This window comes from Guyparkeria halophila (assembly GCF_034479635.1).
In the GTDB taxonomy this organism is placed as follows: Bacteria; Pseudomonadota; Gammaproteobacteria; order Halothiobacillales; family Halothiobacillaceae; genus Guyparkeria; species Guyparkeria halophila.
Genome location: NZ_CP140153.1, coordinates 1,084,679 through 1,140,915 on the forward strand (window position 1 = coordinate 1,084,679; position 56,237 = coordinate 1,140,915).

50 protein-coding genes and 1 pseudogene (1 of these 51 cut by a window edge) are annotated in these 56,237 nt (G+C 66.5%); 13 read left to right on the plus strand and 38 right to left on the minus strand.

What is annotated here, in order from left to right; genetic code table 11:
• A protein-coding gene (locus SR882_RS05005) for an LLM class flavin-dependent oxidoreductase (protein ID WP_322522236.1) crosses the window boundary here: on the plus strand, nt 1–129 show its 3' end. Its footprint begins 879 nt before the window's first position; 129 of the gene's 1,008 nt are visible here — the last part of the coding sequence; the start codon falls outside the window, past its left edge; the stop codon is at nt 127–129.
• Nucleotides 126–668, plus strand: a complete 543-nt coding sequence (gene thpR, locus SR882_RS05010) for an RNA 2',3'-cyclic phosphodiesterase (RefSeq protein WP_322522237.1) — start codon at nt 126–128, stop codon at nt 666–668. The genes SR882_RS05005 and thpR overlap by 4 nt, the downstream gene beginning before the upstream one ends.
• A 21-nt stretch (nt 669–689) precedes the next feature.
• On the opposite strand, the gene ligD is transcribed toward thpR, so the two are convergent.
• The 19 genes and pseudogenes from ligD to SR882_RS05105 form a co-directional block, all read right to left on the minus strand.
• Entirely contained in the window at nt 690–1,694 is a 1,005-nt protein-coding gene (gene ligD / locus SR882_RS05015; RefSeq protein ID WP_322522238.1) for a non-homologous end-joining DNA ligase, read from the minus strand.
• Nucleotides 1,695–1,821: 127 nt separating this feature from the next.
• On the minus strand, nt 1,822–2,508 hold the full coding sequence (locus SR882_RS05020; protein WP_322522239.1) for a hypothetical protein: 687 nt from the start codon (nt 2,506–2,508) through the stop codon (nt 1,822–1,824).
• Between the two features lie 20 nt (nt 2,509–2,528).
• Nucleotides 2,529–3,362: an FTR1 family iron permease gene (locus SR882_RS05025; protein ID WP_322522240.1), complete on the minus strand. Its 834-nt coding sequence runs from the start codon at nt 3,360–3,362 to the stop codon at nt 2,529–2,531.
• A gap of 44 nt (nt 3,363–3,406) precedes the next feature.
• Nucleotides 3,407–3,736 (minus strand): cupredoxin domain-containing protein, encoded by a 330-nt coding sequence (locus tag SR882_RS05030; protein ID WP_322522241.1) that lies wholly within the window; start codon nt 3,734–3,736, stop codon nt 3,407–3,409.
• 151 nt (nt 3,737–3,887) lie between these two features.
• Nucleotides 3,888–5,096 carry a molybdopterin molybdotransferase MoeA gene (locus SR882_RS05035; RefSeq protein ID WP_322522242.1) on the minus strand — a complete coding sequence of 403 codons (1,209 nt, stop codon included), beginning with the start codon at nt 5,094–5,096 and terminating at the stop codon, nt 3,888–3,890.
• Nucleotides 5,093–5,713 carry an NTP transferase domain-containing protein gene (locus SR882_RS05040; RefSeq protein WP_322522243.1) on the minus strand — a complete coding sequence of 207 codons (621 nt, stop codon included), beginning with the start codon at nt 5,711–5,713 and terminating at the stop codon, nt 5,093–5,095. Before SR882_RS05040 ends, SR882_RS05035 begins: the two co-directional genes overlap by 4 nt.
• A complete protein-coding gene (locus SR882_RS05045) occupies nt 5,710–6,561 on the minus strand; it encodes a uroporphyrinogen-III synthase (protein WP_322522244.1) in 852 nt (283 codons plus the stop codon). Before SR882_RS05045 ends, SR882_RS05040 begins: the two co-directional genes overlap by 4 nt.
• Nucleotides 6,558–7,994 (minus strand): siroheme synthase CysG, encoded by a 1,437-nt coding sequence (gene cysG / locus SR882_RS05050; RefSeq protein ID WP_322522245.1) that lies wholly within the window; start codon nt 7,992–7,994, stop codon nt 6,558–6,560. Before cysG ends, SR882_RS05045 begins: the two co-directional genes overlap by 4 nt.
• A 12-nt stretch (nt 7,995–8,006) precedes the next feature.
• Nucleotides 8,007–10,667, minus strand: a complete 2,661-nt coding sequence (locus SR882_RS05055) for a nitrate reductase (protein ID WP_322522246.1) — start codon at nt 10,665–10,667, stop codon at nt 8,007–8,009.
• Between the two features lie 256 nt (nt 10,668–10,923).
• Nucleotides 10,924–11,280, minus strand: a complete 357-nt coding sequence (gene nirD, locus SR882_RS05060; RefSeq protein WP_322522247.1) for a nitrite reductase small subunit NirD — start codon at nt 11,278–11,280, stop codon at nt 10,924–10,926.
• Between the two features lie 2 nt (nt 11,281–11,282).
• A complete protein-coding gene (gene nirB / locus SR882_RS05065) occupies nt 11,283–13,868 on the minus strand; it encodes a nitrite reductase large subunit NirB (RefSeq protein WP_322522248.1) in 2,586 nt (861 codons plus the stop codon).
• Between the two features lie 21 nt (nt 13,869–13,889).
• Nucleotides 13,890–15,143 (minus strand): NAD(P)/FAD-dependent oxidoreductase, encoded by a 1,254-nt coding sequence (locus SR882_RS05070; protein WP_322522249.1) that lies wholly within the window; start codon nt 15,141–15,143, stop codon nt 13,890–13,892.
• Nucleotides 15,140–16,006 carry an ABC transporter ATP-binding protein gene (locus SR882_RS05075; RefSeq protein ID WP_322522250.1) on the minus strand — a complete coding sequence of 289 codons (867 nt, stop codon included), beginning with the start codon at nt 16,004–16,006 and terminating at the stop codon, nt 15,140–15,142. The genes SR882_RS05070 and SR882_RS05075 overlap by 4 nt, the downstream gene beginning before the upstream one ends.
• A 12-nt stretch (nt 16,007–16,018) precedes the next feature.
• On the minus strand, nt 16,019–17,029 hold the full coding sequence (locus SR882_RS05080) for an ABC transporter permease (RefSeq protein ID WP_322522251.1): 1,011 nt from the start codon (nt 17,027–17,029) through the stop codon (nt 16,019–16,021).
• Nucleotides 17,030–17,064: 35 nt separating this feature from the next.
• Nucleotides 17,065–18,465, minus strand: coding sequence for a CmpA/NrtA family ABC transporter substrate-binding protein (locus SR882_RS05085; protein WP_322522252.1), 1,401 nt, complete (start codon nt 18,463–18,465; stop codon nt 17,065–17,067).
• A gap of 267 nt (nt 18,466–18,732) precedes the next feature.
• A complete protein-coding gene (locus SR882_RS05090; protein ID WP_322522253.1) occupies nt 18,733–19,947 on the minus strand; it encodes a CmpA/NrtA family ABC transporter substrate-binding protein in 1,215 nt (404 codons plus the stop codon).
• A gap of 10 nt (nt 19,948–19,957) precedes the next feature.
• On the minus strand, nt 19,958–20,533 hold the full coding sequence (locus SR882_RS05095) for an ANTAR domain-containing response regulator (protein WP_322522254.1): 576 nt from the start codon (nt 20,531–20,533) through the stop codon (nt 19,958–19,960).
• 236 nt (nt 20,534–20,769) lie between these two features.
• Nucleotides 20,770–21,111, minus strand: a pseudogene (locus SR882_RS05100) (allophanate hydrolase-related protein); the annotation flags it as partial.
• Between the two features lie 287 nt (nt 21,112–21,398).
• Nucleotides 21,399–22,949 (minus strand): phospholipase D family protein, encoded by a 1,551-nt coding sequence (locus SR882_RS05105; protein WP_322522256.1) that lies wholly within the window; start codon nt 22,947–22,949, stop codon nt 21,399–21,401.
• Nucleotides 22,950–23,334: 385 nt separating this feature from the next.
• Between SR882_RS05105 and SR882_RS05110 the strand changes: the two genes are divergently transcribed.
• The 3 genes from SR882_RS05110 to SR882_RS05120 all read left to right on the plus strand — a co-directional run bounded on the left by SR882_RS05110 (nt 23,335) and on the right by SR882_RS05120 (nt 26,123).
• A complete protein-coding gene (locus SR882_RS05110) occupies nt 23,335–24,891 on the plus strand; it encodes a methyl-accepting chemotaxis protein (RefSeq protein ID WP_322522257.1) in 1,557 nt (518 codons plus the stop codon).
• A gap of 188 nt (nt 24,892–25,079) precedes the next feature.
• Nucleotides 25,080–25,610 carry a cell division FtsX domain-containing protein gene (locus SR882_RS05115; protein WP_322522258.1) on the plus strand — a complete coding sequence of 177 codons (531 nt, stop codon included), beginning with the start codon at nt 25,080–25,082 and terminating at the stop codon, nt 25,608–25,610.
• Nucleotides 25,611–25,634: 24 nt separating this feature from the next.
• A complete protein-coding gene (locus SR882_RS05120; protein ID WP_322522259.1) occupies nt 25,635–26,123 on the plus strand; it encodes an MgtC/SapB family protein in 489 nt (162 codons plus the stop codon).
• 137 nt (nt 26,124–26,260) lie between these two features.
• Here SR882_RS05120 and SR882_RS05125 read toward each other — a convergent pair whose 3' ends face one another.
• From SR882_RS05125 to SR882_RS05150, 6 genes are all read right to left on the minus strand, one after another.
• A complete protein-coding gene (locus SR882_RS05125) occupies nt 26,261–26,608 on the minus strand; it encodes a glycine zipper domain-containing protein (RefSeq protein ID WP_322522260.1) in 348 nt (115 codons plus the stop codon).
• A gap of 132 nt (nt 26,609–26,740) precedes the next feature.
• Nucleotides 26,741–28,102 carry a M16 family metallopeptidase gene (locus SR882_RS05130; RefSeq protein WP_322522261.1) on the minus strand — a complete coding sequence of 454 codons (1,362 nt, stop codon included), beginning with the start codon at nt 28,100–28,102 and terminating at the stop codon, nt 26,741–26,743.
• The gene (locus SR882_RS05135) at nt 28,092–29,471 is read right to left on the minus strand and encodes a M16 family metallopeptidase (RefSeq protein ID WP_322522262.1); all 1,380 of its coding nucleotides are present in this window, start codon (nt 29,469–29,471) and stop codon (nt 28,092–28,094) included. Before SR882_RS05135 ends, SR882_RS05130 begins: the two co-directional genes overlap by 11 nt.
• 283 nt (nt 29,472–29,754) lie before the next feature.
• Nucleotides 29,755–30,630, minus strand: a complete 876-nt coding sequence (locus tag SR882_RS05140; RefSeq protein ID WP_322522263.1) for an ABC transporter ATP-binding protein — start codon at nt 30,628–30,630, stop codon at nt 29,755–29,757.
• Between the two features lie 2 nt (nt 30,631–30,632).
• Nucleotides 30,633–31,475 carry a nitrate ABC transporter permease gene (ntrB, locus tag SR882_RS05145; protein WP_322522264.1) on the minus strand — a complete coding sequence of 281 codons (843 nt, stop codon included), beginning with the start codon at nt 31,473–31,475 and terminating at the stop codon, nt 30,633–30,635.
• A 3-nt stretch (nt 31,476–31,478) separates the two neighbouring features.
• A complete protein-coding gene (locus SR882_RS05150) occupies nt 31,479–32,855 on the minus strand; it encodes an ABC transporter substrate-binding protein (RefSeq protein ID WP_322522265.1) in 1,377 nt (458 codons plus the stop codon).
• Nucleotides 32,856–33,113: 258 nt separating this feature from the next.
• Between SR882_RS05150 and SR882_RS05155 the strand changes: the two genes are divergently transcribed.
• A complete protein-coding gene (locus SR882_RS05155) occupies nt 33,114–34,829 on the plus strand; it encodes a sigma-54-dependent Fis family transcriptional regulator (protein WP_322522266.1) in 1,716 nt (571 codons plus the stop codon).
• Nucleotides 34,830–34,857: 28 nt separating this feature from the next.
• Here SR882_RS05155 and SR882_RS05160 read toward each other — a convergent pair whose 3' ends face one another.
• The 6 genes from SR882_RS05160 to SR882_RS05185 form a co-directional block, all read right to left on the minus strand.
• Nucleotides 34,858–35,517: a glutathione S-transferase family protein gene (locus SR882_RS05160; protein WP_322522267.1), complete on the minus strand. Its 660-nt coding sequence runs from the start codon at nt 35,515–35,517 to the stop codon at nt 34,858–34,860.
• Between the two features lie 125 nt (nt 35,518–35,642).
• A complete protein-coding gene (locus SR882_RS05165; RefSeq protein ID WP_322522268.1) occupies nt 35,643–36,503 on the minus strand; it encodes a sulfurtransferase in 861 nt (286 codons plus the stop codon).
• A gap of 63 nt (nt 36,504–36,566) precedes the next feature.
• A complete protein-coding gene (locus SR882_RS05170; RefSeq protein ID WP_322522269.1) occupies nt 36,567–37,970 on the minus strand; it encodes an FAD-dependent oxidoreductase in 1,404 nt (467 codons plus the stop codon).
• Nucleotides 37,957–38,148: a hypothetical protein gene (locus SR882_RS05175; protein WP_322522270.1), complete on the minus strand. Its 192-nt coding sequence runs from the start codon at nt 38,146–38,148 to the stop codon at nt 37,957–37,959. The genes SR882_RS05170 and SR882_RS05175 overlap by 14 nt, the downstream gene beginning before the upstream one ends.
• A gap of 4 nt (nt 38,149–38,152) precedes the next feature.
• Complete coding sequence (locus tag SR882_RS05180; RefSeq protein WP_322522271.1) at nt 38,153–39,304, minus strand: acyl-CoA dehydrogenase family protein; 1,152 nt, start codon at nt 39,302–39,304, stop codon at nt 38,153–38,155.
• Between the two features lie 54 nt (nt 39,305–39,358).
• Nucleotides 39,359–39,922, minus strand: a complete 564-nt coding sequence (locus tag SR882_RS05185) for an OsmC family protein (protein ID WP_322522272.1) — start codon at nt 39,920–39,922, stop codon at nt 39,359–39,361.
• A 364-nt stretch (nt 39,923–40,286) separates the two neighbouring features.
• Here SR882_RS05185 and cynS point away from each other — a divergent pair, with 364 nt between their 5' ends.
• The gene (cynS, locus tag SR882_RS05190; RefSeq protein ID WP_322522273.1) at nt 40,287–40,730 is read left to right on the plus strand and encodes a cyanase; all 444 of its coding nucleotides are present in this window, start codon (nt 40,287–40,289) and stop codon (nt 40,728–40,730) included.
• Nucleotides 40,731–40,826: 96 nt separating this feature from the next.
• On the opposite strand, the gene SR882_RS05195 is transcribed toward cynS, so the two are convergent.
• Nucleotides 40,827–41,207 (minus strand): hypothetical protein, encoded by a 381-nt coding sequence (locus tag SR882_RS05195; protein ID WP_322522274.1) that lies wholly within the window; start codon nt 41,205–41,207, stop codon nt 40,827–40,829.
• 239 nt (nt 41,208–41,446) lie between these two features.
• On the opposite strand from SR882_RS05195, the gene SR882_RS05200 reads away from it, so the two are divergent.
• Nucleotides 41,447–41,848, plus strand: coding sequence for a hypothetical protein (locus SR882_RS05200; RefSeq protein WP_322522275.1), 402 nt, complete (start codon nt 41,447–41,449; stop codon nt 41,846–41,848).
• Between the two features lie 104 nt (nt 41,849–41,952).
• On the opposite strand, the gene SR882_RS05205 is transcribed toward SR882_RS05200, so the two are convergent.
• Together SR882_RS05205 and SR882_RS05210 are read right to left on the minus strand one after the other, a co-directional pair.
• Nucleotides 41,953–44,430, minus strand: a complete 2,478-nt coding sequence (locus SR882_RS05205; protein ID WP_322522276.1) for a YbcC family protein — start codon at nt 44,428–44,430, stop codon at nt 41,953–41,955.
• Between the two features lie 31 nt (nt 44,431–44,461).
• Complete coding sequence (locus tag SR882_RS05210) at nt 44,462–46,120, minus strand: NADH-quinone oxidoreductase subunit L (protein ID WP_322522277.1); 1,659 nt, start codon at nt 46,118–46,120, stop codon at nt 44,462–44,464.
• A 458-nt stretch (nt 46,121–46,578) separates the two neighbouring features.
• Here SR882_RS05210 and SR882_RS05215 point away from each other — a divergent pair, with 458 nt between their 5' ends.
• Both SR882_RS05215 and SR882_RS05220 read left to right on the plus strand, forming a co-directional pair.
• Nucleotides 46,579–47,532 (plus strand): LysR family transcriptional regulator, encoded by a 954-nt coding sequence (locus SR882_RS05215; protein WP_322522278.1) that lies wholly within the window; start codon nt 46,579–46,581, stop codon nt 47,530–47,532.
• Nucleotides 47,533–47,667: 135 nt separating this feature from the next.
• Nucleotides 47,668–49,119: an HDOD domain-containing protein gene (locus tag SR882_RS05220; RefSeq protein ID WP_322522279.1), complete on the plus strand. Its 1,452-nt coding sequence runs from the start codon at nt 47,668–47,670 to the stop codon at nt 49,117–49,119.
• Here SR882_RS05220 and SR882_RS05225 read toward each other — a convergent pair.
• A complete protein-coding gene (locus tag SR882_RS05225; protein ID WP_322522280.1) occupies nt 49,097–50,965 on the minus strand; it encodes a bifunctional diguanylate cyclase/phosphodiesterase in 1,869 nt (622 codons plus the stop codon). The two genes, SR882_RS05220 and SR882_RS05225, sit on opposite strands and share 23 nt — an antisense overlap.
• 186 nt (nt 50,966–51,151) lie before the next feature.
• Between SR882_RS05225 and SR882_RS05230 the strand changes: the two genes are divergently transcribed.
• Entirely contained in the window at nt 51,152–51,493 is a 342-nt protein-coding gene (locus SR882_RS05230; protein WP_322522281.1) for a zinc ribbon domain-containing protein YjdM, read from the plus strand.
• Between the two features lie 46 nt (nt 51,494–51,539).
• The gene (locus SR882_RS05235) at nt 51,540–52,166 is read left to right on the plus strand and encodes a phosphoribosyltransferase (protein ID WP_322522282.1); all 627 of its coding nucleotides are present in this window, start codon (nt 51,540–51,542) and stop codon (nt 52,164–52,166) included.
• A 10-nt stretch (nt 52,167–52,176) separates the two neighbouring features.
• Here SR882_RS05235 and SR882_RS05240 read toward each other — a convergent pair whose 3' ends face one another.
• Entirely contained in the window at nt 52,177–52,782 is a 606-nt protein-coding gene (locus tag SR882_RS05240) for a hypothetical protein (RefSeq protein WP_322522283.1), read from the minus strand.
• Nucleotides 52,766–54,094 (minus strand): APC family permease, encoded by a 1,329-nt coding sequence (locus tag SR882_RS05245; protein ID WP_322522284.1) that lies wholly within the window; start codon nt 54,092–54,094, stop codon nt 52,766–52,768. The genes SR882_RS05240 and SR882_RS05245 overlap by 17 nt, the downstream gene beginning before the upstream one ends.
• 111 nt (nt 54,095–54,205) lie before the next feature.
• On the opposite strand from SR882_RS05245, the gene mltF reads away from it, so the two are divergent.
• Entirely contained in the window at nt 54,206–55,558 is a 1,353-nt protein-coding gene (gene mltF, locus SR882_RS05250) for a membrane-bound lytic murein transglycosylase MltF (RefSeq protein ID WP_322522285.1), read from the plus strand.
• 28 nt (nt 55,559–55,586) lie between these two features.
• On the opposite strand, the gene SR882_RS05255 is transcribed toward mltF, so the two are convergent.
• A complete protein-coding gene (locus SR882_RS05255) occupies nt 55,587–56,204 on the minus strand; it encodes a hypothetical protein (protein WP_322522286.1) in 618 nt (205 codons plus the stop codon).
• Nucleotides 56,205–56,237 lie beyond the last annotated feature (33 nt).

Genomic DNA, 56,237 nt, shown 5'->3' on the forward strand with positions numbered 1-56,237 from the left:
CTCAAGGCGACCGAGGCCGACGAGCTGATCGTCACCAACTCGAGCTTCGATCACGCCGCGCGCTGCCGTTCCTACGAGTTGCTGGCCGGGGTGCGCAATCGCATTGCCGCGAAGGACGAAATGGCATGAGCCAGAAGGGCGATCAGGGCAAGACTCCGCAGAAGCGGGTGTTTCTCGCCCTGTGGCCGGACGAGTCCACCCGCGGGGCACTGCATCATCTGGCGCGCGGGCTGGATGTCGGCGGCCGGCCGGTGCCGCGGGCGCACCTGCATCTGACGCTCGCCTTCCCGGGCAGCATCGAGGCGGCCCGGGCCGACTGCCTGGCCGCGCGGTTGCCCAGCCTGCATTTCGAGCCGATCCCGATCCTGCTGGACCGCGCCGGTCAATTCCACGGTCCCCGGGTGGCATGGGCGGGGCCGAGCCGTTCTCCCGAGGCACTCGATCAGCTGGCTGCACGGGCCCGCGGTCTGTGCCTCGCCTGCGGGGTGGAGAGCGACGACCGACCGTTCGAGCCGCACGTCAGCCTGCGCCGCCATGCCCGGCCACCGGCCTGTCAGGAACTGGTGGAGCCGATCCACTGGTTCGCCGACACCCTGGCGCTGATCGAGTCGGGCAACAATGGCCATCCCGGTCCCTACCGACTGCTGGCGCGCTGGCCGGCGGAGTGAGCGCCCGACCCAGCGCCCGGCTCAGCCGGCAGGACGCTCGCGGTGCACCGCCGTGGCCGGCTTGTCGTCGCGCAGGCCGAGAAAGCGCGGATGGCGCAGGCGGCCGTCGCCGGTCCACTCGGTGAAGCCCACCTCGGCGACCAGCTCGGGTGTGACCCAGTGGGTCGATTTCTCGTGGGGACCGTCGGCAAGCGGCGAGGTATCGCGTTCCCGCTTGGTCAGTTTGGCGTGCAGGTTGGTCAGGGTCTGGTCGTCGAAGCCGGTGCCCACCTTGCCGGCGTAGCAGAGCTCGTCGTCCTCGTAGTAGCCCAGCAGCAGGGCGCCGAAGCCGTGGCGTTCGCCTTGCGGGTCGGTGAAGCCGACGATCACCAGTTCCTGTTGGTTGACGCACTTGAACTTGAGCCAGTCGCGCGAGCGGCCGTGGTGGTAGGGCGCATCGGCCCGCTTGGCGATCAGTCCCTCCCAGCCCTTGCGGCAGGCCTCCTTGAATAAGGACTCGCCGTCCTCGTTGCGGTGCGAGGTAAAGCGCAAGGGATCCTCGAAGGCGAGTTCCGAGCGCAGGATAGCCTTGCGGCGGCGCAGTGGCAGTGCGTCGAGCAGGCTGCCGTCGAGGTAGAGGAGATCGAACAGGTAAAGCACCACGGGCACGCCCGCCGCGCGTGCCTTGTCGGGGTCGGTAAAGCCGATGCGCTGCTGCAGGCGCGAGAAGCTGGTCAGGTTGCCCTCGAAGGCCACGATCTCGCCGTCGGCGATGAACGGCCGGTCGCAGGCCGCCTCGAGCGGTTCGATCAGTTCCGGGTAGGTGTCGTTCAGCTCTTTCTGGTTGCGCGACAGCAGTCGTGCGCCGTTGCCATCGCGGAACACCAGGCAACGCTCGCCGTCGAGCTTGCGTTCGTAGAGCCAGTCGGGCGAGGAGAAGCGCTCGTCGGTGAGTGTCGCGAGCATCGGCGCGGTCCAGTCGGGCATGCTCGCGCGTTCGAGCTTCGCCTGTTCGGCCTCGTCGAGTCGTGTCTGCCAGTTCGCCATGACGATCCTCGCGTTGCCCAGAGTCTGTCGCCTGTCGGGAGTGTAGCGGGCCGGCGACATATCGCCGGGCACGAAAAAGGCCGCCCGAAACGGACGGCCCATGGGGGTCCCGGATACGGGCGCTCGATCAGAACTCGTATTCGAGCTGCCAGCGGAAGATGCTGTCCTCGGTCTCGTCGTTCAGAGCGAACAGCAGGCCCGCCTCCCACTTCACATGCTCCATGCCGAAGGGGTTGGCGCCGAGCAGCACCGGACCCAGCGCCTGCGTGTCCTCGCTGCCGTAGTACTCGATGCCCGGCTCGATCATCTCGCTGAGGCGATATTTCAGTTGGGCCGAGCCGAGCGTCTCCCAGTCGCTTTCGGCGACGTCGTCGCCGAACTTCTTTTCGAACAGCAGGTTGCCGGTCGCCACCACGTCGCCGAATTGCTTTTGCACCAGCGGGCCGACCTTGGTCTCCCAGGCGTCCTCGTCGAAGGCCTTTTCCAGCTCGACCAGCAGGCCGAAGTCGGCCCAGTACTGGCCCTGTTCGGCGAGCTGGAACTTGTTCTCGATCTCGCCTTCCTCGACCTCGAAATCGCCGTCTTCCTTCTCGCCGATGAGGTAACCCTCGACGAACCAGCGCGAGGTCACGCCATAGCCGATGCCGACCTTGGTCTTGTACTCGCCGGAATCGAGGCCGTGCACGCCACGGGCTTCGAGCTCGACCTCGCCCTGCTCGACATAGGGGTCATAGACCTTGTCGACACCGGCAAGAGCAGTGCCGGAGGCGAGGGTGGTCACGGCGGCAAGGCCGCTCAGCGATTTTTTCCACATAACGAAGGGTTCCTGTTTTTTCAGTGGATTGATGCGTTCTGGCGGTTGATCGATGGCGCCCGCTGGCGCGACAGGGACATGCCGACAGCGATGACTACCAGCGTGGTCAGGTAGAAGCTCAGCTGGATGGCGGTGGGGCGATCCTGGTAGCCCACCAGCACGTGCAGGACCTCGCCGGGGACCGAGTGCTGCGAGAGCAGGTCGGAACTGTTCCAGAGTGGAGGCTGCACCGGCAGCCAGCCGGCCTGGGCGAGGTAGCCGGCCGCACTGGCGGCCATGCCGGCGGCCAGCAGCAGGATCAGCCAGCCGGTGACGGTGAACAGGTGACGGGTCGGAATGCGCACCAGCCCGAAATAGATCAGCGCCCCCAGCACCAGGCCGGCGCCCAGCCCGACAATGGCGCCCCAGAGCATCGGCAAGCTCTCGCTGCCGCCGGCGGCCAGGCCCTGGGTGAACAGCACCACCTCCGAGCCTTCACGCAATACCGCGAGACCCACGGCGGTGGCGAGGAAGTAGATCGGCAGCTGGCCGCTGCTGACATGGCTGCCCACCTGCCGGAGATGGGCAATCAGCTGGCTGGCATGCCGCGACATCCAGATGTTGTGCCAGGCGAGCATGGCCACGGCGGTCAACAGGATGGCGGCGTTGAACAGCTCCTGGCCGACGCCCGCAAAGGCCATCGAGATCTCCTGGGTGAGGCTGGCGACCAGCAGCGAGCCGAGCAGGCCAGCAGCAATGCCGCCGACGATCCAGCGGCTACGCCGGGCCAGCCCCTGCGTGGCGGCCAGGACCACGGCGACCACCAGGGCGGCCTCGAGGACTTCGCGGAAGACGATGATTGCCGTACTGAACATGCGTCACCTGTGCAGTTGCTGGTGGTGAGGTGTCTGCGAGGGGGTTACTCGGCGATCACGCGACCCTGGGCGGTCGCCTGGTTGAACTCGCCGAAGAACGGGTATTCGCCGGCATCGAGCGGACCGATGAAGATCACGGCCTGGCTGTGGCCGGGGATGATCTTTTCGCGGTTGAGCTCGTAGCTTTCGAACTCCTCCGGGGTGGCGTCCTGGTTGTGCACCATCAGCTTGACCTTCTCGCCGGCCGGGATGGTCACGGCCTCGGGCTGGAAGTGGTGATCCGTGATGGTCAGGTCGAATGTCTGGGTCTTGGCCTGCGCGGTCCCGACGGTGAGCAGGGCGGCGATGGCGACTAAATGGGCAATGCGTGCCATGAAACTAACCTCAACAGAAACGATAACGGTTCGCATTCTGATGGAGGTTTGTTTGCAATGCAAATCAAATCTGGATTGGGGATTCGGGTTGTTGTGAGGGGGGCGGAGTGATCGCTGCGCCGCCCGGCGGCTGCCGGACGACCGCAGTCGATCAGCGCAGCGCAATCAGGTTGACGGGCGTGGAGGCATCAAGAGTGCGGTGGGCGGGAATAACCGCGAGGGCGTCGGCGTACTCCGCCTCGACGTCCTGCTCGAGGGTCCACCAGGTGCCATCACGACACTCGAGTCGAACGGGGAGATAGCGGGCGGCGTTCATGGGGCCGATGGGACTGACCAGTCGGGCACAGGGGGCCGGGGTCGCGGCCGCCGAACTCTGCATCGCCTCCAGCAGGGGGCGGACCAGAACCTGCAGTGCGGTGAGCAGGGCGGCGGGGCGACCGGGCAAGGCGATCACGAGCTTGCCGTCGGGCGTCGCGGCGGCACTGGTGGGGCGTCCGGGTCGCATGGACACGCCTTCGAACAGTGTGGTGCCCACGCGGGTGAGAAGGGCGCGGCCGAAGTCGCGAGTGCCGACCGAACTGCCACCAATGAGGCACACCACGTCCGCATCGGCGAGTTGACGGCGAACCGCCGCCTCGAGCGTGGGCAGGTGATCGGCCAGCGGGGCGGCTGGTCCGACGACCTCGGCTCCCAGGCGGGTCAGCGTTGCCTGCAGGAGAATGCTGTTGCTGTCGTGAATGCTGCCTGGCGGGCAGGGTTCGCCGGGCGGGATCAGCTCGTCGCCGGTTACCAGCACGGCCACCCGAGGCGCGCGGCGCACCGGCAGGGTGGCCAGGCCGTGCCGGGCGGCGAGCGAGAGATGACCCGCCGTCAGTATGGTGCCGGACGACAGGATCGGGGCGCCCGGCATGGCGACCGCGCCGACGGTCTCGCAGTCGGCCCAGGGGGATGCCGGCTCGATGACGTGCAGCCAGCCGGCCGACACGTTCACGCGTTCGCGGCGCAGCACTACGTCGGCACCTGGCGGCAGTGGTGCGCCGGTCGCGATGGCGGCACAGTGCCCGGCCGGGAGGGGGTGTGGCGCGCTGTGGTCCGAGTCGCTCGCCGGCCGGACCCTCAGGGCGGCTGCGTTGCCGGGATTGCCGTCGCCGAGTTCGGCGTGCCGGGCGGCATAGCCGTCCATCATGGCGCGATTGAACGGCGGGTAGGCGCGCGGGGCGCGGATCGTTCGGGCAAGGGTCCGTCCGAGCGCCGCGTGTAGCGCCACCTCGGTCGTGTCGAGCGTCGGCGCGGTGTCGATCAGGGCCGCGAGCGCCTCATCCACGCTCGGGCTGGCGATGGCACAGGAGCAGCGGGTCATGGTCTCGTCCTCCCCATGTCGGGCATGGCCACTGATTGGAACAGCTCGGTCGGGGTGTTGACGTTGAGGAAGGCCTCGCGGTCGTCGGCGAGATCGCAACAGGCATGTGGGCCGCCGGTGAGCAGGTCGGTGAGTCGTGACGGCACCGGACCGACCAGATCCTGTCGCAGGGTGGGCCCGTGGAACAGGGCGATTCCGGGCTGCAGGCGTTCGCCGTCGTGTGCGATCACCACTGGCGCGCCGGTGGCGCGCTGGCGGGCCACCAGCCGGGCGGGCCACAGAGCGCGGTAGCGGGGCATGTCGCAGGGGGCGAGCAGCACCCAGTCGTGTCGCAGCCTCGCGTTCGCGGCGTGTACCGCTGCGGCGGGCCCGCGACGTATGCCGCCCGGATCGCGGATCGTGGTGTGGCCGAGGCGGCGATACGCCTCCAGGTTGCGGTTGGCGACGATGACCAGCTCGTCGACGGATGGTGCCAGGGACTCGATCACGTGGCTGACCATCGGCTGGCCGAGAAACGGCTCGAGCCCCTTGTCGCGTCCGTCCATGCGGCGGCTGGCGCCGCCGGCGAGCACCAGCGCGCTCAGTTTCGTTTCGGGCTGGAGCGATAAGTCATTCACGAGACGGCCTCGCGGCGCTGCAAATGCTCGGCCAGCGCGTCGACCATGGGGTGCATGAAAAACCGCCGGCCGGGCATCACGTCGACCCGGATGCCGAGGCCTTCCAGGTGTTCGGCCATCACCGGGCCGATGGCGGCGACCACCGCGCGTGCCAGCCCGGCCTGCAGGGCATCGTCACGCCCGGCGTTGCGCGCGATCCGCAGCAGGCGGTTGATCTGCGGCTGTGCGGTGAACAGGATCACGTCGGTCCGCCCGTCGGCCAGCTGCTCGACCAGTTCGAGCACCGCCTCGGTCTCGCTCTCGCTTGCATAGACGTAGGGGGCGACCGGCACCGGCTCGCTGCCAATCTCGTGGACGGCGCGGATCAAAGGGATATTGGGCTCGGTGCCGTAGAGGACCACGCCGGTGCGCGGTGCCGGCTGGTCGAGATTTTTCAGGGTGGCGATCACCCCGTCGCTGGTGGGGCGATCGGCCTGCACCTCGGCCTGTAGTCCCCAGCGCTTGAGCACGCGTCCCGGCTTCGGTCCGCGCACGATCAGGCGAGTGCGCTCCAGTTTTCGCAGGAACGCCGTCTCGCGGCCATGGCGCTCGGAGGCGGCATGCAGGCGCGCGATGCCCTCGCCGGTGAGCACGATCAGGTCGCGCATGCTGCCGTCGGCCAGGAAACGGTCGATCCACGCGACCACGCCGTCCTGGTCGGGCGAGTCGTGGATGCTGACCAGCGGGCAGCGCGTCACCGTGGCGCCACGGCGTTCCAGCAGTCCGGCCAGTATGTCGATCTGGCGGGATTCGGGCAGTGCGACGCGGCAGCCGCGGAAGGCCTGCGGGATCTCGGGGACGCGACTCATGCCGCCCCCTTGGCGAGACACGGCTCGCTGTCCGGGAACGCGCTCGTGGCCGCCCCGCGGCCGCGGAACCATCCCAGTGACTCGTGCAGCCCCGTGACCTCGCCGATCACGAGCAGCGAGGGGGATTCAGCCGCGGTGATCTTGTTGGGCAGGGAGGTGAGCGTGCCGGTATAGACGCGCTGGTTGTCGGTGGTGCCGCGCTCGATCAGGGCCGCCTTGCGGCTGCGCGGCATGCCGTGGGCGATCAGCTGGTCGCAGATCTGGCGGGCGCTGCCGAGGCTCATGTAGAAGACCAGCGTGTCGCGGCCCTCGGCGAGGTTCTGCCAGTCGAGATCCAGGCCGTCGCCACGTCGATGGCCGGTGACGAAGCGCACCGACTGGGCATGATCGCGGTGGGTGAGCGGGATGCCGGCATAGGCCGCACAACCGCTGGCGGCGGTGATGCCGGGTACCACCTGGAAGGGCAGGCCGGCACCGGCCAGCACCTCGATCTCCTCGCCGCCCCGGCCGAAGATGAACGGGTCGCCGCCCTTGAGTCGGGCGACGCGCTTGCCGTCGGCGGCGAGATCGCGCAGCAGACTACTGATGTCTTCCTGCGAACAACTGTGGTTGCCGGCCCGCTTGCCGACGTAGATCCGCTCGGCCTCGCGGCGGGCCAGGTCGACGATCGCCGGGGCGACCAGCCGGTCGTAGACGACCACGTCGGCCTTCTGCAGCAGGCGCAAGGCGCGGAAGGTGAGCAGATCCGGGTCGCCGGGGCCGGCGCCGATCAGGTAGACCTCGCCGGCCTCGCTCGGCGCCTCCCGGTCGGCGAGCAGCCCGGCGAGCTTGTCCTCCGCCTCGCGGTCCTTGCCCGAGAGCACCAGGTTGCCGATCGGGCCGTCGATCACGTCCTCCCAGAAGCGCTTGCGGGTATCGAGGCCGTGAATGCGGTCCTTGGCGGCCTGTCGGTAGCGACCCAGCAGGTCGGCCAGCCGGCCGAAACCTGACGGGATCAGGGTCTCGAGCCGGGCGCGCATCAGCCGGGCGAGCACCGGTGAGCGCCCGCCGGTCGACAGGGCGATGGTCACCGGGCTGCGGTCGACGATCCCCGGCAGGATGAAGCTGCACAGCTCGGGCTCGTCGGCGACGTTGACCGGGATGCCGCGCCGCTCGCAGGCGGCAAAGACCGCGCGATTGACCGCCGGCTCGTCGGTCGCGGCGATCACCAGGCGGTTGCCGACGACCATGGGGTCGTCGAATTCGGCCTCGCGCCAGGCGAGCCGGCCGTCGGCCACCATGCGGCGGGTCTCGCCGGTGATTGCCGGGGCGACCGCCGTCACCCGGGCGCCGGCGGCGCGCATCAGGTCCGCCTTGCGGGCGGCGACCGCACCGCCGCCGACGACCAGGCAGTCTTTGTCGTGCAGGTTCATGAAGATGGGTAGCTGGTCCATGGGTCGGTCCCCTCAGGTGCTTGTTTCGGTGAGGCGCTGGGCGATGAGTTGCTTGAGCTCCGGGATGCAGGAGCCGCAGTTGGTGCCGCAGCGCAGGGCCTTGCCCAGTGCCTCCGGCGTGTCGAGGCCGTCGGCGTCGATGGCCTCGAGGACGCTGGTTTCCCCGACCTGGAAGCAGGAACAGACGATCGGGCCGGTATCGGGCATCGCTTCGGCGGGGCGACCGGCCAGCAGGCCGAGTCGCTGGGTGAGCGAGAGCGCCTCCGAACGGATCAGGTCGGCGAGCCACTCGCGCGAGGGCAGTTCGGGGTCGGCGGCGACGAACAGCACCGCGGTCACCCGGCCGTCGACCAGCCGGGCGGCGCGGAACGGGCCCGCACTGTCCTCGTAGGTCTGCCACTCGCCGTCCGCGCCGATCACGTCACGGGCCCACTGCGTCCAGTCGCCGACCGCTTCGCGACCGGCGATCTCGTAGCGCGTGCCGCCATCGATCGGGATACGCGCCCAGTAGTCGGCCGTGAGCGGTGCGATGGGCTCGCGGCTGAGCAGCGTGGCGAACCAGTTGGCCGCGAACGGACGGATGGCGACGGTGGCGTGCTTGGATTCGGGCTGCCCCGAGTGCGGGTCGACGTGCGTCGGGATCAGTGCGCCGACCCGGGCGCTGTGGCTGTACTGGGCGTTCCAGTGCATCGGCACGAACAGCGCGCCCGGCGCCTGCGCTCTGGTGAGGCGAACCCGGCCGACATAGCGACCGTGCTCGCCGATGACCTCGGCCAGCCGTCCCTCCGCGAGCCCGTGGCGGTCGGCGTCGTCCGGGTGGATCTCGACGAACGGTTCGTCGATGTGCTGCATCAGCCGCGCCGCCTTGGCGGTGCGGGTCATGGTGTGCCACTGATCACGAATCCGGCCGGTGTTCATCACCAGCGGTCGTTCGGCCGAGATGGTGCTTGCCGGCGCGGTGGAGGTGATGGCGACGAAACGGGCCCGACCGGATGGCGTGAAGAAACGGCCGTCCTCGAACAGGCGCTGGCGGCCCCGGCCGGTGGCCGGGTCGATCGGCCAGCGCACCGGGGCGAGCCGGTCGTATTCGGCGTCGCTCAACCCGGCGAGCGCGGCGATATCGAAATCGCGGCTGCCGTCGTTCTCGTAGCCGGACAGTGCGGCGTGCTCGCGGAAGATCTCGGTCGGTCCCTGGTAGGCGAAGGCCTCGGCAAAGCCCAGCCGGCGGGCCACCTCGCAGATCGTCCACCAGTCGTGACGTGCCTCGCCGGGCGGCTCGATAAAGCCGCGCTGGCGGGAGATGCAGCGCTCGGAATTGGTGACCGTGCCGTCCTTCTCCGCCCAGCTGGTCGCCGGCAGGAGCACGTCGGCGCAGGCGGTGGTGTCGGTCTCCTGCATGCAGTCGGAGACCACCACCAACGGGCAGCGCTGCAGCGCCTCGCGCACCCGGTCGGATGCCGGTAGGCTGACCACGGGGTTGGTGGCCATGATCCAGATCGCCTTGATCTGCCCGGATTCGACCGCCTCGAACAGGTCGGTGGCCTTCAGTCCGGGTGAGGTGGCCATGCCGGGCGATTGCCAGAATCGCCCGACGCGCTCGATGGCGCCCGGCTGCTCGAAGTCCATGTGCGCGGCCAGTTGGTTGGCTAGTCCGCCGACCTCGCGCCCGCCCATGGCGTTGGGCTGGCCGGTGATCGAGAACGGTCCCATGCCCGGCGCGCCGATGCGTCCGGTGGCCAGATGGCAGTTGATGATGGCGTTCGACTTGTCCGAGCCGCTCGTGGACTGGTTCACGCCCTGCGAGTAGACCGTGACCGTGCGCTCGTGGTCGGCGAACCAGTCAAAAAAGGTCTGCAGCTCGTCGACGGTGACGCCGGTCGAGCGGGCGACCGCCTCGATGTCGGGCGCCTCGCGGTGGGCGCGGGCAATGGCCTGATCGAATCCCTCGGTATGTGCCTCGATATAGGCCGCGTCGATCGCGTCGCGTTCGGAGAGGTTGGCGAGCAGGCCGTTGAACAGGAACGCGTCGCTGCCCGGGGCGATGGCCAGATGCAGGTCGGCGATGTCGCAGGTGGCGGTGCGGCGCGGGTCGATCACCACCACCCGCATCTCGGGGCGGGCGCGCTTGGCCGCGACCAGGCGCTGGTAGGTGACCGGGTGGGTCCAGGCGGCGTTCGAGCCGACCAGCACCACCAGGTCGGCGCATTCGATGTCCTCGTAGCAGGTGGGCACGGTGTCGGTGCCGAAGGCCCGCTTGTAACCCACCACCGCCGAGGCCATGCACAGGCGCGAGTTGGTGTCGATATTGGCCGTGCCGATGAAGCCCTTCATCAGCTTGTTGGCGACGTAGTAGTCCTCGGTGAGCAGCTGGCCGGAGACGTACATGGCCACGGCATCGGGGCCGTGCTCGTCGATGACGCGGCGAAAGCCGTCGGCGACGGTATCGAGCGCGGTATCCCAGTCCACGGCCACACCGTCGACCTGCGGCACCCGCATGCGCCCGGCAGGATCAACGGTCTCGTGCAGGGCCGAGCCCTTGACGCACAGCCGGCCGAGGTTGGCCGGGTGGTCCTGGCTGCCCGCCACGCCCACCAGTCGCCCGTCGTCCAGATGGGCATCGACGCCGCAGCCGACGCCGCAGTAGGGACAGGTTGTCTTGACGGTCTCGTGCATGATTCGCTCGCAAACAAAAAAGGCGCCCGATCCGGCGTGGCCGTGAAGCCACGCGGAACGGACGCCTTTGTCCAGTTCGATGTGTTCGCCCCGCCGTTGGGACGCTTGTCTCTGTTAAAGCAGGGTTCGTGCCATTCGCTTCAGTGCCAACAATCAATCACTTGGCGTATGCGTGGGCCGATTCGCTGCCATTTTTGCACCAGCGCCGATCTCGATCGCCGGGCGCTTGATCCATCCTGGTGCGCGCTCGAACGGGTCACACGCCGGGCTGGGCGACCTGCACCCGGTCGCCGACAATGCGTACGGCGTAGCTGCCGGCACTGACGTCCTCTTCGAGGCAGCTGCCGTCGGTGAGACGGTAGTGCTGCTTGTGCAGCGGCGAGGCGACCACGAGTTCACCCCCGATATCGCCGACGATGCCGCGGGAGAGGACGTTGGCGTGGCCCAGCGGGTCCCAGTTGCCGATGGCGTACACGGACGGCTCGGCGTAGGGAATCAGGAACAGGGCGATCTGGCGCTTGCCGACCAGGGCGGCGACGCCGGAGTGCGGGACGAGATCGTCCAGGCCGCAGATGTCGATCCAGGTGGTTTCGGTGCGTTCTGCCACGGTCATGTTCATGCCTCCTCGGCCATGGTATGGGCGAGGGTCTCGTGCCCGGCCCGCTCGCGTTTCTCGTCGGCGGTCGCCGGGCGGACCTGGCCGCGTTCCTCGACGAACAGCACGTTGTCGTCCGGTGCGTCGGAATTGACGAAGCTGCGGAAGCGCTTGAGCTTCTCGGGGTCGTCCAGCGTGCTCTTCCATTCGCACTGGTAGCTGTCGACCACCGCCTGCATCTGGGTCTCCAGCTCCGCGCCGATGCCGAGCCGGTCGTCGATGACCACCTCGCGCAGGTAGTCGAGCCCGCCCTCGAGGTTCTCCAGCCAGACGCTGGTGCGCTGCAGCCGGTCGGCGGTCTTGATGTAGAACATCAGCAGCCGGTCGATGTAGCGGATCAAGTGCTCGTCATCGAGGTCGGTGGCGAACAGGTCGGCGTGGCGCGGCTTCATGCCGCCATTGCCGCAGACGTAGAGGTTCCAGCCGTTCTCGGTGGCGATCACGCCGATATCCTTGCTCTGTGCCTCGGCGCATTCGCGGGTGCAGCCGGAGACGGCGAATTTGAGCTTGTGCGGCGAGCGCAGGCCCTTGTAGCGGTTCTCGATGTGGATCGCCATGCCCACCGAGTCCTGTACGCCGTAGCGGCACCAGGTCGAGCCGACGCAGGACTTCACCGTGCGCACCGACTTGCCGTAGGCATGCCCGGTCTCGAAGCCCGCCGCGATCAGTTCCTCCCAGATCGGCGGCAGCTGTTCCTTGCGCGCGCCGAACAGGTCGATGCGTTGACCGCCGGTGATCTTGGTGTACAGGCCGTACTTCTGCGCGACATGGCCGAGGACGATCAGCTTCTCGGCGGTGATCTCGCCGGCCGGCACGCGCGGTACGATCGAGTAGCTGCCGTCCTTCTGCATGTTGGCCAGATAGGTGTCGTTGGTGTCCTGCAGCGGCTGGTGCATCGGTTCGAGCACGTGCTCGTTCCAGACCGAGGCGAAGATCGAGGCGGCCGCCGGCTTGCAGATCTCGCAGCCCAGACTCTGGCCATGGCCCCGGCCGTGGCGCTCGAGCAGTTCGCCGAAGCTGCGAATGCCGCCGACGCGCACCAGGTGGTAGAGCTCGGCGCGGGTGTGCGGGAAGTGCTCGCAGATGTCGGTGTTGACCTCCATGCCGCGCTTGGCCAGCTCGCAGTCGACCGTCGACTTGAGCAGCGCCGCACAGCCGCCGCAGCCGGTCGAGGCCTTGGTGGTGCCCTTGATGTCGCCCAGATTGGCGCAGCCGCCATCGATCGCCTCGATGATGCCGCCCTTGGTGACGTTGTGGCAGGAGCAGATCGTGGCGGTCTCCGGTAGGGCATCTGGCCCCAGGACCGGCGGGCCGTCACCGGCCGGTGCGATCAGCGACTCGGGATGTTCGGGCAGATCGAGACCGTTGAGGGCGTACTGGAGCAGGGTGTCGTAGTCGGCGGTGTCGCCCACCAGCACTGCGCCGATCAGCTTGTCCTCGAGCACCACCAGCCGCTTGTAGGTGGCGTCCGGCTCGTTGATGCTGGCGTAGGTCTGCGCGCCGGGCGTGCGGGCGTGGGCATCGCCGATCGAGCCCACCTCGACGCCGAGGAGCTTGAGCTTGGTGCTCATGTCCGCGCCGGTGAAGGCGGCGGTCTCATCCGGCCTGGTGAGCTGCTTCACGGCCACGTCGGCCATGGCATAGCCCGGGCCGACCAGGCCGAACACCTGGCCGTTCCACAGTGCGCACTCGCCGATGGCGAGAATGGCCGGGTCGGAGGTGCGGCACTGGTCGTCGACGACGATGCCGCCGCGCTCGCCCACCGCGATACCGGCCTCGCGGGCCAGCTGGTCGCGCGGGCGGATGCCGGCGGAGAACAGCACCAGGTCGGTCTCCAGCGGCTCGCCCTCGGCGAAGGTCATCCGCAGTTGGTGGCTCTCGCCGACATCGATCAGCTGCGTGGCCTTGCCGGTATGCACCTGCACGTCGAGGGCCTCAATCTGGCGGCGCAGCATGTCGCCGCCGGCGGCATCGAGCTGGGCCGGCATCAGCTGCGAGGCGAACTCGACCACGTGGGTTTCGAGTCCGAGGTTCTTCAGCGCGTTGGCCGCCTCCAGGCCCAGCAGGCCGCCGCCGACCACCACGCCGCGCCGGCCGTTTTCGGCGTGCGCGCGGATCGCGTCGAGATCCTCGATGGTGCGATAGACGAGACAACCGTCCCGGTCGCGTCCCTCGATCGGCGGGACGAAGGCGTACGAGCCGGTGGCCAGCACCAGCCGGTTGTAGCCGCAGCGGTGGCCGTTTCCGGTCACGACTTCGCGGGCCTCGCTGTCGATCTCGATCACGGGATCGTCGAGGTGCAGGTCGATGCCCTGCGCGCGGTAGTCGTCGGCGCTGGTCAGGGCGAGGTCCTCGGCGCTCTTGCCGGAGAAGTACTCGGAGAGATGGACGCGATCGTAGGCGGCGCGGGGTTCCTCGCCGAAGACGGTCACGTCGAAGCGTGACAGGCCGTCGGCCTCGATCAGCTTCTCGACGAAGCAGTGGCCGACCATGCCGTTGCCGATCACGATGAGTTTTTCTCGATCGCTTGTGTGTGGGTTGCTCATGCTGTGCTCCTGTCCGCCGTGTTAGGCGGCGTTTTCGGTGGGCGAGTCGATGGCGGGGCGGGTCGTGTCGTCCGGCTCGCAGAAGCGCTCGCCGAACAGCAGTCGCTCGCGGAACGCGCTGATGTCGCGCCGTTCCCCGAGCAGGTCGAAGAACCACCCCCCGTCGGCCACGTCGCCGACCAGCACCACGCCGACCACGTTGTCGTCGCGGAGAATCAGTTTCTTGTAGATGCCTTGTTGCGGGTCACGAAGGCGCAGGCAGTGTTCGCCCGGCGCGGGATCGATCCGCCCGGCGGAGAACACGTCGATGCCGGTGACCTTCAGCCGGGTGGAGGTCGCCCGGTCGCGGTAGCGGCCGCGGCCAGTGGTCAGCACCCCGGCTAGGACGCGCGCCTGCTCCCAGATCGGGGCGACCAGGCCGTAAGTGCGCCCGTCGTGCTCGATGCATTCGCCCAGGGCATGGATGGCCGGATCACTGCTGCGCAGCTGGTCGTCGACGCGGATGCCGCGGCCGCAGTCGAGCCCGGCCTCCCGGGCGAGCGCGATCGCCGGCTGGATGCCGATGGTGAATAGCACCGTTGCGGCCGGCAGGCGGCGGCCGTCGTCCAGCCGCACCGCCTCGACCCGCTCGCTGCCCTCGATCGCCTCGGCCTGCGTGCCGAGGATGAAACGCACGCCACGGGCCTCGAGTGCCTGCCGCAGGATCGCGGCGGCCGCGTCGTCGAGCTGACGGTTCATCAGCACCGGGTTGCGGTGGACGACCGTGACGTCGATGCCGTGGCCGGCCAGCCCCGCGGCGGCCTCCAGCCCCAGCAGCCCGCCGCCGAGGATCACCACCGGGGCGGGTTCGGCTAGCCGGGCCTGCAGGGTCTCGACATCGGCTAGATCGCGGAAGCCGCCCACGCCGGGCAGATCGATGCCCGGGATCTCGGGCAGCCAGGGGCGTGAACCCGTGGCGAACACCAGTTGGTCGTAGGGCACGGTGACCCCGGCGCGGCTGGTGACCTCGCGCCGCGTGCGGTCGATCGCCACCACCGGGTCGCCCAGATGCAGCGTGATGTCGTGCCGGGCGTACCACTCGCGCGGGTTGAGCATGATCTCGGCGACCGTCTTCTCCCCGGCGAGTACCGGCGAGAGCATGATCCGGTTGTAGTTGCCGTGCGGTTCGGCACCGAACACGGTGATGGCGTGACGTCCGGCGTCGCGGGCTACCAGCTCTTCGAGCAGGCGCGCCCCGGCCATGCCGTTGCCGATCACTACCAGTCGCGGTTTCACGCGACCCGCTCCTTGGCCTTCGTCGTGGCCTCGGAGCCGCTCTTGGCCGCCGCCGGATTCGCTCCGGCGATTTCCTCGACCTTCTTCTGCTTCTCGTAGAGGAAGGTGAGCACCTCGTGGCGGTAGTGGTTGTAGGCCGGGTCATCGGCCAGCGCCAGCCGGTTGCGCGGTCGCGGCAGGTCGATCGGCACGATCTCGCCGACGGTGGCCGCCGGACCGTTGGTCATCATCACGATGCGGTCGGAGAGCAACACGGCCTCGTCGACGTCGTGGGTGATCATGATCACGGTGTTGCCGAGGTCGGCCTGGATCTCCATCAGCGAGTCCTGCAGATGGGCCCGGGTCAGCGCGTCGAGGGCGCCGAAGGGCTCGTCCATCAACAGCACCTTTGGCTGCATCGCCAGCGCCCGGGCGATGCCGACGCGCTGCTTCATGCCGCCGGAGATCTCGTCCGGGCGCTTGTGCAGGGCGTGGTCCATGTGTACCAGGGCGAGGTTGTGGTTGATCCAGTCGCGCATTTCGGCGCGGTTCATGCGGCCCTTGAAGACCTTCTTCACCGCCAGCTCGACGTTCTGGTAGACGGTCAGCCACGGCAGCAGGGAGTGGTTCTGGAAGACCACCGCCCGCTCGGGGCCCGGCTGGTTGACCTCGCGGCCGTCGAGCAGCACGCCGCCGCGGGTGGCCTGGTGCAGGCCGGCGACGATGTTGAGCACGGTCGACTTGCCGCAGCCGGAGTGGCCGATCAGCGAGATGAACTCGCCTTCGTCGACCTTGAGGTTGATGTCGTCGAGGGCCTGGAAGGGCCCCTTGGGCGTGGGGAACTCGATGTCGACGCCCGTCAGTTCGAGATGTGATTCACTCATGGCGAAGTCTCCTTAACGCAGTACGGCGGTCTTGTCCCAGGACACGGCGCGTTGCAGCGCGAGCATGCCGCGATCGAGCAGAAAGCCGATCAGGCCGATCACCAGCACGGCGACCATGATCCGGGCGAGCGAGTCGGACGAGCCGTTCTGGAATTCGTCCCAGACGAACTTGCCGAGGCCCGGGCTCTGGGCGAGCATTTCGGCGGCGATCAGCACCATCCAGGCGATGCCCAGGGACAGGCGCAGGCCGGTGAAGATCATCGGGATGGAGGAGGGCAGGACGATCTTGATCACGTGGGTCAGCCAGCCCAGGCGCAGCACCTGCGAGACATTGATCAGGTCGCGGCTGATGGTGTTCACGCCCACCGCGGTGTTGATCATCGTCGGCCACAGGCAGCAGAGCACCACCGTGATCATCGAGGTCAGGAACGACTTGTCGAACATCGGGTCATCGGTCACGTAGACCGCGCTGACGACGATGGTGACCAGCGGCAGCCAGGCCAGCGGAGAGACCGGCTTGAAGATCTGTACCAGCGGGTTGAACGCCGCGTACAGGTTGCTGCTCAGGCCGATGACGATGCCCAGCGGGATGGCGAGGATCGAGGCGATCACGAAGCCCGAGAGCACGGTGATCAGGCTGGTGACGATCTGATCGAAGAAGGTCGGCTTGCCGGGGTAGTCGTGGATGCGCGGCTCGTAATCCGGGTCGTTGGCCAGCCGTTCGGCGATGCGCTCTTCCTGGCGCTCGTAGAAGGCGGTGGCCTTGTCACGTTCGGCCACGTGCTCCACGTAGAGCGCTTCGGTCTGATGCCAGACCTGGGCCGGGCCTGGGAACTGGCCCAGCGAGGTGTCGATCTTGGCGGCAACGCCCGACCAGAGCATCAGGAAGACCAGCAGGCCGATGATCGGCAGGCCGACGGTGCGGAACAGGACGTCGAGCTGCGCCCGGGGGCTTTCGCCCCGGGCCAGCTTCACGAACGGGGCGATGGCCCGTGGTGTCTTGAGTGACAGGTTCGTGTTCATGGTTCAACTCCGGGTGGTGGGCCAGGCCAGGTCGGTCAGACCTGGTCCTTGCCCTTGAGACCGATGGGGAATTGCTGGAGGTACTCGTTGGGCTTGCGGCCGTCGTAGGTGACGCCGTCGATGAACTCGCCCTGCGGCGGCTTGTAGCCGGTCTCGCTGTCGAAGTCCGGGAAGTCGCCGGCGCTCATCTTTCCTTCGGCGATCAGCTCCTTTGCGGCCAGGGCGTAGAGGTCCGGGCGGTAGACCTGCTTGGCGGTCTGCATGTACCAGTCGTCGGACTTGTGCTCGGCAATCTGCCCCCAGCGGCGCATCTGGGTCAGGTACCAGATGGCATCCGAGTAGTACGGGTAGGTCGCGTTGTAGCGGAAGAAGACGTTGAAGTCCGGCACCGGGCGCTCGTCACCCTTTTCGTATTCGAAGGTGCCGGTCATGGAGTTGGCGATCACTTCCTCGTCGGCACCGACGTAGTTCGGCCGTGACAGGATCTCCACCGCCTCGGGCCGGTTGGCGTTGTTGTCCTCGTCCAGCCACTTGGCTGCACGGATCAGGGCCTTGACCAGATGGACGGTGGTGTTGGGGTACTTCTCGGCGAACTCGCGGGTGATGCCGAAGACCTTCTCGGGGTTGTTCTTCCAGATCTCGTAGTCGGTGATCACCGGCACGCCGATGTCCTTGAACACGGCCTGCTGGTTCCAGGGCTCGCCGACGCAGTAGCCGCTGATGGTGCCGGCCTCCAGGGTCGCCGGCATCTGCGGGGGCGGGGTGACCGAAAGCTGCGCATCGGCATCGATGAGCCCGGAGGTGTCGCCGTTGCTCGGGTCGTAGTAGCCCGGATGAATGCCGCCGGCGGCCAGCCAGTAGCGCAGCTCGTAGTTGTGGGTCGAGACGGGAAAGACCATGCCCATCTTGAAGGGGTCGCCGGCGGCATTGCGCTCGTCGACCACGGGCTTGAGGTAGTCGGCCTTGATCGGATGGGCCGGCTTGCCGTCGTCACGTTTGGGCAGGTTGGGGAGCATTTCCTCCCAGACGTCGTTGGCGAGCGTGATGCCGTTGCCGTTGAGGTCCATGGAGAACGGCGTGATGATTTCGGCCTCGGTGCCGTAGCCGATGGTGGCTGCCAACGGCTGGCCTGCCAGCATGTGTGCGCCGTCGAGCTGGCCGGTGATCACGCCGTCGAGCAGTACCTTCCAGTTGGCCTGGGCCTCGAGCGTCACGTACAGGCCCTCGTCCTCGAAGAAGCCCTTCTCGTAGGCGATGGCGAGCGGCGCCATGTCGGTCAGCTTGATGAAACCGAAGGTCAGGGCCTCCTTTTCCGGATAGCCGACCTCGGCCTGTGCCGGCAGGGCGGTCAGGGCGCTGCCGGCAAAGGCCGCGGCGGCCAGGCTCATCGCGGTGCGCTTGAGAAAGTGGCGTCGTGACGGATGGGTCGTGGTCATTAGATCTCTCCTGTGGGCGATCCGTTGGGCATAAAAAAAGCGCTCACGTACCGGGGGTGTTACCCGGATGCGTGAGCGCCGTTGCTCGATCTGATTGGTTGCTCTCACCGCCGTTGGCGGAGCGTGCCCCATTCAATGCATGGGCTGTGCCAGACTTTTTAATGACAGTAAAACAAAGGGTTGCGTATTTCTTCCTCGGCGGGGTGGTCGCTTGTTGCCCCATGAGGCGTCATGTCGCTCGCCATCGTGGTGCAGTGAGCACCGCTGTCAGCCGGACGGATCGAAGGTTCGTCCGTCGAGAAAGCGGTCCGCGCCCAGGGTCTGTCCGCTGTCGTCCTGCCAGTTGGCCGGGTGGTCGCCCTCGCGCTTGCTGCGTTCGGCGGGCAGGGGCTCACCCAGTTCCTGCATCAGCTCGCGGTAGGGGCGGTCGTCGAACACCTCGGCGGCCAGCCGGGCGGTGTCCGGGCTCTGCTCACCGGCGAGATCGCCGTCCAGGCGCAGTTGCTCGAGCATCCACATTGCCTGCGACCACCAGGGGTAGTTGGCCGCGTAGCGATGGAAGACGTTGAAATCGGGCAGTTCGACGATCGGCTCGTCCCGGCCCATACGCAGTTGCCCGGCGAGCGACGGGGTGATGGCGTCCTCGGGGGCGTCGATCACGTGTGCCTCGGCGATCATCCGGGCCGCATCGAGCCGGTTCGCCGGCTCGTCCAGCCAGGCACAGGCCTCGTAGAGGGCGGCCATCAACGCCTTGAGCGTCTGCGGGTGGGCCTCGGCCCAGGCACGGGTCACGCCGAGGACCTTCTCGGGGCTGTTGTTCCAGATCTCGTAGCCGGTGATCGCGATGTGTCCCGCCCCCTGCTGGACGGCAAGGGTGTTCCACGGTTCGCCGACACAGAAGCCGTCGACATGGCCCTGGTCGAGGTTGGCGACCATCTGCGGTGGCGGGATCACCACGATGCGCACGTCGCGATCGGGCTCGATACCGTGATGCTTGAGCCACAGCCGCAGCTGCAGCGTGTGCATGGAATAGGGGAACACCGTGGCGAAGGTGCGTTTGGCCAGTCCTTCAGCCCGTTCGCGGCTCACCAGCTGCTTGAGCGCGCGGCCCAGGGCCTCGGGATCACTGTCGCCTGCCTGTTCCAGCAGCTCGCGATGCAGGCTGGCCGACAGGGTGATGGCGTTGCCGTTGAGGTTGAGGACGAACGGGGCCAGCATCGCCTTGGTCACCGAGCCCAGTCCGGCCGTGCAGGCCAGCGGCATGGGGGCGAGCATCTGCGCGCCGTCGAGCTCGCCGATGATCACCCGGTCGCGGATGTTGGCCCAGGACACCTCGCGCTTAAGCTCCACGTTGATCCCCCACTTCTGGAACAGGCCCTGCTCGCGGGCAACGATCAGCGGGGCACAGTCGGTCAGGGGGATGAAGCCGAGCGCCAGGCGGGGCTTCTCGGGCTGGTAGGTCGTCTTGTGGGTCGGGTGCATGCCGTGCCTCTCAGATGCCGTCGTCGCCGACGAGATCGAATACCGCGATCACGTTGCGCGCCGTCTCGACCAGTCGCTGATTGCGGTCCATCGCCATCTTGCGCATGGCGTGGTAGGCCTGGGTTTCGTCGAAGTCGCGATGCTTCATCAAAAGGCCCTTGGCCTTCTCGATCAGCTTGCGGTCCTCGAGCTGGGTGCGGGTCTCGTCGAGCTCGTTACGCAGGGCCTGAAATTCGCGGAATCGGGCGACGGCGACATCGACGATCGGTCGGACCCGTTCGGCGCGCATGCCGTCGGAGACGTAGGCGCTTACCCCGGCCTTGATCGCCCGGGCAATGCTCTCCTCGCTGTCCTCTTCGGAGAACAGGACGATGGGGCGGGGGTTGTCGCGCGAGACCACGGACATGTTTTCCAACGCGTCGCGGTCGGGTGATTCGATGTCGATGATCACCACGTCCGGCTGGTGGACCTCGACCTCCTGCACAAGCCGCTCGACGCTGGCCAGTCGGGCCACCACCTCGTGCCCGGCATCCTGCAGGGACTGTTCGACGATCGCGGCGCGACCGCGATCCTGATCGATGAGCATCACGCGCATGGCTCGGTGGGCATTTGTTGTCGTTCCTCGGGATGATGTCGCCGCGTCACGGCATGCCGGTGTGGCATCGCGCGGCGACGGCGCTTGCCGCCCTTTGAGCAACTCCCATGCCAGCCGACGGGGCGACGCGGTGGCGCGCTTGCCCGCCGCCGGTGCATTGATGGGCAGCAGCCTGCCGGTGCAGTCTGCCGAGCCGGCGCACCGGCGCGGTGCAACCAGCGTGCTGTCTAGCGGCGCGACGCGATATAGCGGCGCCAGGCGCCCAGTTCGATGATCTCGGTCGCGCCCTCGGGGGCAATCGGCTCGGCGATGAAGCCCGGCACCTCGCGGCCGTCGGCGAGCGTGAGCTTGCCGATGCCGAGCGGGGTGGGAATACCGGCGACGAACGAACCGAACAGGCTTGCGGGCACGTTCCAGACCTCCACGTCGATGGCCTTGCCGCCATCGGTGACGCGCACCAGCCCGGGGCGTTCGGGCGGGCCACCCGCCAGGGCGTAGAAGCGGTACTCGGGAGCGGTGTGGGTGGTTTCGGCCAGCCGGGCGCGACGCTCGGTCAGCTGCCTTTGCGTGTCGAGGCCGGTATCACAGGCCCGTGTGGCGTCGGCCCCGGGTTAGATCGGCTGGTTCACCCGCCACGGCGAAGGAGCGGTTGTTGGCGTCGAGTCGATCGACACCGGCGAGCGGAAACCGGACCGTTTTGTTCGTTCGCCGTTATGGTCCGTGGACCGGGACAACGAGTCATGGCGATGTCGGCCGGCTAGCGCCGATCGAGTTGGCCGGCGTGGCTACGCCGGTTCTCAGATAGCGGCGCGCCAGGGTGGGAATGAGCCTATGTCGGGCGACCCCCGACGGACTGTTACAGCATCCACTCGATCGGCATCAGCGAGAAGAACCACGTCACCGCGCGCTTGAGCGGACCGGCGCCCGGTTCGTTGGGGTGGGTGGTGACGCCGTCGTCGGTCTGTTCCAGCCAGCGAATCTCGCCATGCTCCAGTTTTAGCCGGTAGGCACTCGTAGGTACGTGCATCTCGAAGGTATGGCTGATCGCCCGGGCCAGGTCCGGACTGTCGATGACGAACCCGAGTTCGGTATTGAGTAGTACCGAACGGGGATCGACGTTATAGGACCCGATGAATACCTGCCGGTCGTCCACCACGACGGCCTTGGCGTGCAGGGTGGTCGCCGGGCTGCCGAAAGGCCCGGCGCCCTCCGGCCGTGGTTCTTCCTCCGCGACCCGCCGCATCTCGAACAGCTCCACCCCGGCCTCGAGCAGCGGGCGCCGGTAGCGGGCGTAGCCGGTGTGTGCCGGGGCCATGTCGGTCGCGTCGAGCGAGTTGGTCAATACGCGCACTCGGACGCCCTGGCGAGCGAGTGAGATCAGGTCGTCGGTGAGCGTCGGGGTGGGGACGAAGAACGAGGAGATGATGTCGAGCGACTGTTCCGGTGAACGCAGTTGCTCGCGCAGCGAGAGGGTAAGGAGCTCGTTGGGATCGTGTTCGCCCAGCCCCTTGGTCGGCGGGTCGATCACCAGCCGTGTGGGTGCCCATTCCAGTCCCAGCTGCCCGTTGAGCAACTGGTCGACGACGTAGTTCTCGCGCACCGCCACCATCAGATCCTCGGCCTGCGGGTCGAGTGCGATGGCATCGGCCTTGAAGTCGAGCGTTTCCCGGGTTTCGGCGGCCGCCTCGTCTTCTGGGGTGGGCAGGATGCGGTCGGCCGGATAGGCCGAGCGGCTTTGCCAGTACCGATCGAAGCCGCGCGAGACCTCGTCGACCACGGGCCCCACGGCGAGGATGTCGAGATCCGAGAACAAGAAGCCGTCGGTCGAACCGAAATAGCTGTCGCCGATATTGCGCCCGCCGCTGATCAGCGCCTGGTTGTCGGCGATGAGGACCTTGTTGTGCATGCGACGGTTGGCCCGATTGAAGTCGGTGAGAAAGCCGATCCAGCGGGCATCGCGTGTCATGAACGGATTGAACAGCCGTACAGCGATGTTGGGGTGGTCGTGCAGGGCGGCCAGTTCGGCATCCAGTTGCCGGGTGCCCTGGTCGTCGAGCAGCAACCGCACGCGCACCCCTCGGTCGGCGGCATCCAGTAGTTCGCGCAGCAGCAGGGTGCCGGAGCGATCGGCGTACCAGATGTAGTACTGCAGATCGAGGCTGCGCTGGGCGGTACGCGCCAGGTGGGTCAGCGCCGCGAAGGTCATCACCGGATCCGACAGCAGGTACACCCCGGTCTTTCCCGGGTGGGCGGCCTTCTGCGGAGCAAGCGCGTCGCCCAGCGGCGTGGCACGCGCCTCAGCCGGCGGGAGGGTGACACTGACGTGGCGACCCTCCAGCGGGGGCAGGGCGCAGCCGGTCAGCACCAGGGCGAGCAGGGCAACGCGCCCCATCTGTCGTATCGGCATTCCCTTGATCAATCGCGAATCCTCCTCGGTTGTTCGCGGATCTAGCCTTTCGATGATTCCACGAATGTCGGTCTGCCGTCATGGACTTGCCGTGCAGCGCATGTGGTTGGAGGCAAGGACGCGGGCGGGGTTCCGGCTGAGCGGGAAACGGGGTGCATTCGACGGGCCTGGGTGGCACAATCGCGCCCCTTTAGACAGTTCGTTTGCTGGCTTATCAATAGCCGACCTTGTTCGGTTGGGGAAAATCCTCGCAAAACCCTAAAGTTTTCCCCCGTAAACTCGATAACCCACAATATCTGAATGAACGGATGTATGGCCCCGGCCCGCCACTGCATCCGATGGTCGTCACGCCCCACGTTGTTCCCCTTAGAGTAGTCACTGATTCATGCGCAATAACCTGCCCGTCTCCGATACCGAATACACCTTTCCTGCCGGGGAGCGCTTGGTGTCGACCACCGATCTCCAAGGTCGGATCACGTATTGCAACGAGGCGTTCGTCAATATCAGCGGCTATTCACGTGACGAGCTGATCGGCCAGCCGCACAACATCGTGCGGCACCCGGACATGCCGCCGTTGGCCTTCGAGGTGATGTGGACGCATCTCAAGGCCGGTCAGCCTTGGATGGGGCTGGTCAAGAACCGATCGAAGAACGGCGGTTACTACTGGGTGGATGCGTATGTGACGCCGATTACCGAACACGGCGAGGTGATCGGCTACGAGTCGGTGCGTTCCTGCCCGTCGCGCGAGGACGTCAAGCGAGCCGAGCGCCTGTATCGACGCATCAACCAGCGGGGTTATCGGGCACGAAGATTCCGTCTGCATGGCCAGGATGTGATCGGCGTGGTGGGCCTGGCCGTCTCGGCCGGCCTGTGGGCCGTTGGACACGGCCTGCCGGCCTTGTGGGCATTGGCCGCCACCGGCCTGGTGTTCGCTGTGATGGGGCGGCTGCGTGAGCGGCAACTGATTTCCGCTCTGACCGAACAGCTGCCCAATGCCTTCAGCCATCCGCTGGCGGTGGATTCCTACACCGGCGAGGCGGGTTTGCTGGGTCGCCTGAAGGTCTCGATCAAGAGCGAGCAGGCGCGGATGATCACGGTACTGACCCGGATCGAGGATGCCTCGGACCAGGTCAGTCGTCAGTCTTCGGTGAGCCTGGAGCTGTCCACCCAGGCCAAGGACGAAATCGCGCGTCAACAGGCGGAGACCGAGCAGGTCGCGGCGGCCATGCACGAGATGTCGACCACCATCAATGACGTCTCCGAACACGTCCAGCGCACGGCGGACGAGGCCAGTCGTTCCCAGGAACTGGTCGAGGAGGGGCGGCACCTGTCCACCCGCACCCGTGAGTCGATTGTCGACCTGCAGGGGACGGTCAATGCCATCGGGGATTCCGTCGAGGGGGTATCGAACCAGACCGGGGCGATCGCCAGCGCCGCCGGCATCATCGATCAGATCGCCCAGCAGACCAACCTGCTCGCGTTGAATGCCGCCATCGAGGCGGCACGGGCCGGCGAACACGGCCGCGGCTTTTCCGTGGTGGCCGAGGAGGTGCGCGATCTGGCGCGGCGGACCCAGGAGTCGACCCGTGACATCCACGAGATTATCGGGTCATTGACGCAGCAGGCCGAGGAATCGGTGGCCGTGGCCCGGCGTGGTCGGGACGCGGCTACCGCCGGGGTCGAGCGCGTGCGTGAGTCGGAGGAAATGCTCAATGGCGTGGCCGAGGCGGTGGCGCAGATCCGGGACATGGCCACCTCGATGGCCGCCGCCGTCGAGGAGCAGGCGACCGTGTCCGGCGAGATCGATCGGCAGGTGCACAATATCTCCGACCTGGCCAACTCCAGCCTCGGCCAGTCGGCCTCCGCCGAGGAGAAGATCCACGATCTCGAGCGCATTGCCGCCGAGCTTCACGAGCTGGTCACCCGCTTCAAGCGAGACTGACGCCCACCGTCCCGCCGCCGGTGCACGTCTCGCGCTCGTGCTACGCCCCGGCTGATCCGTCGCGGTCATTGCCCGGCTTCTTCCGAGCCAACCGGCGATCTGTGAACTAACGTCTCCTGCATAAATCCCATCAACAGACACGGATTTCTGGTTGAAATTCGCCGGTTCACCCGATCAGGAGGTGGTTTATGACTCAGGCAACGATCATCAGCGAACGCTTTCCGCATCTAGTCGATGCCGTGTTCCACGACGAGCGCCGTGCCCGCGACGCGGCGAGCGCACTGGCGGCTAAGGTCGGTCTGTCGACCGAGCAGATCGACGTGGTCGAGCCGAACGATCCCCAGCGAGCGGAAAAACTGGAGCCGGAGTCGTCCGAGATCTCCCGGACCATTCTTCGTTCCCATGCGGTGCTCGGCGTCATCGGTGCCGTCGTCGGTCTGATCCTAGCCGGCATCCTGGTCGGCGCGGGGTTTGACTTTGCGCAGACCCGGCCGGCCTGGGTGTACGGCATTTTGGCCGTAATCGGCGGCCTGATCGGCATGCTCGGCGCTGGTGTGGTGTCCGTCCGACTGGATCATGAGCGAGTGATTGCGGATACCCGGGATGCCTCGACGCATGGCGAGTGGACGGTGGTGGTCCACGCGCGAGACGAGGACGAGAAGCATCGCGCCGACGAACTCCTGCGGGAGCATTCCCAACGAGTCAACGAGTCGCTTTGACCCGTCACCAAGGAGAGGTGACGAATGATATTCGACATCGACTGGCAGTCGGTCTACTGGAACCTGACCTACCTGGCCGCGGCGTATGTGCTGGCCCTCCCGGTGGGTTTGGAGCGAGAGCGGCACTCACGTTCGGCCGGGCTGCGCACCTTCCCGTTGGTGGCGGTGGCCAGCTGCGCCTACATGCTGTTGGGCATCAATGTGCTGGATTCCAGCGATGCCGAGGCGCGCGTGTTCGAAGGGATCATCACCGGCATGGGCTTTATCGGTGGCGGGGCGATCCTCAAGAGCCAGAGTCATGCGCACGGGACCGCCACCGCGGCCAGTCTCTGGACCACCGGTGCGATCGGGGTGGCCGTGGCCTGGAATCACTTCGAGATCGCCTTGTTGCTCTCGATCCTCACCTTCGCCAGCCTGCGTCTGCTCTCACCGGCGAAGCAGGTGCTCAATGGTCACGGTGACGACAGCCGGGAGAGCTCAGACGAGGGCAGAGGGAAGAACGACCAGGCGTAATTCGGAAGCCGCCCCGGGAGCCGAGCCGACGGTGACCCGCGTTGAGCCCAAATCAAAAACGCCACCGACAAGTCGGTGGCGTTTTCTGTTTGTGGGCCAGGTGCGCGAATACGGGGGGCGAGGTGGATGCGCCTGGTTCAGCAACGGCCCTGCTTGGCCAGACCCGGCGGACAGAAGCGGCCATGTGAGTGGCCGTGGCCCTCGCGGTAGCGGTGGCGCTCGTGGTGGCCGTCATCGCGATAATACCGATCATCACGGCTGTTGCGCGTGCTGACGCCCGTGCCGACGGCCGCGCCGATGCCCGAACCGACGATCGCGCCTTCGCGGCCCCCGACTTCAGCCCCGACGACACCGCCCAGGGCGCCGCCGATCGCCCCGCCAATGGCGGCGTCGCGGTGAAGATCGCCGCCGAACGCGGCCGTGGCCGGCAGGATCAGGGCAGCGAGCAGAGTGGGAAAGCCCAAGGTTTGGATGCGGTGGGTCATGGTGAGGCTCCTGTGAGTGCTGCCACGGGCCGTTGGCTCAATCCGCAATTGGCCCGGTCCGTGACGTTCAACCGATGACCGCTTTGATAGGCCGGCTCGTCGCAAGTTCCCAAGGCATGCCTGTCTCAGCCGTTAGTCGGCCCCCTCGTCGACTCCCGTTTTCTCGGCCGTTGGGCCGACGATCACCACCATTCGTTTCTGCGGCTCGACATGCCGGTCGAAGGCCTGCCGGATCTCCTCGGCCGTCACGGCCTCGATCCGGTCGGTGTAGTCGTCGAAGTAATCCAGCGGCAGGTCGAGGAAGGCCAGTGCGCCGATCTGTTCGATGATCTTGCCGTTGCTGTTCAGGCGCATGGGAAAGCCGCCGACGATATTGGCCTGACTGTCGGCCAGTTCCTCGCTGGTCGGACCCTCGTCGATGAAACGTGACAATTCCTCATTCATCAGCGTCAGGGCGGTGTCGACCTGGTCATTGCGGGTCTGGATTCCCATGACCAATCGCCCGCCGGCACGCAGCGGCATCAGGTAGCTGTACGTGCTGTAGGCCAGGCCGCGTTTCTCGCGCAGTTCGGACATCAGCCGTGAGGCAAAGCCGCTGCCGCCCAGCATGTGGTTGCCCACGTAGAGCGGCAGGTAGTCCTCGTGCTTGCGCGCGATGCCATCGAGCGCGACCAGCACCGTCGACTGCTCCGAGGGAAAGTCGATGCGCACGGTGTCGGATTTCTGCAGTGGCGGGACCTCGGGCAGGATCGGGGCGGACTCGCCCGTTGGCAGGCCGCCGGTGAGCGTGTCGGCCAGGCGGCGCGCCTGCTCGATGTCCAGGTCGCCCACGATCACCACCGTGGCGTTGGCGGCCACGAACCACTGCTGGTGGAAGGCGCGAACATCCGACGGGTCAATCGACTCCACCGACTCGCGCGTGCCGTCGGTGGGGTGCGCGTAGGGGTGATCACCGAAGGCGGCCTTGCGCAAGGCATCGCTGGCGACCGCCTGCGGGGATTGCTGGCGGGACTGGATGCCGCGCAACTGGCGCGCGCGTTCGCGCTGGATGTCCCCGTCCTCGAAGGCCGGCTGGGCGATGACCTCGGCCATCAGCTCGACGGCCGGCCAGAGCCAGTCCGTTTCGGTCAGGCTGCGCAGGCGCACGGCGGTTGACTCGAGGTTGGCGCTGGCGGAGAACTCGGCCCCGACGCGGGCAAAACCATCGGCGATCGCCTTGGCATCCCGCTTGGTGGTGCCTTCCTCGAGCAATGAGGCGGTCAGGCTGGCCGTGCCGCCACGGCCCTCGGGGTCGCGCGCACTGCCGGCATCGAAGATCACCCGGGCGTCGACCATCGGCAGGCTGTCGGTGGGGTAGAACAGCACCTCGGCGCCGTTGTCGGTCTGCCAGGTCTGCAGTGCCAGCAGTGGCTCGGCACGCGCGGTGGCGGACAGCAGCAGGACCCCGAGGGCGAGGATTGCCGGCCAAATACGGTTGCGCGCATCAGTGGACACGGTCGATACCTCCGGTCGGGCTGGGCAGGGTGGTCGATTCGTCGCTTGCCGGTTCGAGGGTGGCGATGGTGAGCCCGTCGTCCCGGAAGTATTCCCGGGCGACCGCCTGCACATCGTCGACGGTGACCGCGCGCACGCCCGCCACGAATCGGTCGGCAAGACGATAGTCGAGACCGACCGTCTCGTAGATCCCCAGTTTCATGCCCTGGTAGAACAACGAATCACGCTGATAGACATCCGAGGCGACGACCTGGGCCTTGATGCGCTCGAGTTCGTCTTTCTCGACCGGTTCGTTCTTCAGTCGCTCGATCTGTTCGCGCAACAGTCGTTCGACCTCGTCGAGTGATTGGCCGTCGCGCGGGGTGGCATCGACGGTGAACAGGGTCGTTTCACGGGCATTCAGGTTGTAGCCCGCCGAAGCCGCCGAAAGCTTGCCGGCTCGCACCAGGTCGTTGTTCAGGCGTGCCCCCGAATCGCCAGCGAGAATGCCCGAGGTGACCGCGAGTGCATAGGCCGTGCGCGCCTCCGCGGCGGTGACCAGTGAGGGGACCTTGTAGCCCATCGTCAGGTGCGGCAGATTGGCGGGGATGCCGAGGTTGGCCCGCTTGAGGCCGTGTTGCGTCATCTCTTCGCGGGGCTTGGCCGGGGACAGGGCGCGTTGCGCGACCTTGCCGTAGTGGCGCTCGGCCAGCTCGACCACGGCCGGCGGCTCGACGTCGCCGACCACGATCAGGGTGGCGTTGTTGGGGGCGTAATGCTCCCGGTACCAGCGTTGCAGGTCCTCGACGGTGTAGGCGTCGATATCAGTCTTCCAGCCGATGATCGGATGGTGATAGCCGCTGCTGGTAAAGGCCGTGGCATAGAGCAACTGGTTCAGGCGGGCATTGGGATTGTCTCGCACGCGCGAGCGCCATTCCTCCTTGACCACTTCCTTTTCGCGCGCGAACTCCTCGGGGTCGATCTCGAGGTTGGCCATGCGGTCGGCCTCCCAGCGCATCACCGTCTCCAGCTCATTGGCGGCAAGCGTCTGGTAATAGCCGGTGAAATCGCGGCCGGTGAAGGCGTTTTCCTCGCCACCCAGCCGGGCGATGATGTCCGAGAACTCGCCGGGGCCGAGGTTTTCCGTGCCCTTGAACATCATGTGCTCGAACATGTGGGCGATCCCGGTGATCCCGCCCGGTTCGTCGACCGAGCCGACTTTGTACCAGATCTGATGCGTGACCACTGGCGCGCGCTCGTCCGGCAGGACCAGGACCTTGAGGCCGTTGTCGAGGGTGGTTTCGTGGACCTCGGCCGCCGTGGCCGGCGTGACGAGACCGGCCAGCAGGAAGGCCAGCACGAGGGGCTTGAACAGGCGATGGCTTGGCATGGGGATTCCGGATTTCATCTGTCGATATTCACCCATTTGTGTCGTTGGTGTCGTCGGGAGGGCGGGGCATCGCGGCGATGAGTCGAGGTTATGACAACCGTTGGTCACCACGGTTTCCGTGACCGGTGACGAGGCGACAGGATAGCCGGTTATTTCCATTCTTGCGGCCGTTCTAGCGGCCATTCTTTCGGCCGTTCTCCCGGCCGATGACGACACGAAAAAAATCCGGCCCCGGTCTTGGCTCCGGGGCCGGATGGGTGACTGACTCGGCGATCGCCCAGGGTCAGGCGTTGACCACCCGCTTCGGGCCGGTGCGCGGGGCCTCCTCCATCGCCGGCGGCGTGCCATCGGATGACTTGTCGGCGTAAGGGGTGCTCGGCCCGTTGACCAGGAAGTCCATCAGGTGATTGCGGAACGGGTAGTAGTGGTCGTCGTGGTGCATCTCCTGGCGGGAACGCGGCTTGGTCAGGGGGTTGTAGGCGCATTCGGCGACCTCGGCGAACGGGCCGTTGGTCATCAACAGGATCTTGTCGGCCAGCAAGATCGCCTCGTCCACGTCGTGGGTGATCATGAATACCGTCTGGTTGGTGGCCTGACAGATCGCCAGCAACTCGTCCTGGATCACCCCGCGGGTCAGCGCGTCGAGCGCACCGAACGGCTCGTCCATCAGCAGCATCTTCGGCTCGATGGCGAAGGCCCGGGCGATACCGACTCGCTGGCGCATGCCGCCGGAAAGCTGGTGCGGCTTCTTGTCGATCGCCGGGGTCAGGCCGACCATGTCGACGTACTTCTCCACCTGCGCGTTCACTTCATCCTTCGAGTGATGCTTGAAGCGTGACTTGACCGCGAAGGCGACGTTCTCGCGTACCGTCAGCCAGGGCATCAGGGCATGGCCCTGGAAGACCACGCCGCGGTCGAGACCCGGGCCGGTGACTTCCTTGTTCTCCATGAACACGTAGCCGTCGGATGCGGCGTCCAGTCCGGCGAGGATGTTGAGGATGGTCGACTTGCCGCAGCCGGAGTGGCCGATCAGGCAGACGAATTCGCCCTTTTCGATTTCAAAGTCCAGGTTCTGGAACACGGTGACCGGTTCCTGGCCCAGCGGTCCAGGGAAGGTCTTTTCCAGACCGTCGACCTGGATGAATGCGGGGGTAGTCATGTTCAGACCTCCTTATAACTGACGGCCTTGCCAAGCAGGCCGAAGATCATGTCGAGGATCATGCCGACCACGCCGATCAACAGGATGGCGAAGATCACGTTGGCAAGATCGAGGTTGTTCCACTCGTTCCAGATGAAGTAGCCGATGCCGGTACCGCCGACGAGCATTTCCGCGGCGACGATGACCAGCCAGGCGATACCCATCGAGATGCGCATGCCGGTGAGGATGGTCGGCGCGGCGGCCGGCAGGATCACCTTGAAGGCCTTCTTGATCGGACCGACCTCGAGGGTCTTGGCCACGGCCAGCCAGTCGTCGCGGACCGAGGCGACCCCGTAGGCGGTGTTCACCATCATCGGCCAGATCGAACAGATGAAGATCACGAAGATCGACGAGATCGAGGCGTCCTGGATGATGTAGAGCGCCAACGGCATCCAGGCGAGCGGCGAGATCGGCTTGAGGATCTGGATGTAGGGGTCCAGCGCCTTGTGCATCAACGGCGACATGCCGATCAGAAAGCCCAGTGGCACCGCGACCAGGGCGGCCAGCGCGAAACCGGCGAGCACCCGCCAGAGCGAATGGGCCAGCTGGTAGCCGATGCCCATGTCGTTGGAGCCCTCGACGTAGAACGGGTCGGACAGGTGCGTCCAGATCGCCGAGCCGATATCGCCCGGGGTGGGGATGTCCGACTCCTGCACCGTGTCCAGCCCCATCATCGCGGCGTACTCGGGGTCCATGTCGCCCAGGTCGACCTGGGTGGGCAGGGTGGCCCCCCACCACGCGCCGATGAAGGCGAGCAGCAGGAGAATCGAGACGAGGCCGGCACGTAAGCTGAGTGACTGGCTCATGGCTTATGCCCTCCCGATCTCGAACGATTCCAGGTACTCCTGCGGGCGTGCCGGGTCAAATTCCTTGCCCATGATCATGTGCTTCTTGCTGTTGATCTCCGGTGCCGGCAGGCCCATCTCGGCGAGACGCTGGCGCGCGTCGGTCGCCCGGAAGATCTCCTCGGCGATGTCGGCGTAGTCGATGTCCTCCTCGATGTAGCCCCAGCGCTTCATCTGCGTGAGGATCCACACGCCCATCGATTCCCACGGGAACGGGTCGAAGTCGGCACGCTCGGGCTCCTCGATGATGTTGCCCAGACCATCGGCATAGCGGCCGGTCATCACCTGGTCGAGCACGATCTTGGGCTGGTTGAGGTAATTGGCCGGGGCGATCGCCTCGATGATTTCCGGGCGGTTTTCCTTCTTGTGCGCGTAGACCGTGGCGCTGGCAATGGCGCGGAACAGCGCGGAGAAGGTGTTGGGGTTCTCCTCGACGAACGAGCGGGTCGCACCGAAGGCGCAGCAGGGGTGGCCGTCCCAGAGGTCTTTCGACAGCACGTGGATGAAGCCCGCGCCCTCGTAGACCGCGCGCTGGTTGAACGGCTCGGGGCCGAGGAAGCCATCGATATTGCCGGCCTTGAGGTTGGCGACCATCTCCGGCGGGGCGATGACCTTGAGCTGGACATCCTGGTCCGGATCGACGCCATGCTCGGCGAGGTAGTAGCGCAGCAGCAGGTTGTGCATCGAGTGGTCGTAGGGGATGCCGAAGGTCATACCCTTCCAGTTGCTCGGATCACGATTGTCCTTGTGCTTGTTGTGCATCGTGATCGCCTGGCCATTGATGTTCTGGATGGTGGCGACGTAGGTGTCCTGCTGACGGGCACCGATGCCCAGCGAGGCGGAGATCGGCATGGGCGAGAGCATGTGCGAGGCGTCGAGCTGACCGTTGGCGACGTTGTCGCGGATCAGTGCCCAGCCGGCGGTCTTGATTACCTCGACGTCCAGGCCTTCGCGCTCGTAGAAGCCCATCGGGTGGGCCATGATGATCGGCGTGGCGCAGGTGATCGGGATGAAACCGACCTTGAGCTTCTTCTTCTCCAGCGGACCGACCGGATCGGCGGCGACGGCCTTGGCGGCGGCCATCGGGAAGAAGGTCGAGACCGCGGCCATGGCGGTGCTCACGCCCACGGCCTTGATGAAGTTGCGGCGGGTCCGGTCTTCCGGGAACAGCGAGCGCATGATCGAGGATTCCACGGCGCGATTGAGGGCGGCCTCCTCGTCCGTCGGGTTCGGGCTCGCGGCGATGGCCGCGTTGTGATCGGCCTGGCTGGCGTGCTTGCCGCAGGTACAGCCGCGGTGCAGTGACTGGTTGGGATCGAACGGGTTATCGAATGTGGACATGGTTTCGCTCTCGGGTCGGTGAGTGACGACCTGGAGATTGCAGATGCCGTGCCACACCGTTCGTTTGCGCCAGATCGGCGCTGATTGGCCGAAAATGGCGCTTTTTCGCACCATGAGGGAGCGGTGGTGCGGGTGCCGTCCCGTTCTTGGTGCGTCGGCAGCGCGCGAAATGCCGCGCAATGCCCGCCAATGGCGGACAAAGTCATGGGCCTGCTTCTTGCAGCTCCGGGAATGTCAGCCCTACGCCCGGAGACCCCCATGCGCGACACGAAAGCCACCCCGTCCCAGACCAGCCAGGCCCAGACCAGCCAGGCCCAGACCATCCAGTCAACGGCGCGCGCCGACAGTGCCGATGCCGAGCTGCTGGTCGTCCACGAGGCCACCCAGTGGCTCTCGCACATGAACGACCCCGACACCGTGATCGGCCGCATGCTGCGGCTGCTCTCGCAGATCACCGGCCTCAATCGCGGCCGGGTGGTGCTGCCCGATGCCAGCGGCGAGTTCATGGAGATCCGCTATGCCTACGGCCTGTCGTCCCACGAGCGCGAGCGGGGGCGCTACCGGGTGGGCGAGGGTGTGACCGGGCGGGTAATGCGCACGGGGCAGGTCGCCGTGGTCCAGGATATCGACGAAGAGCCGGTCTACCTCACGCGGGCGGTCGAGCGCGACACGCTGCCTCACGAGACGGTGGCCTTCCTGGCCGTGCCGATCCTCAACGAGGACCAGCCCATGGGGGTACTCGGGGCCCACCGCATCCGCGAACGCCATCGGCCGTTGCATCGGGACATCACGCTCTTGCGGATCATGGCCGCATTGATTGCCCGGGTGCTCAAGGTCGACGACCTGATCCGCGAGCAGACCGCCGCCTTGGCCGAGGAGAACGAATCCCTGCGCGAGGCCCTGTCGAGCAACCAGGAAGCACGCCACGGCATCCTTGGCGAGAGCCCCGCCTTGCGCCAGGCCTTTCGCCAGACCCTGCACGTCTCGCCCACGCAGGCCACCGTGCTGCTCAACGGCGAATCCGGCACGGGCAAGGAACGATTTGCCCGCATGGTGCACCTGACCAGCCCGCGCTGCGACGGGCCGTTCATCGCCATCAACTGCGCGGCGATCCCCGATGCCCTGCTGGAATCCGAGCTATTCGGCCATGAGAAGGGGGCGTTCACCGGGGCGGTCTCGGCCAAGAAGGGCAGTGTCGAGCTGGCCTCCGGGGGCACGCTGTTTCTCGACGAGATCGGCGATCTGGCCTTCGATCTGCAATCCAAGCTCTTGCACGTGCTGGAGCGCCAGACCATCCACCGCGTGGGCGGGACCAAGGACATTCCGGTCGACGTGCGCATCATTGCTGCGACCCACAAGAACCTGCAGGAGGCGGTCAACCAGGGACGTTTTCGGATCGACCTGTTCTATCGGCTCAACGTCTTCCCCATCCACCTGCCGGCGCTGCGCGAGCGCGACGGCGACGTCAAGCTGCTCGCGCGGCACTTCCTGCAGGTCGCCAGCCAGGAATTCGACCGCAACGCCGCCTTCGAGGCCGGCGTCCTCGACCGGCTGGCGGTCTACAACTGGCCGGGCAACATTCGCCAGTTGGAAAACGTGATCAAGCGCGCGGTGCTGGTGGCGCAGAACGGCTGGATCACCGTGGCCGACATCGAGCTGATCCTGAACCACGAATCGCATGTCACCGATCACCTCGAGGCCGGTGGTTGCCCGGATACATCGGCATCGATGTCGGCGCCCACGTTCCCCTCGGGCATAGGAACGGGGAACACGGCCCCTGACCATTCGTCGTCGTCATCGCCCGGGTCATCGCCCGGGCGCGCCTACCGCTGGGTGCGCGAAGACGAGGCCGATGCCCTGCTGGCGGCGCTGGAAGCGACTGGAGGCAACAAGACCCAGGCCGCCTCCCGGCTGGGCATGACCACCCGGCAGTTCCGTTACCGCCTGGACAAGTTGGGCCTGCGAGGGGGCTGAGCGGGGGCGCTGCGGGATGCCGTCGCGGTCAGAAGGCCGCTGGTGGCGTTGCCCCCTTGCGCGCGCTTCCGTCCTCCTGCTCGATCAATGGCACATGGCCGGGCAGGGACTCGATGCGTGCCATCCATTCGCGAACGGCCGGGTAGGGGGCGAGCGAGACGCCGGCCTCGCCGGCCAGCGCCACGTAGGGGTAACAGGCCAGATCGGCGATGGTGGGATGATCGGCGGCCAGCCAGTCTTCTTGTTTCAACCGTTGCTCCATCAACGCCAATCCGGCGCGTCCTTCCTGCTGGCATTGCTCGCGGTCGAACGGGGCGCCAAGCCGCCAGACGGCGCGGGCACGGGCCAGACCGTAGAGCAGTTCGTCGCCGGCCACGGCCAGCCACTGCATCACGACCGCCTCGGCGGCCGGGTCGTCGGGGAGCCACCGGCTGTTGCCGTAGCGACGGGCCAGGTAGATGAGGATGGCCATCGAGTCCCAGATACGCATCTCGCTATTCCCCTGGCCGTCGACCAGGAATGGCACCTGGCCGCGCGGGTTGATGCGCTTGAACTCGGGCGAGGCGGTCTGCTTGGCGACTACGTCGATGCTGACGCGTTCGTACTCCAGATCGAGCATCGAGAGCAGCAGCCGCACCTTGTGGCAGTTGCCGGAGAGGGGGAAGTCGTAGAGCGTGATCGCAGGCACGGTGAAGTCTCCGAGTGGTGGCTGGACGGGTTGTCGTCCAGGCCGACGGGTAAATCAAGTGGCGGGGTATCGACACGCATGAAAAAGGCCCGGCATGCCGGGCCCCAGGATGCGGTCAAGTCCCATCAGGCAACGTAGGGCAGGCCCTCGTCGATCGGCAGGCTCGGGTCGCGCGACCACTCGTTCCAGGAGCCGAAGTAGAGACGGACCTTCTCGATACCGGCCGAACGCAGTGCGACCAGGGTATTCGACGCCCGGGCACCCTTGAAACAGTAGAGGTAGACCTCGGAGTCGGGCGTGATGCCGACGCTGTCACACTCGGCCCGGATCTCGGTGGGCGACTTGAAGCGGGCCACCTCACCCGGCTTCATGAAGCGGTACCACTCGATCCAGACCGCATCGGGCAGTCGCCCCTTGCGCGGGCAGAAATCCTTGCCGTAGGGCGAGGAGCTCTCGGCGACCCATTCGTCCACGTCGCGCACGTCGAGCAGCGTCACGTCGTCGCGCTCCAATGCCGCGAGGATATCGTCCTTGTCGAGCATCACGTCGCTGGCGCCGCTATCCAGTGGAAAAGGCGCCGCCACCGGGGTCGGTGTGTCGGTGCTGACCGGCAGGCCCGCCGCCACCCAGCCCTGAAAACCGCCGTGCAGGATGCGGATCTTGTCCTTGGGGTAACCGAGGTGCTCGAGCAGAAACAGCCCGCGGCAGGACTGGCCGAAGCCGGTGTCCATGGCGTCCTCGTAGAGCACCGCGGTCTTCTTCCCGTCCAGGCCCACGGCACCGAACTTCTCGCTGAACTGCTGTTCGAGCTCGGCCAGGCCTTCCGGGGTGGAGGTGGCGAGGAAGGTGAAGATCTCCGGCATGTTGATCGCCCCGGGCAGGTGCCCGGCGGCATAGGCCTCGGGGCTGCGGGTGTCGATCGGCACGACGGCCGTCGTGCCCAGTAGTTGTTGCAGGTCCTGCGGTTCGATGAGGGGGTTGCTCATGTGTTTCTCCTGGGGCTTCTGGCCCGGTGGGTGGGTGCGCTGGTCAATGGGTTGCAGACCAACTCAACTGGCACGTCCGGTGACGCGCCGGTAAAGGGATTCGTGTTCGGCGACGGCCGTGCCGGCCAGCGCATAGCCGGCGAGTCGGCCGCGGCTGAGGAAGTCGTTGCGCTGGCTTTCCTCGACCGTTTGCGGCGTCCAACGGCCCAGATCGGCAAGCTTGCGATCGGGCGGGCAGAGCATGATCGGCAGGCTCGGGGTCTTGACGCGGATGGCGGCCGGGCGGTGCTCGAACGGCCGCTCCTCGCCGCTCAGGGCCGCGGCGGCCGTCTCCGCCATGCGACGGATCGGCTCGATGAAGAAGTAGCTGTTGCCGTTGATCTCGGCGCAGTCGCCGATGGCATAGACGTGGGGATCGCTGGTCTGCATGGTTTGCGCCGAGGCGAGAATGCCGCGGTTGGTGACCAGCCCGGCGCGCTGGGCCAGATCGATGTTGGGGACCAGACCCATCGCGGAGATCACCTCGTCGGTGCGGTTTTCCCCGCCGTTGGTCAGCGTCACCTTCAGGCGCCCGTCGGCGTGATCGACGCGAGAGAGGCTGGTGCCGGGACGAAAATCCACGCCCTTGGCGGCGAGCTGGGCGGCCAGCTCGTCGCCCAGTGGAGCCGGGGCGAGCCGGTCGAGCATACGTTCGCCCAGGTCGAGTAGGGTGACCCGGTGCCCGCCGGCGGTCAGGTCCTCGGCCAGTTCCACCCCGATCAGCCCGGCGCCGATGATGGTCAGATGGCGCGACTCGCCATCGAGGCGTTGGCGCAGGCGCTGATAGGCGGCGAGGTGGTTGAGACGGGTGATGCGATTGGCGGCATCGCCGTCAAAGGCGCGGAAACGCTGGCGGGCGCCCAGCGCGAGCACCAGGTCACCATAGTGAACCGGACCGCGCGTCGTCAGCAGGCGCTTGTCGTCGGTGTTCAGCGTTAGCACCGAGGTGTTCGGCTGCAGAGTGATGTCCAGATCGGCCGCCTTGGTCGGCCCGCTCTGTTCGATCAGGTCGGCCGGGGCACGTCCCTGGCTGATCGCCATGGAGAGGCCCGGCTTGGTATAGGCGGCGGCCTCGTCGTTGCTGATCAAGGTGATCGGGCGGTCGGGATCGCGGGCCCGCAGTTGTTCGGCGACCGTCCAGCCGGCCACGCCGGCCCCGACGATGACCACCGAGTCCGGACCGCCCACGCCGCCACGCACCGCCCGGGGGCGGGGGGCACTGGCCTGGGCGGCGCGCTGGGCGGCGTACTCGTGCAGCGGCATGAAGTCGGCCTTGGTCACCCCGCACAGCGGGCAGTACCAGTCGTCGGGGATATCCTCGAAACGGGTGCCGGGGGCAAGGCCGCTGTCCGGGTCGCCTTCGTCCTCGTCGTAGATCCAGCCGCAGACGGTGCAGATCCAGCGGATGTCTTCTTCAGGTGTGTTCATGGCGGGTTACCTTGAATTCGTTCAATTCGTACGGGACGGATGGGCGCGGTTCGGCCTTGGGTCGGGTCACGTCGATGGCCGCGATGCACAGCCAGGCCAGTAGGCTGGCGGTGAACAGCAACGGCAGGGGTGAGCCGGTCGTTGGCAAAGGCATGGCGAAGAGCGGAAAGCGGCCCATGGGATCAGTCGATTAGCCCTTCGATTTCCTTGCGCAGGTGCTTGATTGCCGGGGTGACAATCGCCACGAAGTAGGCCTCGCGCAGCTTGCGCTGGGCCGGGGCGTCAACGAGGTAGCCGTTCGCGCCGGTGTGCAGCATCGCGCTGTTGGCCGCGCGCAAGGCAAGCTCGGAGCCGGCCAGCCGCAGCTCGAGTACCTGGCGGAAATAGGCCGGGTCGGGGTTGTGCACGTCGGTGGCCAGTTCGCGCACCAGGGCGCGGGTATCCTCGAGCGCCTCGCGCAGTTCGTCGGGGCGGTCGTCGAGATAGGCGTTGATGTGCCCGAGGCGCGGCTCGACGTCCTCGCAGAGGCGAATGCAGCCCTCGATCACGCCGGTGGCCATGCCCGCCTGCAGCAGGACGAAACCGGCCTTGATGCGTTGCAGGAACGGGCCGACCGGGTCGGCGATGATCTCGTTCTTGGGGATGAAGACATCCTTGAAGAACAGGGCGTAGGTGCCGGTGCCTTCCATGCCGCAGAACTCGGCCAATTGCCGGAACTCGAACCCGGGGGTGTCGGTGTGGACCAGCGCCATCACGTCGCGCGGGTTGTCGCCCTCGACGCGGAAGATCGAGCCGAACACGTGCGATTCGCCCAGGTTCGAGATCCACGGCAGTTGGCCATTGACGATGAAGCCGTCGGCGGTCTCCTTGGCGTGCAGCAGGATGTCCTCGATGCCGGCGAAGTACTTCATCGGGTTGGACAGGGCGGTGCCGCCGAGCAGTTCGCCGCTAGCGAGTTTCGGCAGGACGGTGTCCTTCAAATGCTGGTTGTCGGAGTTCTCGACATACCAGGCCACGGCGTCCTGGCACCAGGTCATGAAGCCGGTGGACATGCACTCGGCCGAGATGCGGTCCATGTCGTCGATGGCCGCGGCGATATCCATGCCGGCCGGGTTCTGCGAGGAAAGGTGGTGGCGATAGGCCCCGGCTGCACCGATTTCGTGCAACAGGTCGGCAGGGTATTCGCCATGGTCGATCGCGATCACCTTCGGCTTGAGCGCGCGACGGATGACCGTGTCGAGATCGGCCGGTGCCTCGGATTTCAGAAAGCTCGGCACAGCGGGTGGTGCCGCATTCGGTCGAGCCGCCACGGGGTCGTGGGTAGCGAGGTTCATGGAATCATCTCCGAAAGAGGGCCCGGACGTACCGGGCCGTTGACGTCGCGTCGATCAGGCGAGATGGCAGGAGAGATCGACCGGGCGGGTCATGGTGTTGGCCACCGGTGACCACTTCTCGGCGGTATCCAGCAGGTCCTGCAGGTCTTTGTCACTGATCGGGTCGACCGTCTCGACGTCGAAGTAGACGCGGATGGCGGTAAAGCCCAGCGGCTTCGATTCGTCGAGATCGCCGGTGCCCCAGACGGCGGTGACGTTGATGTCCGCTTCCATGTTCAGCTCGAGCTTGCTGATCTTGATCTGGCGGGCGGTGGCATTGGCGTGCACGCCGACGGCCAGACAGGCGCCCAGGGCGGCCAGGGTGGCCTCGGACGGGTTCGGGGCGGTGTCGTCGCCCAGCAGGTGCGGCGGCTCGTCAACCACCACCGGGTCGAGATCGCGGATGTAGGTCAGGTTGCGAAAGCGGCCTTCGCAGACGGTCTTCGCCTTGAGTGTGACCACCGCGTCCGGGTTGGCCTTGCCCTTCTCGCTCAGCGCCTTGAGGCCGTCGGCATCGATTTCCTTGATTGCCTGGCGGATGCAGGACGGGGCGACGGGTTGGGCGGTTGTTGTGCTCATGAGTATTCACTCCGGTTTTGGATTGGCTTGGACGTGGGCCGGGATCTCGCTGGACGAGTCCCGCCCTCGCCTACTGCATTGCAGAGGCTGTGCCAACAAACCGAAATGGCGTCAACGCGCCGTTTGCGAGTATTTGGGGCAGGGTTGCCCCGTGGTGGGGCGCGCAGTGTCGGACAATGTCCGGTGTTTGTGCGGGGCGGGGCGGACAATGTCCGATTTGAGGTGGGTCGTCAGGTGAGGGTGTCATCTAACCCTATGAAATAAAGTGAAAAACGATGCTTGGCAGGCTTCTTGTAACGACAGGGGGCAGTGGCCCTGTCGGCCACGACGACAAAACCCGAGATCCCGCTACGGAGATGCCCTCATGATGACCAAGCACGCACTGACCGACCTGATCCTGGAAAAGAAGACCCAACTCGGCCTGTCCTGGGCCGATATCGCCAGCGGCGTCGGCCTGTCCCCGACCTTCGTCACCTCGGCCTGCCTGGGCATGAACAGCCTCAAGCCCGAGTTCGCCGACAAGCTGGTCGCCATCCTGGAGTTGCCGGGCGAGGCCAAGGCCGCGATTGAGGCCTGCCCGATGAAGACCTGGGAGCAGACCGTGCCGACCGACCCGCTGATCTACCGTATCTACGAGGTGATGGGCGTCTACGGCCCGACCATCAAGGAGCTGATCCACGAGGAATTCGGCGACGGCATCATGAGCGCGATCGACTTCTCGCTCGATATCGGCCGCGAGGCCAACCCGGCCGGTGATCGCGTCGTGATCACCATGAATGGCAAGTTCCTGCCCTACAAGTCATGGTGATTCCACGGTGACACCGCGGGTCGCCTGATGCGGCCCGGCAAGCGAAAAGGCGCGTCACGGACGCGCCTTTTTTCATGGGCCGAGAAGTGCACCGGTTCAGATGGGGTGCAGCGTCATGACGAAGGTCCCGCTCGGGTCCTCGTCGCGCCGGCCGTCGACGGTGTCCCGCATCCGGCCGGCGAACTGGTCGCGCGAGGATTTAACGATGGCCTGGTCGCCGGAGATCATGTGGGCGTTTCGTAGCGATGCCGGCGGCTCGGGCACGATGATCGCGACATCGCCATCTTCGGTATAGCCGACATAGCCATGCAGGTCATGTCGGTCGTTGTTGATAAACAGCCGAAAATCCTCGCTGTGCCCCTCGCTCATGCGTCGATCCAGGCTCATCTCCTCACCGAGGCCCTTGAGGTATTCGTCCGCCTCTTGCAGCAGTTCATCGCTGAACCGCGACTTGTCATTGATCCGGTCTGCCGACATCGCTCGGCCCTCCCTTGTGCGCGGATGGGCGGTCCTGGCCCACCCTTCCATTCGACTGATAGTAGCCCAACGACCGGGGATGTCCTGTGATGGATGCGCACGTCGTTAAGACGCCTCGAGGGGTTGGCCTTTGACCGTCTTCAATCGGATGCAGCAAACAACATAGCTGGCTAATGATATGCTTACTTTTCACATGAACGGGAGCGGCCGCGTGGAATGCCGCAGGAGAGGGAGTTTGCATGCTGATGCTGGAGGTTAAAGACGTCGGGTGGTGGTACTGGCTGGTGACGGCCGTGTTGCTCGGTTACGGGCTATTGGTCGACCCCGTGGGGCTGCTGCTGGCGGTGGGTCTGACCCTGATCAACCTGGCTCACTTCGCCGTGCGCGCGGACCGGTTGACCGCCTTTCCGGTGCAGGTGCGATTCTTCTATCTACTGCTGCTACTGGTCGCGCTGCCCGAGCCGATGCGCTGGTTGTTCTGGATTCCGATGATCGGCACCTGGGCCCAGGTGCTGGTGGGCTACTGCACCATGGCGCGCTTGGTGTCGCTGCTGCCCTGGAATCGGAGCGAACCGCTGACTTGGCGTCTGGTGTGGCGCCGGTTTGCCTCCATGCCGGTGCGCGGCAGCGTGGCCGATTGAAGCGATACGCCTCGCGATTGACGATGACCGGATAAAGAAAAGGGCGCGGATGAATCCGCGCCCTTTGTCGTTTTCGGTGTCGTTACCGGGGAATGTCGGTGACCTCAGGCCGTTTCGGCCACCCAGTCACCATGACCGCGCCGACGGAACACTTCGCCCGCGTCATCGAGGCGCAGCAGCGTCAACCAGCGGTTGTCGATCAGGTGTTGCAGCGTCTCGTTGCCGGCGATGATGGTGTCGATCGCCTCGGCGGGCGCCTCGATGAAGGCCGACAGGCGCAGCGGCTCGTGGCGCCAGTCCTCGCCGTCGTGCAGCGACTGCATCGACAGGCCGACCCGCAGGTCGCCGCCGTTGCCCTCGAGCACGCCAACCAGGCCGCCGACCACGTTGTGCAGCACCTTGTTGCCCGAGCCCTGGCGCTCGTTGTCGACCGTCGAGCCGTAGTACTGCAGGTTGATCCAGCTCGCCACCACCAGCGGGGCGGTCAGGATCAGCTCGAGCACGCCGAAGCCCTCGTCCTGGCGCCAGTCGTAGTCGTGCAGGAACGACCGGCCGGCCAGATCCAGGTCGCGGGTGCGCTCGCGCGGGGCGGCGATGAAGGCGGCGTTGCCGGCCAGCCCCCATTCCGGGCGCACCTCGGACCAGTCCCGGCCCCGATGCGTCACGGACTTGCGGGCCGCTTCGCGGTCCGCCGGGTTGTCGTTCAGGTTCTCGCGCAGCGTGACCAGCCGCTCGAGACGGGTGAGGTCACCGGCCTGTCCCAGTGCCTGGCGCAGCTCGGCGAGTTTCGATGGCTCAACCGTCCCCTCGTCGAGGTCGAGCAGGTCGACCTCGTCGGTGGTGGTGTCGTGCAGCGCGGCGACAAAGCGTGTGTCCTCCGGAATCTCGATGCCCCGCTCGGCGAGCCCCGGCCGGATTGCCGGATCATTGAGCAGGTCGGCGGCCACCCGCGCACTGATCTCGCCGGTCTGCCCGGCGCAGGCACCGCAATCCAGGCCCGCCCGGTGCGGGTTGTTGGTCGTGGTGCTGCCGTGGCCTGCCAAGAGCACGATCGGGGCGAGCTGCCCGGTCAGTCCCAGGCCGCGCAAGATGCCTTCGGCCATGCCCACGCGGGCGTCGAGGTCGGCCTCGGTGGCGAGCGCCGGGTGCACCCGGGCGCGTTCCTCGTCGGTGAGCCCGGCCTGGTCCGGCGGCGGGGCCGGCGTGTGCCAGCCGAGCGTGTCGCCGATCAGCTTGGGGATGTAGGTCAGGCCGGCCGACTCGACGAAGGTGAAGCAGGAGGCGGCCGAGAGCTTGAACTGCTTCCACGACAGGGTGTTGCCGACGCGCTGCTCGCGGCGGGTGGCGAGATCCTCGTCGCCCTCGACGCGATCGGCGACCTCGATGCCCGGGTTGAGCAGCACCGGCGTGTGCGTGCGGCAGGTCGACTCGCCCAGGCGGCTATAGGAAAGCGGCACGCCGAAGAACCCGGCAAAGCCGATGGTCTGCGCACCGGGAAAGCTCGTTTCCAGGTGACGGCGAAAGACCTCCGAGCGCACGTCGATGCAGAACGCGGCCTGGACCGGCGGACGGCCGGCCTCGGCGCGCGTGCCGGTCGCGGCATGGAAATGCCGGATGACCGGATCGCGGAAGGCGATTTCCGTGGCCGTGAGCATGACCTCGTCGATGACCGCCTCGTGCTGGGCGGCGGCGATCGCCTCGTGGTGACGCTCGATCTCCCGCTGCCATTCGCGCCGGATCGCGGCGCTGTCGGTGGCCTTGAGGGCGAGTGCTTCCCAGACCAGCCGCACGGCGAGCAGGTCGGTGAGGTCCTGGTTGCTCCCGCCGGTCAGTTCCGCGCCCCACAGGCGGTAACGGCAATAGGCGGCCCAGCCGTTGATCGATTTCAGCGCGGCGAACAGGTAGTCCGCGTGCACCGAGTCGGGCAGCTGCAGGGTCTCGATCGCCCAGGCGATGGCCTCGATCGGGTCGACCGGCACGTCACGCAGGTAGCGACGGGCCTTCCCCAGACCGGCCGCCTGGGCGCTGCGGTCGATCAGCGTGTATTCGCGCCAGGCGCGATACAGCGCCTCGCTTTCGTCGGGTGCGTTCCAGATCGCCTGACCGCGGTCGAAATGCGCGGCGAGGAAATGGCTGATCTGATCGACCACGAAGATCGAGATCGGCGCCGAGCCGGGACGGTCGAGCTTTTCCACCAGCATGGGCACCGGCGTGCTGGTCGCACGGGGCGACTCGAGGGCGTCGATGACCGTTTCGACGGCCACGGGGCGGCCCAGCTGCTCGACGGCCCGTTCGATGTGGGAGCGGGCCAGGCGGCCGTCGCGCCAACGTGCGGCGTACCACTCGTGATCCATGGCGGTGCGCTCGCCGGCGATCGCGCCCAGATAGCCACTGGCCTGGCTGAAGGTCTGATCGATCAGGCCGAGGTAGGGATTGACCGCGACGAACGAGTCCAGCGGCCAGAGCGGGGCGATCTTGCGACCGGCCGACTCGGCCAGTTGACGCACCTGCTCGAGATCGAGTCGCTCGCGCGTTTGCGATGCTTGGGCGTTGGTTTGCTGTGCTTGCGTTGCCAGAGTCATGGCAGTGTCCTCCCGGGTGGTAACCGGCGAATCAGTATTGGGTGGCGGCTGTCTGCGTCTTGACCGCCTCGGTACGCGAGCGGTGCTGACCGACCTTGTGCGGCCACAGGCGGTGCGCGGCGCGCTCGACCAGCAGGTCGACATACAGCCCGTTGTACAGATGCACGAACAGTCCCTTGCGGCCCGAGCCGTTGAAGTGATCGCGACCGGGGCCCTGCAGCCAGGCCAGGAACAGGAAGCTGATGGTGGTCAGCGCCAGCATCAGGCCGTAGGCCGGTGTCAGGGTGTCCGGGATCGCGCCTACCGTCGGGCCGAACAGGGTGACGAACGCCTCGTGCAGCGCGAAGTAGACGACCGCCATGATCGCGGCCAGTCCCGCGGCCCGGGCGATGCCGACGCCGGTCGGGGCGATGGCGATCGCCTTGAGTACCAGTTGGGCGACGGCCAGAGCGACGATGGCGACCAGGGCGATCAGTGCCGGCTCGTGGCTGACCGACAGCCCCAGGGCCGCGGCCAGTGCCGTGGTCAGTACGAGACTGGCGACGATCGTGGCCGCCCAGGTGCCGATACCGATGCGGCGACGCGCGGCGGGCTTGGGCTGGCGCAACTGGTCGGGGATGCTGCCGGCCGCGAGGAAGGCATGCGCCTTGTAGAGCGAGTGGCCGACCAGGTGCAGCAGCGCCAGCGCGAACAGCCCCAGGCCCAGCTCCAGCAGCATGAAACCGAGCTGACCGGTGGTCGACCAGGCCAGCGAGGACTTGACCGCCGTCTGCGTGAGCATGACCAAGGAGGCGATCACCAGGGTGGCCAGCCCGACGATGGCGAGCAGGAACAGCGCGCTGCCCTGGGCGAGCAGGAAGTCGCTGGTGCGCAGTACGATGATCGCGCCGCTGTAGACGATGCCCGCGTGCATCAGGGCCGACACCGGCGTGGGTGCCTCCATCACCTGCAACAGCCAGCCGTGAAACGGGAACTGCGCGCTCTTGAGGATCGCGGCAAGCACGATCAGGAAGGCCGCGGCATGCATGCCCAGCGGCATGCCGTCCTGGGCGTGCGCCCACTCGGCGATCGCGTCGAACTGCAGACTGCCGACCTGCTGGCCGATCAGCACGGTTGCCGCCACTAGGCAGGCATCCGCGCTGCGGCTGAACAGCGATTTCTTGTGCGTGGCCATGACCGCGCGCGGCCGGTCCGGGTAGAACAGCAGCAGCTTGTGCAGTGAGAAGCCGGTCAGGATGATCGCGAGCGTGAACAAGGCGAGGTTGGCGGCGATCACGACCACCATGAAGAAGCCGGCGGTGAGTGCCAGCAGGCGGAAGAAGCGTGCCTGCTGGGGATCGCCATCGAGGTATTTCTCGCTGTAGCGAGCGATCAGGGTCACGACCAGGGCCACCAGTACGGCAAGTGCCATGGTGAGCTGGTCGACCTGGATCGACAGCGCCAGCGCGCCAATGTCCGCCGGCAGGGGCAGGGCGGCAATCGTCAACGGCGCCCGGTCACCGGCGAGGAAGAGGATAGTGGCGGTAACGGCCAGCGCCAGCGCACCGATGGCCGACCAGCGCACACGGCGACGATAGCGGCCTGCCGCCTCGACCCCTGCGCTGGTGGCAGGGATTGCCGCCATCAACAGGAGCAAGGGCATCAGGGCGAGCAGGATGCCGGCAAGCGGCCAGGTGGTGAGTGTGTTCATGGTGTCCCTCCGGTCAGGCTGGTTGATCGGGTCCACTGGAGGAGTCCAGACGGTCCCGCCGGCAACAGGCAAGGTAGTGACGTGCCCAATCAATCACCAATTCGAATTCCCGAAGCGGTCCATTGAGTATCATCTATGTTTGGGTTTTCACGCGATATCCCGGGCAATGCATGAGGGCGTTTTTCCTCCAGATCGGCTCTCAGGCCCGACGTGGCGGGCTATCGTTAACGCATAGACCACCGTCGATGGTGGGAGCCGCTCCGGTCTATGGATAGACCAGAATCGATGGGTGTGGTGGGAAATCCCAATGGGATAAAGGGAAGATTGCGCCATCGCGCGAGCGGCGAATCCCCGCTGCCTGCCCCAGTGCCCGCCTCGGCGTCCATTCGGATCGACCTGGTTGCCGCTGTTGCATAGAATCTGTTCTATGCAGGCGATGAAAGATGGCAAGGAGAGAAATGATGGTTGAAGACGCGCGGCAATCGGAGGCGCGCTACCTGCTGCGGCATGCCACCCTGCGACAGATCGAGATCCTCGAGGCGGTGGCGCGGCTGGGGAGCTTCACGCGGGCGGCCGAGGAGTTGTTTCTCACCCAGCCGACCGTCTCGGCCCAGGTCAAGAGCCTGTCGGAGACGGTCGGCATGCCGCTGTTCGAGCAGATCGGTCGCAAGATCTTTCTTACCGATGCCGGCAACCTGGTCGCGCGCGGTTGTCGCGACGTGATCGATGCGCTGTCGAATCTCGAGATGTCGCTCAACGATCTGAAGGGTCTGAAGAAGGGGCGGTTGCGTTTGTCGGTGATCACCACCGCCAAGTACTTCGCGCCGCTGGCGATGGGGGATTTCGCCAAGCAGTTCCCTGATATCGAGATGGAGCTCAAGGTCTCCAATCGCGACACGCTCTTGAAACGCATCGAGGACAACCTCTCGGATCTCTACATCATCGGCCACGTCCCTGACAGCGGGCTCGATCTGGAGCTGATTCCCTTTGCGCCCAACCCGCTGGTGGTGATCGCCCACCGCGACCATCCGCTGGCCCGCGAGCGCCATATCCCGATCGAGCGCATCGCCGAGGAGCCGTTCATCATGCGCGAGCCGGGGTCGGGCATCCGGCACAAGGTCGAGGAGCACTTTGCCCAGCACGGGCTCAAGCTCAAGCAACGGCTGGTGCTGGAGGGCAACGAGTCGATCAAGCATGCCGTGGTCGGGCAACTGGGTATCTCGGTGGTCTCCGAGCACGCGCTCAATCTCGAAAGCGAGGCCGGGCCGCTGGTCAAGCTCGATGTCGAGGGCTTTCCGCTGCAGCGCTACTGGAACATCGTCTACCCGCGTGGCAAGGCCCTGTCGGTGATTGCCCGCGAGTTTCTCGCCTTCCTCAAGGAACACGGCGGTGACTATCTCAAGATCGGTTGATCGACGCCGACAAAGGATCGGGCGACGCATGGCCTAACGGGCCTAACGGGCCTAACGCCGGCCAGCCTGGCCGTCGTGGTAAAGTCTCGCCGCCCAACCTAATCACTCCGCACGCATCGGGATCTCGCCCCAGACGTGAAAGACAGTTTCCGCCCCACCCTGATCAAACGGATTGCCCAGAATCCGGACTTTCCGGCGTTCGCGCGCACGGTTCAGGAAGCATATCGGCTCACCGATGACGAACTGGCCTCGGCCAACGACCTGTCCGCGCTGATCCTGCGCGATCCGGCATTGACCCACCGCATTCTCCGCCTGGCGAATGCCGCGCACTACCGTCACCTGGGTGGCCAGATCAACACGGTCACCCGCGCGGTCACGGTGTTGGGCTTCGAGGAGGTGCGTCTCGCCGCCCTGGCACTGTCCCTGTTCGAGCAGATCGAGAGCAAGCGCCACAGCCGGTTGCTGCAAAGCCGTTTCATGCAGGCGATCTACCAGGCATTCCTCGCCCAGGGGCTGGCCCGCGAGCTGGGCGGCCTGTCCGCCGAGGAGATGTTCCTCTGCGCGCTGTTCCAGGATTTCGGGGCCTTGCTGGTCTATCGCCATGCCCCCGAGCACCTAGCCGAGATCGAACGCGCCCGCCGCGAGGACGGCCTGGACGAGGACACTGCCATCCAGAAGGTGGTCGGGGTGCTGCCGGTGGCGCTCGCACGAGACGTCTGCCGGCAGTGGGGTCTGCCCGAGTCCGCGCGACGGTTTCTCACCACCGCGCGGGCCTCGGGCAAGATTACCCGGTTGACTCCGGCGGCCCGTGCCCTGCGACTGGCACAACTGGCGCGCGCCTCGGCCGAGGTGATCGCCCGGGGTGAGTCGGTCGAGGCCATTCGGCGTGACACGCTCGATCTCGCCCACCGCTGCGAGGTGGAGACAGCGGTATTCGAAGAGGCCAGTGCCGCGGCGCGTGACCACATGCTCGAGTACGAGGAACTGCTGTCGTCGGCCGAGCGGCCCGCCTTCCTGCAGCGGATGGAAGCCGACCAGGACACGCCGATGCCGGTCGAGGAGACCGTCTCCAGTGCCCCGCAGCCCGAGGAACGCTCGGAACGCCTGATTGCCTGCATCGAGCAGACCACCCAGGCCTTGACCGAGGAAGAACCCCTCGGCCAGATCTTTGCGCGGATGCTCGAGGCGATGCACGAGGGCCTGGGCCTGGATCTGGCCGTGCTCTACATGCTCGAGCGCAAGGCCTGGCAACTGGTGCCGCGCCTGGGGCAGGGTGCGTCTTTCGCTGAATTCAAGCCAGACATGACCGTGTCGCTCGCGGAGACCAGCCGCGTGGCGCAGGTCTTCCAGTCGGGCGAAGACCGCAGCATCCACCGGCCGAAGATGCCCAGCGACGATATCCTCGATTGGCAGTTCCGGGGCTCGAGTGACGTGGCGATGGTCTATCCCCTGCACGTCAACCGCGCCCCGTTCGGCCTGTTCTACCTCGAGGGTCCGGCCGCGGTCTTCACCGAGGGCAACATCAACAGCCTGCGCACCCTGCGCAACCAGGCCGCCCTGGCCCTCAAGTCGCGTTCGCGACGCTGACGAATGGCGGGTTGCCGTTCTCCGGATTAGCGACTTGCGGCCCATCGTTCTCGAGCAGGTACCAGGTATTCCCTCCGGCAGCCTTTGCCGCCTTCTTCGCCCGGGTCATCAGCGAGGAGAGATGCTGCTGGTGCGAGAGCGTGTCGGCGCGGACATGCACGGCGCCAATCGATAGTGACATCAGCGGGAAGCGTCGCGGTTCGCCCTGCCGATCCTTGCCGACGATGCCGCCGGCCTCTCGGTCGACCGCGCTGTAGAAACGGCCGATGCTCGAGGCGAACTCGGCGATTAGTTGGGCGGCAATGGCCTCGCCACGGGACGACAGGCGGGTGATGAGGACAAAGTCGTCCCCCCCGATGTGGCCGACGAACTCCCCGCCGCTCACCCGTTGCAACAAGTGACTGACGTGGCGGATGATCTTGTCGCCGTCCTCGTAGCTGTAATGGTCGTTGTACGGCTTGAAATGATCGAGATCGATATAAAGCGCCGTGAAGGCGCGTCCCTCGTCGAGAAGGCGTTGCAGTTCGGCGCGGATCGGGATGTTGCCCGGCAGGCCCGACAGCGGATTGGCGTAATGCGCGCTTTGCACCTTGATGTCGGTGATCAGGCGCAACAACTCCGTGAATGTGCCCACGCCCACGTAGCGGCCGTTGTCGACAAGGATGACCGCTTCCTTGCGATGGCCGAAATCGGAGTCGGTGATCAATCGTGACACCGTCTCCAGGGGCGTTCGTACATCCACGATGATCGGATGGCGATCCATCAGGCGATTGATTGGCTTGCGGTGGAAAAGGTCGTAGCCGTAGCGGTAGAGCAGGCGATTCATGAATTCCCGGCGCCACACCATGCCCAGCACCTGGCCGTCGGGTTTCACGACCGGATAGAAATCGATGTGGGGCACCCGCAGGAAAATATCCGCCACGTCGGCCACCGAATGGAACGGGAGCAGCGATTCGTGCGGCTCGGCGAGGGTCCTTGCCGTCTGGCCGGTTGGTCCCTCGTCGCGCCTGGTGGCCGGATGGTCGGCGGGCGTGTGGGTGGGGAATGGCGGTACTGGGGCCGGGTGGGCATACAGGTAACCCTGCGCCATTTCGACATTCAGCCCGACCAGTACCTCGAGGTCGGCGGCCTCTTCCAGTCCTTCGCCCACCACCTGGCTGCCCAGGGAGTGGGCGAGACGGACGATCGCCTCCAGGAAGCGGCGTTTTTCATCGCTGGCGTGGATGCCGTGGACGAAGTAGCGATCGACTTTGATCATGTCCGGACGGGTTTCGGCCCACAGGCGCAGACCGTTGTAGCCGGCGCCCACGTCGTCGAGCGCCACGCGGAAGCCCTCGCGCTGGAAATGGCTGACCGCCTGTGCAAGCGCGCCGATATCGGCCGTCGGGTGGAGCTCGCTGATCTCCATGACCACCCGGTTGCTGTCCATGCCGAGGTTCTCGACGCATGGGCCGGTGAGGTTGTGCAGGTGTGCGCCCGTCTGCACCGATTCGATCATGACATTCAGGAATAGGCTTCCGTCGCTGCCGGCGGGTGACTCGGCGAACCGCCGAATCGCGAGGCGTTGCGACAGGACGTCGAGCTCAACCAGGCAGCCATGCCGCTCGGCGGCACGGAACAGATCCAGTGGACGATGCAATGGCCCGTGTGGCCCGCGCAGCAGGGCCTCCCAACCCAGAACCCGACCGCTGTCACAGGCGACCAGCGGCTGGAACAGCGTTGTCAGGTCCCGTTCCCGGAAGATGCGACGAAGTTCGGTCCCTTCGGCACTAGCCGTGGCGATCTTCGTGCAGGCCGAGTCCGCGATTTCTTGGCAGCGCTGACAGCAAGTCCCCGATTGACTCATCAGTGCGTGATCCCTTTGGGGCCATTGCGGCCCGTGACTCGTCGTTAAATATGGCAAGTATGCGTCGGCTGGATGAACACGCCATGACGATCGCCGTCACGTTTGCCGTGGGCTGACCCACAAGCGGAAGAACCACGCTCAGGCGGGTTACCATGACGCGCTGATCCCATCTCCAGAGACCGACCAATGACTGCCAATCCCATTTGCGCCGAATGTGGCTCGACCTTCACCTACCACGACGGCACGCTGTTCGTCTGCCCGGAGTGTGGCCACGAATGGTCGGGCGAGGCCGAGGCGTCGACCGGTGCCGATGAGCCCGCTGCGCGGGATGCCAACGGCAATCCGCTGGCCGACGGCGATACCGTGACCGTGATCAAGGATCTCAAGCTCAAGGGCGGTTCGGGGACGGTGAAGGTGGGCACCAAGGTCAAGAACATCCGCATCGTCGAGGGCGACCACGATATCGACTGCAAGGTCGAGGGGTTCGGCCCGATGAAGTTGAAGTCCGAGTTCGTCAAGAAGGCGTGAACGTCCACGCGGGACTTGGGACAGGGTCCATCCAGGGAGGAACGGCATGACTCGACGCGACTCGTTGCCGGTGCGGGCCATCACGGTCGAGGAGGTCGTCGCGGGTGCCGACCGCCTGGGACGAATGGTGCGATCGAGCGGCTTTGTGCCGGATACCGTCATCGCCGTGGCCCGCGGCGGGTTCATGCCCGCGCGGTTCATCTGCGATTTCCTGGACGTCTCGCGGCTGATGAGCGTCAAGGTGCAGCACTACGCCGCCGGTGCGCATGCCGGGGCCGGGGCCCGCGTCACCGTGCCCCTGGGTGGTCCGATCGAGGGTGAACGCGTCCTGGTGGTCGACGACGTCAACGATAGTGGCCAGACCCTGCAGGCCTTGGGCCCGTACCTGGGTGGCCTGCGCCCGGCCTCGGTGCGCACCGCGGTGCTGCATGAAAAGCAGGTGACGGCGTGTCCGGCGGACTTCGTGGCCGAATCCATCCAGGAATGGCGCTGGATGCTTTATCCCTGGGCGGTGGTCGAGGACGTCGGCCAGTTCCTGCGCGACATGCAGCCGGTGCCGGCAACGCGCGGGGAGGCCGTTTCCCGGCTGCATGCCGAGCATGGCTTGCAACTGGATGATGCCGAGCTCGATCGCGTGCTGTTCTTTGGCGGCATTCGCCTCGATCAGGACTAGCGGGGAGGACTCAGTAGGTCACCTCACGCACCTGCCGGACCCGGTCGGGCGGCCCGATCAGTTCGACCAGTTCCTCGTACGTGAGCGGCAGCGGGTGGCAGGTCGAACCGTCCGCTGTGCACAGGACTGGTGAATGCCGTCCCCCGTGGCAATGCGAGCACAGGGCAATGAAGCTCGGCCCCTGCGCCTCGAAATGGACGTAGATGCCTCCTCCCTCGAATGCCGTTTGCCGGCTTGCCTTTTCCTTCCACTTGTCCGGCCATTGCGGTGGCGGCACGAAGGCCGGCAGGTAGCGCGCGGTGACGCTCGGGGTGAGTGCATCGAACGCAATGGGTCGGTCGGCGGCGGGGAAGCGGATGGCGAGCGGGGGGAGTTCGTCCGGTCGCCGGCCCCGGTTGTCGATGCGCACCAGGTAGTACAGATCGTGCGCCGGCTGCTCGAGCGGCTCGCCGAACGCGGTCAGCTGGTCGGCATCGACACGCGAGACGTGTGAGCAGCCCGCCATAAGGAAGGCCGAGGTGAGCAGCGCGAGCACCAGAAGGGATGGGATGACGCCTCGCTGTTTCGGGAAGGCCGTTGCCGCGAGTTTAGCCTCGATTTCAGCCTCCTGGGCCACCGATCGCCGCGAGCACCCCCTGGGTGAGCAATGCGCCGCCGGACAGCAGCAGACCCGCCCAGGGGATCCACCGGGGCACGTTCGGCACGTCCTCGGGCTGGCCGCGACGCTTGAGGACGATCAGCGAGGCATTCACGGTGACGAAGACGGCCAACATGATCGCGCTGGTGAGATTCGCCAGGGTCGCCAACGGCAGGAAGAGTGCCAGTAGCAGGATGGCGGTGGTCACCGCGAGGGTCGCGACAACCGGGGTGTGCGTGCGGGGGTGCACTCGTCCCAGTACCGGCGGTGCCCCGGCCCGGTCGCGTCCCATGTCCATGAGCAGGCGCGTGGCCATGATGATCTGGCCGAGCGCGCCGTTGACGATGATGAACAGGCTGATCAGTCCCAGCGGCACGCCCGGGTGGCCCATGGCCTCGACCACCGCCACCAGCGGGGCGTGGGCGCCGGCCAGGTCCTCCGGGGCGAGCACGCTGGTCGCGGCGATCGCCACCAGCGCATAGACCGTCAGCGAGATGATCACCGCACTGATGATCGCGCGCGGCATGGTGCGCTTGACGTCGCGGACCTCCTCGGCGAGGTTCGACATGTCCTCGAAACCGATGAACGAATAGAAGGCGAGGAAGGCGCCCAGGAACAGCCCGGTGACCATGCCGAACTCGAGCCCGTGCAGTGATTCAGCCAGCCGTACCGGCGCATCCCCCATGGCCGGGGCGGCCACCCAGACGACGTAGCCCAGCCCGCCCATGCCGAGCAGGGTGGTGGCGGCCATGAACCAGGCGCTCTCGCGCATGCCCGCGATCGCGATGCCGCCCAGCGCCAGGGTGACGATGATCAACGTCCAGGCGCGCGGCAGATCGATGAACAGCGAGGCATAGCGCTCGAAGCCGGTGAGGATGGTGGCCCCCGAGACGGTGCCGGTGGCCACCAGTCCCCAGCCGATGGCGATGCACAGCCCACGGCGGCCGAACGCCTGTCGGGCGTAGTCGATCGGTCCGCCGGCCTCCGGGATGCGGGCGGTGAGTTCGCTGAATGACAGGGCGGTGAACGAGGCGACCAGCGCGGCGAGGATGAAGGCAAAGGGCGTGAGCAACCCGGCCGCCCCGGCGACCTCGCCGATCACCACGTAGATCCCCGCGCCCAGGATGGTGCCCAGACCGTAGAGCGTGAGCAGCAACGGGCCCAGCTCGCGCTGGAGCACGGGTTGGCGTGGGGCGGGGAGTCCCGGGGACGGGGTCTCGGGGAAGCCCTTGCCGGGGGAGCCACTGGATGGACCCCGGGTGGCGTGCCGGTCGTGAGGATCGCGCGTCATGCCGTGAGTGTAGCGTTGCGGCGGGGTGGTGCCGAGCCGTCGGCTATTGTGGGCTACCCTTGTACCCGACCCGATGCCGCGTTTCTTGCCACACCATGTGGAGTTTCTTGCATGCCCGCCATTCTATGGATGATCCCCGTCGGGGCGTTACTGCTGGCCGGTTGCACCGACCGGCCGTCGTCCGCCGCCGTGGCCTCGCCGTTCGACACCCAGGCGTTGGTAGTCGCGACGCGCAATGGCCCCACGGCCCACTACCTGGGCCGAGAGGGGAAGGCGACCGGTCCCGAACACGACCTGGTCACCGCCTTCGCCAAGAGCCGCGGCTGGTCGGTGCAGTGGCAGGTATTCGAGTCGACCGCCGATGTCCTCGACGCGCTGGAGACGGGACGGGCGCACCTGGCGGCCGCCGGACTGACCCATCTGCCGGCCCGGGATGAACGCTTCGTGCCGGGGCTGGTGCACGGTGAGGTGATCCAGCAGGTGGTCTGTCATCGCGATGATCGCCCCTTGCCGGACACGCCGGAGGAGCTGGCCGGGGTGGAGCTGCAGGTGACGGGTGATTCGAGTTACGTCGCGCGGCTGGAGGAGTTGGCGCGCACGGTGCCGGATCTGGCGTTCGTCGCCGATCCCTCACGCAGCAGCGAGGTGCTGCTGACACAGGTGGCGACCGGGGAGGTGGGCTGTACCGTCGCCGACTCGTCGATCGTCCGTATGGTGCGGCGCTACTGGCCCCATCTCGAGGTGGCGATGAATCTCGACACGGTCGAGTCGGTGGGCTGGTATGCCGCCGCCTCGCGACCAGCCCTGGCCGAGTCCACGCGTGACTGGCAACAGAGTGGTGCCGGCAGGAGGGCCATTGCGGCGATGCGCGAGCGCTACTACGCGCACATCGGCGAGTTCGATTTCGTCGATCTGCGGGCACTCAACCGTCGGCTCGATGAGCGGTTGCCGCGCTATCTGGATGAATTCGAGCAGGCATCCGAGGAAACCGGGCTGGCGGTGGATCTGCTGGCCGCGATGGCCTACCAGGAGTCGCACTGGGACCCGGAGGCGACCTCGCCCACGGGGGTGCGCGGCATCATGATGCTGACCCGGCCGACCGCCGAATCGCTCGGGGTGGAGGATCGGCTCGATCCGCGCGAGTCCATTCTCGCGGGCGCTCGGTACCTGGCCGACCGGCGCGAGCGGCTGCCCGACGACATCCCCGAACCCGATCGCACCTACCTGGCGCTGGCGAGCTACAACCTCGGTCGGGCGCATGTGCTCGATGCACGCCGACTGGCCCGAGAACTCGGCCGCAACCCGGACTCCTGGGCCGAGATGCGCGAGGTGCTGCCGCTGAAGGCCGACAAACGCTATTACCCGCAGACGAGATACGGTTATGCGCGCGGGTACGAGTCGGTGCACTACGTCCGGCGCATCCGCAACTACCGGGATGTCATCGCCCAGGCACTGCCTGATTGAGCTCGAGTGACCGGCCCGCGGTCACCGCTCAGCCCTCAACCGATCGTTCCGGTTTGTCCGCGGCGGCACGCCTTCGCCCCGGTTCGGCCTCTTCGTGGCAACGCATCATCGGATCGACCGGTGTCAGGCTGATCTGGGCGTCGCCGTGCGTGATCAGGTCGCGCAGCAGCATGATGATCCCGGCGACGCAAAGGAACAGGCCGAAGTTCAGCGCGGTGGCCTGGAAGTGTCGCAGTATGAAGAACAAACCGGCCTGATCGGCCGGGATCCACAGGATCGGCGCCATGACGCCGAGCAGGGCGATGAACGAATAGACCATGAAGCGGATGAAGTGCAGCGGCACCCGCTTGATCGACAGGCCGTAGACGATGGTGGCGACGATCAGCACGCTGGCCATGGCCTGCGCGGCGATCATCGCCCGGTCGGTGATCGCCTTGATGCGCGATTCCTCGTAGGTTGCCCCGCTCGTCTCGGTGAACACCTCGAGCAGGATGGCGTTGCCGGCGAGGTAGGCGAGGCTCAGGAAGAACGGGATCATCAACAGGGGATTGTGCCGCATCAGCTTGAAGCCGGTGGCGCTGTACCAGACCAGCAGCCAGAGCGGGATGGAGAGCACGTAGATGAAGGTCGCAATCGTGATGGCCATGACGAGCCGGTTTCCTGCGAGGTGGGTGGCGGG

Excerpts from the sequence above, each read along its gene's own strand:
- ligD (WP_322522238.1), bottom strand. The coding sequence starts at position 1,694 with ATGGCGAACTGGCAGACACGACTCGACGAGGCCGAACAGGCGAAGCTC.
- SR882_RS05125 (WP_322522260.1), bottom strand. The coding sequence starts at position 26,608 with ATGACCCACCGCATCCAAACCTTGGGCTTTCCCACTCTGCTCGCTGCC.
- SR882_RS05230 (WP_322522281.1), top strand. The coding sequence starts at position 51,152 with ATGACTGCCAATCCCATTTGCGCCGAATGTGGCTCGACCTTCACCTAC.
- SR882_RS05215 (WP_322522278.1), top strand. The coding sequence starts at position 46,579 with ATGATGGTTGAAGACGCGCGGCAATCGGAGGCGCGCTACCTGCTGCGG.
- SR882_RS05185 (WP_322522272.1), bottom strand. The coding sequence starts at position 39,922 with ATGAGCACAACAACCGCCCAACCCGTCGCCCCGTCCTGCATCCGCCAG.
- SR882_RS05085 (WP_322522252.1), bottom strand. The coding sequence starts at position 18,465 with ATGACCACGACCCATCCGTCACGACGCCACTTTCTCAAGCGCACCGCG.
- SR882_RS05115 (WP_322522258.1), top strand. The coding sequence starts at position 25,080 with ATGACTCAGGCAACGATCATCAGCGAACGCTTTCCGCATCTAGTCGAT.
- ntrB (WP_322522264.1), bottom strand. The coding sequence starts at position 31,475 with ATGAGCCAGTCACTCAGCTTACGTGCCGGCCTCGTCTCGATTCTCCTG.
- thpR (WP_322522237.1), top strand. The coding sequence starts at position 126 with ATGAGCCAGAAGGGCGATCAGGGCAAGACTCCGCAGAAGCGGGTGTTT.
- SR882_RS05025 (WP_322522240.1), bottom strand. The coding sequence starts at position 3,362 with ATGTTCAGTACGGCAATCATCGTCTTCCGCGAAGTCCTCGAGGCCGCC.
- SR882_RS05120 (WP_322522259.1), top strand. The coding sequence starts at position 25,635 with ATGATATTCGACATCGACTGGCAGTCGGTCTACTGGAACCTGACCTAC.
- cysG (WP_322522245.1), bottom strand. The coding sequence starts at position 7,994 with ATGGACCAGCTACCCATCTTCATGAACCTGCACGACAAAGACTGCCTG.
- SR882_RS05140 (WP_322522263.1), bottom strand. The coding sequence starts at position 30,630 with ATGACTACCCCCGCATTCATCCAGGTCGACGGTCTGGAAAAGACCTTC.
- SR882_RS05155 (WP_322522266.1), top strand. The coding sequence starts at position 33,114 with ATGCGCGACACGAAAGCCACCCCGTCCCAGACCAGCCAGGCCCAGACC.
- SR882_RS05020 (WP_322522239.1), bottom strand. The coding sequence starts at position 2,508 with ATGTGGAAAAAATCGCTGAGCGGCCTTGCCGCCGTGACCACCCTCGCC.
- SR882_RS05045 (WP_322522244.1), bottom strand. The coding sequence starts at position 6,561 with ATGAGTCGCGTCCCCGAGATCCCGCAGGCCTTCCGCGGCTGCCGCGTC.
- SR882_RS05105 (WP_322522256.1), bottom strand. The coding sequence starts at position 22,949 with ATGCCGATACGACAGATGGGGCGCGTTGCCCTGCTCGCCCTGGTGCTG.
- SR882_RS05180 (WP_322522271.1), bottom strand. The coding sequence starts at position 39,304 with ATGAACCTCGCTACCCACGACCCCGTGGCGGCTCGACCGAATGCGGCA.
- SR882_RS05165 (WP_322522268.1), bottom strand. The coding sequence starts at position 36,503 with ATGAGCAACCCCCTCATCGAACCGCAGGACCTGCAACAACTACTGGGC.
- SR882_RS05210 (WP_322522277.1), bottom strand. The coding sequence starts at position 46,120 with ATGAACACACTCACCACCTGGCCGCTTGCCGGCATCCTGCTCGCCCTG.
- nirD (WP_322522247.1), bottom strand. The coding sequence starts at position 11,280 with ATGACCGTGGCAGAACGCACCGAAACCACCTGGATCGACATCTGCGGC.
- SR882_RS05225 (WP_322522280.1), bottom strand. The coding sequence starts at position 50,965 with ATGAGTCAATCGGGGACTTGCTGTCAGCGCTGCCAAGAAATCGCGGAC.
- SR882_RS05195 (WP_322522274.1), bottom strand. The coding sequence starts at position 41,207 with ATGTCGGCAGACCGGATCAATGACAAGTCGCGGTTCAGCGATGAACTG.
- SR882_RS05175 (WP_322522270.1), bottom strand. The coding sequence starts at position 38,148 with ATGGGCCGCTTTCCGCTCTTCGCCATGCCTTTGCCAACGACCGGCTCA.
- SR882_RS05110 (WP_322522257.1), top strand. The coding sequence starts at position 23,335 with ATGCGCAATAACCTGCCCGTCTCCGATACCGAATACACCTTTCCTGCC.
- SR882_RS05055 (WP_322522246.1), bottom strand. The coding sequence starts at position 10,667 with ATGCACGAGACCGTCAAGACAACCTGTCCCTACTGCGGCGTCGGCTGC.
- nirB (WP_322522248.1), bottom strand. The coding sequence starts at position 13,868 with ATGAGCAACCCACACACAAGCGATCGAGAAAAACTCATCGTGATCGGC.
- SR882_RS05235 (WP_322522282.1), top strand. The coding sequence starts at position 51,540 with ATGACTCGACGCGACTCGTTGCCGGTGCGGGCCATCACGGTCGAGGAG.
- SR882_RS05135 (WP_322522262.1), bottom strand. The coding sequence starts at position 29,471 with ATGCCAAGCCATCGCCTGTTCAAGCCCCTCGTGCTGGCCTTCCTGCTG.
- SR882_RS05255 (WP_322522286.1), bottom strand. The coding sequence starts at position 56,204 with ATGGCCATCACGATTGCGACCTTCATCTACGTGCTCTCCATCCCGCTC.
- cynS (WP_322522273.1), top strand. The coding sequence starts at position 40,287 with ATGATGACCAAGCACGCACTGACCGACCTGATCCTGGAAAAGAAGACC.
- SR882_RS05075 (WP_322522250.1), bottom strand. The coding sequence starts at position 16,006 with ATGAGTGAATCACATCTCGAACTGACGGGCGTCGACATCGAGTTCCCC.
- SR882_RS05200 (WP_322522275.1), top strand. The coding sequence starts at position 41,447 with ATGCTGATGCTGGAGGTTAAAGACGTCGGGTGGTGGTACTGGCTGGTG.
- SR882_RS05080 (WP_322522251.1), bottom strand. The coding sequence starts at position 17,029 with ATGAACACGAACCTGTCACTCAAGACACCACGGGCCATCGCCCCGTTC.
- SR882_RS05205 (WP_322522276.1), bottom strand. The coding sequence starts at position 44,430 with ATGACTCTGGCAACGCAAGCACAGCAAACCAACGCCCAAGCATCGCAA.
- mltF (WP_322522285.1), top strand. The coding sequence starts at position 54,206 with ATGCCCGCCATTCTATGGATGATCCCCGTCGGGGCGTTACTGCTGGCC.
- SR882_RS05245 (WP_322522284.1), bottom strand. The coding sequence starts at position 54,094 with ATGACGCGCGATCCTCACGACCGGCACGCCACCCGGGGTCCATCCAGT.
- SR882_RS05150 (WP_322522265.1), bottom strand. The coding sequence starts at position 32,855 with ATGTCCACATTCGATAACCCGTTCGATCCCAACCAGTCACTGCACCGC.
- SR882_RS05035 (WP_322522242.1), bottom strand. The coding sequence starts at position 5,096 with ATGACCCGCTGCTCCTGTGCCATCGCCAGCCCGAGCGTGGATGAGGCG.
- SR882_RS05090 (WP_322522253.1), bottom strand. The coding sequence starts at position 19,947 with ATGCACCCGACCCACAAGACGACCTACCAGCCCGAGAAGCCCCGCCTG.
- SR882_RS05170 (WP_322522269.1), bottom strand. The coding sequence starts at position 37,970 with ATGAACACACCTGAAGAAGACATCCGCTGGATCTGCACCGTCTGCGGC.
- SR882_RS05030 (WP_322522241.1), bottom strand. The coding sequence starts at position 3,736 with ATGGCACGCATTGCCCATTTAGTCGCCATCGCCGCCCTGCTCACCGTC.
- SR882_RS05095 (WP_322522254.1), bottom strand. The coding sequence starts at position 20,533 with ATGCTCATCGATCAGGATCGCGGTCGCGCCGCGATCGTCGAACAGTCC.